The sequence below is a fragment of the Lampropedia cohaerens genome (assembly GCF_001005215.1).
Classification (GTDB): domain Bacteria; phylum Pseudomonadota; class Gammaproteobacteria; order Burkholderiales; family Burkholderiaceae_C; genus Lampropedia; species Lampropedia cohaerens.
Window position 1 is genome coordinate 1 of the sequence record NZ_LBNQ01000016.1, and the last position, 57460, is coordinate 57460.

The following is a 57460-nucleotide window of genomic DNA, read 5'->3' on the forward strand; positions in this document are numbered from 1 at the left end:
CGGACAACCGCATCGGCGACGCGCCGATGCTGCCTGAGCTGCTGACGCAGCTCCCGGCGACTGAAGCCGTGGCGACGGTGAGCGGCGATGGTGCCTATGACACCAAGGCCTGTCATGCCGCGATTGCGGCACGCGGAGCCGCCGCCGTGATCCCGACCCGCAAGAATGCGCAGACCTGGAAAGGCAGCAGCGCGGGCGTCGAGGCTCGCAACGAAACCTTGCGATCAACCCGGCACCTGGGCCGGACGATCTGGAAGAAATGGAGTGGTTACCACCGGCGCAGCGCCTGGTGGAAACCAAGATGGGTTGCTTCAAGTTGCTGGGCGAGCGGGTCATGGCCCGAGATTTCGACCGCCAGGTGACGCAGCTTCAGGTGCGCGCGGCGATCCTGAACCAGTTCACGCGCTTGGGCACGCCACACACGATACGTGTGTCCTGAGCAGACTGGGGAAAGGGGTAGCTGCGCTCAGTGGGGCAATTGCGCAACAGCGCCGCGCATTGGGAATGTAGCCGGTGGTCCGCACCGCCTGCATCACTTTCTCCACCGTCTTGGGACGGACCAGATGCGGTGCGTTCAGCGCCCTGCTGACCGTCATCGGAGACAGCCCTGCACTGCGGGCGACATCTTCCAGCGTCGGCGCACGAGCTGGCTGGGATTTCTTCACTGCAGACTCCCTCGAAAAATCGGCCAACTCGTTCTCATAGTGCTCATCATCTCGGGGCGATAGCCAGCATCGCATTACACGAATGCACAAGTGTAGCGACCTGCCACGTTACTCCAGATGCCCGTGGATGCACCTTACCCATTTCCTGGAATCTGTTCACGACCCTGTCATGTAGCGCGCTGCCACTGGCGGCATCCGCCCCGCAAGGGCGCACCCATCCATGCTGTGCTGCGGACGCACAAAAGAGAACCCCGGCCCAAAAGGTCCGGGGTTCTCTGTTTCGCCGAACCCGTCCGATGGGACGGGTTCATGGTGCGATCGCAGGTGCTGCTTAGAAGCCGCCCATGCCGCCCATGTCAGGCATGGAAGGCGCTGCAGCGGGTGCTTCGTCCTTCGGCGCCTCTGCCACCACGGCTTCGGTGGTCAGCAGCAGCGAAGCAACGGAGGCGGCATTCTGCAGGGCTGTGCGGGTCACCTTGGTCGGATCGAGAATACCCATTTCGATCATATCGCCATAGGTGTCGTTGGCGGCGTTGAAGCCGTAGTTGCCCGTGCCTTCCAGCACCTTGTTGACGACCACCGAGGGCTCGCCACCGGCGTTGGAGACGATCTCGCGCAGCGGTGCCTCGACCGCCTTGAGGATGAGCTTGATGCCAGCTTCCTGCTCGGGGTTGTCACCCTTGACCTTGCCAGCGACGTTGGCCTTGGCACGCAGCAGCGCCACGCCACCACCGGCCACGATGCCTTCCTCGACGGCTGCGCGGGTTGCATGCAGTGCGTCTTCCACGCGGGCCTTCTTCTCCTTCATCTCGACTTCGGTGGCAGCGCCAACCTTGATCACTGCCACACCGCCGGCCAGCTTGGCCACGCGCTCTTGCAGCTTCTCACGGTCGTAGTCGGAAGTGGCTTCCTCGATCTGGATGCGCACTTGCTTGACGCGTGCCTCGATGTCCTCGGCCTTGCCTTCGCCATCGATGATGGTGGTGTATTCCTTGCCCACTTCGATGCGCTTGGCTTGCCCCAGGTCGGCCAGCGTCACCTTCTCGAGCGACAGGCCAACTTCCTCGGCGATCACCTTGCCGCCGGTCAGGATGGCGATGTCTTCCAGGATGGCCTTGCGACGGTCACCGAAGCCAGGTGCCTTGACGGCCACGACCTTGAGGATGCCGCGGATGGTGTTGACCACCAGCGTTGCCAGGGCTTCGCCTTCGACATCTTCTGCGATGATCAGCAGCGGACGGCTGGCCTTGGCAACGGCTTCCAGCGTCGGCAACAGGTCGCGGATGTTGCTGATCTTCTTGTCGTAGAGCAGCACGAACGGGTTTTCCAGGACGGCAACCTGCTTGTCCGGGTTGTTGATGAAGTACGGCGAGAGGTAGCCGCGGTCGAACTGCATGCCTTCGACGACATCCAGCTCGTTTTGCAGCGACTTGCCTTCCTCGACGGTGATCACGCCTTCCTTGCCGACCTTGTCCATGGCTTCGGCGATGATCTTGCCCACGTCCTCATCGCTGTTGGCGGAGATGGAGCCGACCTGGGCGATTTCCTTGGAAGTGGTGATCTGCTTGGATTGTGCCTTCAGCTCTTCGACCAGTGCGGCAACGGCCTTGTCGATGCCGCGCTTGACTTCGATCGGGCTGTGGCCAGCTGCCACGTACTTCAGGCCCTCGCGGACGATGGACTGTGCCAGCACGGTGGCCGTGGTGGTACCGTCACCGGCGATGTCGTTGGTCTTGGAAGCCACTTCCTTGACCAGCTGCGCGCCGATGTTCTGCAGCTTGTCCTTGAGTTCGATTTCCTTGGCCACGGACACACCGTCCTTGGTCACCGTGGGGGCGCCGAAGGAACGCTCCAGTACCACGTTGCGGCCTTTCGGGCCAAGCGTGACCTTGACGGCGTTAGCCAGGATGTTGACACCTTCCACGATGCGCGTGCGTGCATCGATGCCGAAAACTACGTCTTTTGCTGCCATTGTGATAGCTCCGAAACTTGAAAATTACAGGGGAGATGCCCGGTCGGGCCATTGCGCCTGACAGGCGCGGGCAGACCGAATCCGGATAGCAACTCGAAATACGGGAAAACCAGCGAAAATGCTCCGGCCGGTTTACTTCTCGACGATGGCCAGGATGTCGTCTTCCTTGAGCACCAGCACTTCTTCGCCATCGACCTTGACGGTCTGGCCTGCGTACTTGCCAAACAGCACGCGGTCGCCGACCTTCACGTCCGGCTTGATTTGCTCACCATTGTCCTTACGCTTGCCGGGACCGACTGCCAGCACTTCGCCCTGGTCAGGTTTTTCTGCAGCGTTATCGGGGATCACAATGCCGGCGGCAGTCTTGGTTTCGTTTTCCAGACGCTTGACGATCACACGATCGTGCAGAGGACGCAATGCCATGTTTCTCTCCTGAGAATAGTGAAAATGGGTTGAACAATGAACCGCCCGAGCGGCAAGCGCGGCCCGGGCGCATTGGCTGGCAAGTGCTTCGAGAGCCTTGGCGCCTCGGCAAACCGTCTCTGTTAGCACTCACCCGCAACGAGTGCTAATGATACGAGGGATTTCGGCAGTTTCAAGACCATGGCACAAAAAAATCCCTGCGCATGGTCATGCACGCACATTGCGCCATCAGGCGCTCGCGGAAAGCCCAGGCAATTGCAGCAGTTGCGCCAGGATGGCGATGGCGATGACCGCCGGCTGCTTGGCTGTGACGCCGGAGATCCCCAGCGGGCAGACCAGCCGCTGCAACTGTGCCTGCGTATAGCCGCGGGTGCGCAAGCGCTGCTCGAAACTCCTGCGTTTGGTGGCCGACCCGATCAGGCCGAGAAACGCAAAGTCGCCGCGGTCCAGCACTGCCCGGGTCAGCGCAAAGTCCAGCGCGTGGTTGTGGGTCAGGATGAGATAGGCCGCCCCGGCTGGCAGCGCCTTCACCTCGGCCACGACGTCATCGCTGGGGTGCGGCACCACATTGCCGGGCCATTGCGATGGAAACTGATCGGCACGCTCATCGAACCAGTGCACTTGCAGGGGCAGCCCCTGCGCCGCCCGCACAATGGCGCGACCCACGTGCCCGGCCCCGAACAGCGCCACGGCCTGCACCTGGGGCACGAAATGCTCCTCCAGCCAGTAGTCGGTGCCGGCTTTATCCTCCGAGCCCCAGGCAAGCTGCAGGGCTTCCGGCGCTTCATGTGCTGGATGCCGCTGCTCTGCGGAGCATGAAGCGACCCGACGCTGCTCCAGCGTGGTGCCGCACAGCAGTTCCCGGCCTGCCTGCGTATAGCGCCCCAGGCGCACCAGTGTCTGTCCCGCCGCGCCCTGTCCCAAGCGAATGCTGTGTTGCACCCATGGCAGATCCGCCGAATCCACACACTCGAACAGCAGCTCCACGGCGCCACCACAGCATTGGCCCAGGCTGGCACCCAGCGCATAGCGTTGCACGCGCCACTGCGCGCTATGCCCAGCGCCGTATTCGGCCAGGCAGTCTCGCGCCTGCGCAATGGCCTGCAGTTCAAGATGCCCGCCACCAATGGTGTCAAACACCGCCCGGGCGGTGACCAGCATGCGTGCCCCAGCGTTGCGCGGCACCGATCCACGCGTGGCCACCACGGTGACCAGCACAGCGGCCTCGCCACGCAGCAGTGCGGCGTGCAAGGGCATCAGCCATTCGGGCATGCAGCCTCCTGCGGCCAACTTGTTGCGATTTGGATGACAAACAAAAACAGCATGGTCCAGCAAAGTAAAGCCAACGGGCCAGCACGCAAGCAGAAGCCGTGCCATGCGCTGCAGCGCCGCGCGCATTGTGCGCCATGGCGTTGCGGCAGCGCCGCAGTCAGCCGTTACCATCGCAGCTTTGCATCTGCACGCCGTCCATCATGTCCACCCTGGCCCATGAATTTCGCTTGATCCGCCTGGAGCGCTGGGCAGCGACCCTATGCCTGCCGCTGCTGGGCCTGTTGCAGGCGTGGGCGCTGGCCGACGGGCAGGGCCGCGCACACGGTGGCGTGCAGATACTCGCACTGGCAGGCTTTTTCCTGTTTCTCGACGGCGCGCGATCGCTGCGGCAAGCGGCCTGGCGCGGCTGGTGGTTTGCCACATGGTGGCTCAGCGGCGTGTGTTGGTGGCTGTTCATCTCGATGCATGTCTATGGCGGTCTGCCCGCACCGCTGGCTGTCGCAGGCGTCGTGGCTTTGGCGGCAGCGCTTGCGCTGTATTACGGCGTCGCCGCCTCGCTGTACTGGTGGACACGCGGGCTGGGATTCATGGCCAGCGCCCTGCTGTTTGCGGCCTGCTGGACGCTGGCGGAGCTGGCGCGCGGCCAATGGCTGACCGGCTTTCCCTGGGGCGCCATCGGCTACGCCCATGTCGACAGCCCGCTGGCATGGCTGGCCCGCTGGGCTGGCGTGTATGGCGTCGGCGCCATCGCCGCCGCACTGGCAGCCCTGCTGGCGCTGTGCGTCGTGGCGGTGCTGGGCTACATTTTCGGCCGATTCATCAGTGCGGCACGCCTGCCGGTCACCGCGCCGCGCATGGTTTCCGCCTACGCCTGGCTGGCGGTGCTGCTGGTGGCCATACTAGCTGGCGGGCATTGGCAGCGCGCGCAGTTTGGCGAGGTGGACGCGCAGCTGGCCGCGCGCAAGCCGGTAACCCTGGCATTGCTGCAGGGCAACATCCCGATCGCAGAGAAATTTGACCCCGGCACCGGCGTGCTGGATTCGCTGCGCTGGTACGGCGAGCAGTTCACCCAGCGCAAGGAAGCGCTGGTGATCGCGCCCGAAACGGCCATTCCCGTGCTGCCACAGGATCTGCCCCCGCGTTATCTGGAGATAGTCACTGCGCCCTACCGCAGCGGCGATCAGGCCCTGCTGACCGGATTGCCGCTGGGCGACACAGAACGCGGCTACACCAACTCGGTACTGGGCGTGCGACCGGCAGGCGCCGGCGCGACCGACTCCTCGCCGGTCGACTATGTCTACAGCAAGTCGCACCTCGTGCCGTTTGGCGAGTTCGTGCCACCGCTGTTTCAGTGGTTCAACGACATGATGGACATTCCGCTCGACAGCTTCCGGCGCGGCGCGGTGGTGCAGCCCTCATTTGCGTGGCAAGGCGAGCGCTTTGCGCCCAACATCTGCTATGAGGACTTATTCGGCGAAGAGCTGGCGCGGCGTTTTTCTGATCCACAGCAGGCGCCGACGGTGCTGGTGAACTTCAGCAACATCGGCTGGTTTGGCGACGGCGCGGTGATCGACCAGCACCTGCACATCAGCCGCATGCGCACGCTGGAGCTGGAGCGCCCGATGGTGCGCGCCACCAATACCGGCGCCACAGCCATCATTGACCACCGTGGCAGGGTCGTGGCCAAGGCACCACGCGCCAGCGTGGCCGTGCTCAGCGGCGCCGTGGTCGGCAACGGCCACGACGGCAGCGCTTCCAGCATCACGCCCTATGCGCACTGGGCCTCGCGGCTGGGACTGCTGCCGCTGTGGGCGCTGGCACTGCTGACCGTCGCATCCTGCGCCGTTGTCGGCACGCGGCTGCCAAGGATGTACCACAGCCGGTGATGTCACCGACATGGCGCTGCGACGGTGCGCGGCGCCACCGCACCCTCAATGGCTGTGGCCATGCTCCCCATGAGCATGCCGATGGCGGATCTCTTCCTGCGTGGCAGGCCGCACCGACAGCACGCGCACCACAAAGCGCACATGCTGGCCAGCCAGCGGGTGGTTGCCATCCAGATGCGCCTGCTGGCCCTTGATCTTGACGACGCGATAGCGCTGCGGCGTCATGCCATCGTCGCCAGGCAGCTGCACCTGTGCGCCAATCTTGGTACCTGCCGGCAGCTCACTGCGCGCCACCACGCGCACCAGCCGCTCGTCACGCTCGCCGAAACCGTCCTGTGCGGGGAGATCCACTGTCGTTGCAAATCCTGGCAGCTGCCCCTGCAGCGCCGCCTCGATCTTGGGCAGGAGGTTGTCGTAGCCACCATGCAGATAGGCCACTTCCTCGGCCTTCGATTGCAGGGGACGCCCTAGGGCGTCATCGATGCGGTAGCGGATCGTCACGACGGTATCGGCTTCAACGGGAGATGGCGTTGCGGACATGCTGGCTCACACAAGAGAAAGGAAGAAACGTCGCCATCCACCCTGGGGCCGGCTGGCCAACGCGGTCACCCCTGCGGACGCCGCCAATGGTCACAGACCTGCAAGCGCCGCATGTGGCGACAGAAGAGCCCGTAGTGTAGCGAGGTGGCAGCCTGCGCCAGCAGTGCGGGCAAGGTGCAGAAAGCTCCACCTAATTATTTCTTTTATCGAAACTGTAATGTGATTTTAATGATATTTATCTTTGAATAAAGGAACATTACAGTCACTGCATGCATCAGGCACCGCCTGGCTTGGTCTGCAAGGTTCGCACAGCGCTGCAGGCCATCAATCCTTTGCATGTGCACAATTTCAGGGGAAAGCCATCATGACTACATTCAGCAAATCCATTGCCAGAACCCTCGCTGCCATCGCCATCGCAACCGCCGGCGCGGCAGGTGTGCAGGCACAAACTGCCATGCCCTATGCGGGCGAACAACCGCGGGCCTCGGACTTCGACGCCCGCCCGACTGTCGGCACGCCGGCAGACCGCGCGGCCGTCCATCAGGCAGCGGTGGAGGCCATTGCCAATGGGCGCCTGCGCGATGCACCCGTGTTCGCTGCGCAGCCCGCGCAGACGGGCGCCTCGCTCACCCGCGAGCAGGTGCATCAGAAGGCCGTGCGCGCCGTCAAGGACGGCACCCTGTCCGTCGGCTGACGCCTTTTCGGGCCTGCCGCCCCGGGTCCTGGCCCTAGCAGGCTCGAGCAACAAAAAGCCCGCCAAGCGCACGCCTGGCGGGCTTTTTTTTTCACGAAACAGGCCTGCGCGCGCCCCTATTGCAGGTGCGCCCCCAGCTTGCCAGCCAGCTCGAACATGCCCACACGGTCCGCCCCCAGCACCGCGCGCAGCTTGTCATCGGCAACGATGGTGCGCTTGTTACTCGGATCTTGCAGATTGTTCGCCTTGATGTAGTCCCACAGCTTCTTCATGGCCTCGGTGCGGGCCACGGGTGCCTCGCCGATGACCGCTGCCAGTGCTGCGCTGGGCTTCTTGCCCGCAGCCGGCTTGCGGGCCGTCTTTTTCGCGGCCGCAGCCTTGACCGTGGTCTTGCTGGCGGCCTTTGCGGGGGTTTTGGTTGCGGTCTTGCCTGCCGCTGCAGCGCCAAAGCGGCCGCGCGCGGGTTTGCCTCCTTCGCGGGGCTCGAACGCAAAATTGACCTTGCCAGCTTGCGCATCCCACACCAGGCGGGCCTTGAACGGGCGGCGCGTGCGGTTGGAGATGAACTTGTCGAGCACGTCGGTCTGGCCCTCGGCCAGCAGCTTGCGCATCTGCTCGGGCTCGATGGGCTGCTGCAAGATAACCTTGGCGACCTTGAAGGTGCTGGTGGGCTTGGGATTTTGCGCGGTGGGCACCGCCAGCTCGCTCACGTAGCTGTTGCCCCACTCATAGACCATGCCCTCATCCGCGGGAGACTTGCCCAGCGGCTGCTGACCGCTGAAATCGGCCAGCTCGCCATCGCCCTCCTGGCGCTTGTCATCGCCAAAGTCGAACTCCAGCTTGAGCAGCTTGCCGTCCTCGGCAGGCACGAGCGTCAGCTCAGCAGTAAATGGCCAGCCAGCCTTGGAGCGAAAGCCCTCCAGCGGGCCGATGCGCCGCTGGCGCACCAGCTGTTCGGCCTCCTCGACGGAGAAAGTGCGTCCGCCCGGCGATTTCGTGAAGGAAAAGCCGCAGCCTTCGCTGGCGCCGTCCTGGCCCGCGCAGGCATAGCGGCGATAGTTCTCCTTGACAACACCGCCACAGCAGGGGCACGGTGTCGCCAGCGTCGCATAGTCGCCGGGAATGGTGTCGCGGTCATACTCCTTGGCCTTGCGCACAATGCGCTCGGTCATCGCGGCGATGTCGGCCATGAAGGCTTCGCGGCTGAGCTTGCCTTTTTCGATCAGGTTGAGCTTGTACTCCCAGTCGCCGGTCAACTCGGGGCGGGAGAGTTCCTGCACCTGTAGCCCGCGCAGCAGCGTCATGAGCTGAAATGCCTTGGGGGTGGGAATGAGCTCGCGCCCCTCGCGCAGCATGTACTTCTCATTCAGCAGCCCCTCGATGATGGCCGCGCGCGTCGCTGGCGTGCCCAGACCCTTTTCCTGCATGGCAGCGCGCAGCTCCTCATCCTCGACCTGCTTGCCGGCGCTTTCCATGGCGCCCAGCAGCGTCGCTTCGCTGTAGCGCGCCGGAGGGCGGGTCTTGAGTGCCTTGACTTCGGCTGCATCGGTCTGCACCGTCTCGCCAGGCTGCACCGGCACCAGCGACTTGCCCTTGTCGCCTGCCTTGCCGTCCTTGTCGGTCGCGATCTCGCTGTCGGCGTCCTTGCCGTAGATGGCGAGCCAGCCGGGCTTGACGAGGACCTTGCCCTCGCTCTTGAAGTGCTGCACCGGCGTGGGCAGCGACGGCGTGGGGATCGTGGTGATGCGGGTGGTCACCAGGTATTCCGCGCTCGGATAGAACACCGCCATGAAGCGGCGCGTGACGAGGTCATAAATCTTCTGCTCGGCATCGGACAGGCCCGACGGCGGCTGCGTCGTGGGGATGATCGCAAAGTGATCGCTGACCTTGCTGTCATCGAAGATGCGCTTGCTCGGCTTGATGTAGCCGCGCTCCAGGGCGTGGGCCGCATGCGGTGCCAGATGCCCCAGGCGGCTGTGCGAAAGCGCGCGGAAGGTGTCCTGCGCAACGTTCAGGTAGTCCTGCGGCAGGTAGCGCGAGTCGGTCCGCGGATAGGTCAGCGCCTTGTGCCGCTCGTACAGCGCCTGCGCCAGCGCCAGCGTGGTCTTGGCCGAAAAACCGAACTTGCCGTTGGCCTCGCGCTGCAGGCTGGTGAGATCAAACAGCAGCGGGCTAGCCTGCGTGGTCGGCTTGGCCTGCTCCTGCACCGTGCCGCTTTGGTGCAGCACGGCCTGGGCGATGGCGCGCGCGTGCTGCTCCTCCCAGATGCGTTCGGCACGGGCGTGCTCGTCCTCGCCCTTCTTGAAGGCGGGATCGAACCAGCGCCCGGAATACTGGCCGGCCTGCACGGCAAAGTCGGCATGGATTTCCCAGTAATCGCGGCTGACGAACTTGCGGATCTGCTCCTCGCGCTCGACCACCAGCGACAGTGTGGGCGTCTGCACGCGCCCGACGGTGGTGAGAAAAAAGCCACCGTCGCGGGAGTTGAAGGCCGTCATCGCCCGCGTGCCATTGATGCCAACCAGCCAGTCGGCTTCAGAGCGGCTGCGCGCGGCATCGGCCAGGCCACGCATCTGCGCGTCGCTGCGCAGGTTCTCGAAGCCTTCACGGATGGCTTGCGGCGTCATCGACTGCAGCCAAAGGCGCTTGACCGGCTTGCCCAGCGGCTGGCGCTTGCCGCCCTTGACAGGGCCGGCGTACTGCTCGATCAGGCGGAAGATCAGCTCCCCCTCACGCCCCGCATCGCAGGCGTTGATGAGCTCGGTCACATCGGGGCGGCGCGCGAGCTTGGTCACCGCGTTCAGACGCGACTTGGTCTTCTCCACCGGCTTGAGGTCGAAATGCGGCGGAATGACCGGCAGATTGGCAAAGCTCCACTTGCCGCGCTTGACATCGAACTCCTCGGGCGCCTGGATCTCGACCAGGTGACCGACGGCGCTGGTGACGATGTAGCGCTCGTTCTCGAAATATTCATCATGCTTGCTGAATGCACCTGCCACCGGCGTGAGTGCGCGGACGATGTCCTGCGCCACCGATGGTTTTTCAGCAATGACCAGGGATTTGGACATTCTTTAGGGTTTCCGGGGAAATCTGGGAGCTCCGCACAGCGCAATGCATACGCGGCCCCCTGGTATTGGATCGATGAGCCACAGCGCGCAGCGCAGCCGCAGCGCCGTTGTCCAGCCCTACAATCGCACCAGCGCAACGCGTACTTCGACACCGGGCCACCATGGCCGGAACGCACACGCACTGTCGCTTCCTTTTTATAAATTAACAGAAGTTTGCAGCCATGCCGAAATCCCCCACGCGTGCGGCCAGTGCCGACAAGCCCCGCGCCGGGCGCAGGACGCAGGTCAGGCGCTCGGGCGTGCATGGCCGTGGTGTCTTTGCGCTGCAGGACTTCGCGCCTGGCGACCTGGTCATCGAATACCGCGGTGAGCGCATCAGCTGGGCCGAGGCCGAACGCCGTCACGAGGCCAAGGCGGGCGATCCCTTTCATACCTTCTTCTTTCAGACCGAGCGTGGCGACGTGATCGACGGCGGCAGCCACGGCAACTCGGCACGCTGGATCAACCACTCCTGCGAGCCCAACTGCGAGGCGCAGGAGGACGATGATGGCCGCATCTTCATCGTCGCCCTCACTCCCATCCAGGCCGGGCAGGAGCTGTTCTACGACTACGCGCTGGAAATCGACGAGCGCCTGACCCCGGCGCTCAAGCGCGACTACCGGTGCCTGTGCGGTGCGCCCAGCTGCCGCGGCACCCTGCTCAAGACGCGCCGCAAGCGCACGCCCGCCAAACCCGGCACCAGCACCGCCCGGCAAGCCCCGCGCCCATGACCACTGCTGCCGAACTGGCTGCCATTGCTCGCAGCGTCGCCAACGCCTACCCACAGCTGCACACCGAGTGGGTCGCCAGCATCGATTCCACCAACAGCGCGCTCATGCGCCGTGCAGCATCGGGCGAGACAGCGCCCACATTGCTGATCGCGGATGCGCAGACAGCCGGGCGTGGGCGCATGGGCAAGCAATGGCATTCCAGCCCCGCCGGCGCCCTGACCTTCAGCATTGGCCTGCCACTGGCGCCGGCAGATTGGTCCGGACTGTCGCTGGCAGTCGGCGTCACGGTCGCCTCGGCGCTGCGGCAATGGGCGCAGGCCCAGGCCCTCGCGCCCCAGCAGTCGAACGCTCGCCTGGGTCTGAAGTGGCCCAACGACATCTGGCTGATGGACGCGCAAGGCCGCGGCCGCAAGATGGCCGGCATACTGATCGAAACCGCTGCCCTGCACACCATCGGCGCGCCAGCGCCTGGCCGCTACGCCGTAATCGGCATCGGTCTGAACCTGACAGCGCAGCCCGCCGACGGCAATGGCGTGGCACCGATCGGCCTCACGCAGTGGCTGGCATTGCCCGCCGCGATGCAGCAGGACATGCAGGCATTGCGCGCTGCGCTGCTGCAGGCCATTGCCCCCGCACTGCTGATGCAGCTGCCGCGCTTTGTGCAACAGGGGTTTGGCGGTTTCGCCGACGCCTATGCTGCATGGGACCTGCTGCGCGGCCGTGCCGTTACGCTCAGCGATGGACGCAGTGGCCGCTGTCTGGGCGTAGATGCCAAAGGCGCCTTGCTGCTGGCAGATGGCAGTGGCGGCACCACGGCCATCTCCAGCGGAGAAGTCAGCGTCCGCCCTATCGCCGCGCCTGTACCTTGAGAGGTGTTTGTCGTCATGCTGCGCGCCTTCATTGTTCTGCTTGCCGCTGCCAACCTGCTGCTCTTTGCCTGGACGCAGGGCTATCTGCCTGCGACCACGCCGCAGCCTCCCACTGCCGCGGCAAGCCGCAGCGACGCCGCACTCGCGCCCATTGAACCGCAAGCCATTGTGCTGCTGGATGCCGAAACGTTTGCCGCATTGCAGGCCACGCCACCGCTCGCCACCGTCGAGCCGCAACAGGCGCAGGAGGCGCCCGCGCCAGCGAGCGAAGTGGCGGCAGTGGCAGCACCGGCAACACCGCCCGCCGATGCGGCGCAGGCGCAAGGCGATGCCAACGCCCCCGCGCAGCCTGTGTGCCGGGTGGCAGGGCCATTTACCGACGCGCAACTGGAGCCGCTGCGCGCCGCCCTGGCCGACCTCGCACCCGCGCTATGGCGCAGCACGCAGACGAGCCAGAGCGGGCGATGGATGGTGTTCTGGGGCGGTGTCGACGACGAACTGTTGATCAACGCACGGCTGGCCGAGCTGCAGGCGGCCGATATCGCCCATGAGCGCTTGCGCAACCACCCGGCCGGGCCGGGCTTCTCGCTGGGGCGCTTTTCCACCGAAGCTGGCGCCGAGCAGCAGCAGCGCGCACTGGCACAGCACGGCATCAATGGCACGGCGATCGTGATTGAGCGCGCACCAGCGGTGCTGACAACCATCGAGTTTCCCGATTACGCGGCGGTGCAGGCCCAGCTGGGCAACCGCCTGCTGCCGCTGCTGGGCGATCAGGCGCTACGGCCTTGCTGAGGAAGGTCTTCCAACAGGCCTAGAGGCAGCGCCTACAGCAGCGTCACCGGCCTTTCGCCCCGCTCGTAGACGACGTGCGCACGCCCGACAATGAGCGGATCAAGCTTGCCAATCTGTTCGGCGGACTTGCTCGCATAGGGCAGCTTGTGCAGCACATAGCGCATGGCATTGAGGCGCGCGCGCTTTTTGCAGTCGCTCTTGATGACCGTCCAGGGTGAATCCGCGGTGTCGGTCTCAAAGAACATCGCCTCCTTGGCGCGGGTGTAATCGTCCCATTTGTCGAGCGACGCCATGTCGATAGGGCTGAGCTTCCACTGCTTGAGCGGGTGCGCCTTGCGCTCCTTGAATCGGCGGCGCTGCTCCTGCTGACTAACCGAGAACCAGAACTTGATGAGGTGCACCCCGCTGCGCACCAAGTGCCGCTCGAACTCTGGCGCCTGGCGCATGAACTCCGCGTACTCGTCATCGGTGCAAAAGCCCATCACACGCTCGACCCCCGCGCGGTTGTACCAGCTGCGGTCGAACAGCACGATTTCACCGCGCGTGGGCAGGTGCTGCACATAGCGCTGAAAGTACCACTGGCCCTGCTCCTCCAGCGTGGGTTTTTCCAGCGCCACCACGCGGGCTCCACGCGGGTTGAGGTGCTCCATGAAACGCTTGATCGTGCCACCCTTGCCCGCTGCATCGCGCCCCTCGAACAGGATGACCACGCGCTGGCCCGTCTCCTTGACCCATGCCTGCAGCTTGAGCAGCTCGACCTGAAGCCGGAACTTCTCCTTTTCGTAGACGCTGCGCCGCAGCAGGTTCCGGTAGGGGTAGCCGCCGTCGCGCCAGTCATCCGCCAGTTCTTCGTCAGGATTGGGCTTGTCCGCAGCGGGCCGCCAGCCCTTGCTCAACAGCGTTTTGCGCAGCGCCTGCTGATCGTCCGGCGAGGCGCCTTCAATCAGTGCGCGCAGCGCAGCGGCCCGCTCCCTGGCCGAGCCTTCTGCAGCGACGATGCGCAGCGCCGCCTCGCTCAACTCGCTCTGGCGCGCGTGACCGGCCTCCGCGCTGACATGGCGCTGCAGCGCCGCAAGGTTGTGGGTGGGCGCCACGTCGCCCTGGCTGGCCTTGCGTACCGCGGGCCTGCGGCTGCGGCGTTGCGAAGATGCGGTGTTTTTGTCGGCGTCGGACATGCGCGCTCCCTGTCTTTCATTGCAAAACAATGACAGGGATTATCCGGATCCGCCCGCGCACTCGCGCAGGGAGTCTCACCATTTGAGTCAGCCACTCGCATCTGCAAGAGACGTCCTCACACGGTCAAAGCTGTCCGTAGCTGTGCAGCCCCGAAAGAAACAGGTTGACCCCGAGGAACGCAAAGGATGTGACAGCCAGCCCCAGTAGCGCCCACCACGCCAGCCAGGCACCACGCAGGCCCTTGACCAGCCGCATGTGCAGCCAGGTGGCGTAGTTGAGCCACACGATCAGCGCCCAGGTCTCTTTGGGATCCCAGCTCCAGTAGCCACCCCAGGCTTCTGCCGCCCAGAACGCACCCAGCACCGTGGCGATGGTAAAGAAGGCAAAGCCGACGGCGATCGCCTTGTACATCAGGTCATCGAGTACGTCGAAATCGGGCAGCCTGGCTGCCAGCGGCCTGCGCAGCGCTACCACGGTGGACACCAGCAAGGCCGCCACGCCAAAGTAGAGCATCCAGAACGAGGGCGCGGCATCCGCGGCATTGCGGCGAAACAGCAGTGGTTCCAGACACAGCACTACCCCGAGCAGCCACAGGGGCACCAGCTGCCACCTGCGCCCGTGCTGCGCGTGATACTTGATCAGCCAGGCAAACGCCACCATGGCGGCAATGGCAAACGTGCCGTAGCCGATGAAGTTGGCCGGCACGTGCAGCTTCATCCACCAGCTCTGCAGTGCAGGCACCAGCGGCTGAATGAGGTGACCTTCGCGTGCAACCGCATACCACGCCAGAAAACCCACCGCCGCGGCCACGATGGGCATGACGAATGCGCCCAGGCTGCGCGTGCGGTAGTGCTGCTCGTAATACAGATAGAACAGCGTGGTCAGCCAGCAAAAGAGGATGAAAACCTCGTAGAGGTTGCTGACCGGGATGTAGCCCACGTCAGGCCCGATCAGATAGCTCTCATACCAGCGCACCAGCGTGCCCGCCAGCGCCAGCGCGCTGGCCGACCAGGCCAGCGCCGCGCCCACCGCAGCCAGTGCCGGCCGCCACAGCCCCAGCCAATAGAACACCGTGCTGAGCAGATACAGCACGCCCATCCAGAGAATGGCGGACTGGCTAGAGAGCAGGTACTTGAGCAGCCACTGCTGCTCGGAGCGGGCCAGATCCGCACCGCCATCGCCCTGGTACAGTCTGATGGCCAGCACCGCAAGCACCCCCACCGCGAGGGCAAAGCCCTGCACCGGCCGCCAGAACCATCCCAGCGCAGCCAGCGTCGCCGCCGCCGCCAGCAAAATGGCCGTCTCATACCCGTCCAGGTAATCCCCATAGCGCCACAGTGCCCAGGCACAGGCGCCGGTCACCAGCGCGGCAAAGAGCCAATCTCCGGCGCTGCGACGCGCAGCGCCAGGAAAGCGCATGGGCGCGGCCCGCACAACCGGGCCAGGGGAGTTTTCCGTGCTATGCATCGTCATGGGATTCGTCGTATTTCAGGCTCGGACTTTGCGCGCGCAGCAGCGTCTGCTGCAGCTGCTTGAACTCCTGCCCGGCATCCAGGGTGCGGCGATTGGTCGCCATGGCCAGCAACGCCTGCGCTGCCGTCCCGTCAACATCTGGCTGCAGCCACAGCCACAGACGTCGCTCACGCACGAACAGCATCATGAAAACGCCTGCGATCAGCAGCACACAGCCTAGGTAAACAACGGGCCGACCCGGTGCCTTGGTCACCTGGAAGACGCTGGCCTGCACCTGCGTGAAGTCCTCCAGCGCAAAAAACACATCCGCTGGATAGGCTTGCATATCACTGAGCGCCAGCAGCGCCAGGCGCATGAAGGACTGCATGGCCGGGCCCTCGGGCGCGAGCGCTGCCAGGCCATCTGCCTGACGCTGCTGTTGCAGCAGCTCGAACAGCACTCCCTGCAACATACGCAACAGCACGGCGGAGGCCGACTCCATCTCTTCCGGCGACACATTGTTCTGGATGAACTGCGCCAACGCCTGCAGACCAGCTGTGGGCCTGCCCTGCGGCGCAGGGGCGCCCTCCCCGACAAAAAGCGCCATCGCCCGCCGGGCGGAAGCTTCAAGCTGGGCCCGCAGGTCGGTGCGGTCCGTCACCAATGCCCGGGAAACATAGGCTGCCACGGCCTGCGCGCGCGAGGGAGCGTCGTACAGGGCGCGCTGCAGCCGCAGAAAATCGTCCATGCTGGCAGCGCTGTCCTGCGGAATGCGCACGTAGCGCATGGGCTCGGACGGCTGCTGCCGTACACCAAGCAAATACACCGGCACACCATCGTCCAGGTCCGCAGCCAGCATGTAGTTGTGAAACTCCACCGCCTGCCCGGCCGCATCGCGCAGGCGATAGGTGATGCTCGGGCCCACATTGCGCAACACCTGCGGGCGCGTCGTCTTGTTGCCCGCGCCCAGGTGCGTGGCCAGCGTGCTGCGCAGATCCACCCTGCGCACATCGACGGCATCGCCACCGCCCAGGTTCTCGACGTTGAGCACGCGCAGCTGCGCAACTTCCAGCGTTGTGCCAGGCAGCAGCGCGCCAACCGGCAACGTCTTGCCGACTTCTGCCTCCAATACGGTCTGCGGCACGCGCTGGCGCAGCCCCACGGCCCGCAAACGCACCCGGGAGCCACCGTCGTCGAAACCGGACTGGTAGATGTCCACACCATGGATGCGCAAGGGCTGGTTGACCGCAATGCGGTGACTGCTGCGCTGCTTGCCCGCCAGATCCTCGATCACCACCTCGCTGGTGAATGCACGCGGCATGCCGCTGGAGTAATAGTCCACCTCGAAACGCTGCAACCCGATCCGAAAGGGCAGCGGCTGCAGCAACACGCCATCGCCCTGCGTGACGATGGCAGTGGCGGACTCTGCGCCTTCTGCCACACGCACCAGCCCGCGATAGGCCGGCGTGGCCGGTGAGAGCCAGTGCTCGGCGCCCGCCTGCCCCAGTGACTGCATACTCGTAAAAGGTGTCTTGCCACCCCACCACGCCTGCGCGCGAATGAACAGCTCTCCATCGATCAGCGCACCTGCGCAGATCAGCACGATCGCACCGTGCGTCGCAATGTAGCCCAGCTTGTGCGCGGCGCCGCGCTTGGCCGCCACCATCCACCCGCCTGGCTGCTGCATGGCGCCGGCCTGGCGCGCATGCAGCCGCACCCGCCAGCCGGCAGCAGCCAGCGTGGCAGCGGCATCGTGCGCCAGGGCCTGCGGCGCACCGTCCAGCGTGCCCTGGGCATGCAGCGGCATGGCACGCAGGCTGCCCACCCGCACCTTTTCGTGATAGCGCCGCATGTCGGCCAGGTACTTCGGCGCGTTACGCGCAATGCACAGGCTGGTGCTGAGCACCAGAAACGCCAGAATCAGCACAAACCACCAGGCGCTGTAGACGGCGTGCAGCTGCAAGGTGATGAACAGTTGCGCCCAGAATGGGCCGAAAGTCTCGACATAGCTCGCCAGCGGCTGTTGCTGGCGCAACACCGTTCCCGCTACGGACGCGATGCTGAGCACCGTCAGCAGGACGATTGCAAACCGCATGGACGCCAGCAGCGCATGGGCGCTGCGCCACCAGGAAGCAGACAGGATGGACAAGGCAGGCAAGAAAAAATGAGGAAAGTCCGACAACATGGCCATGCCACATGGCGGCGCAGTCGCGCCGCAGGCTGCCATTGCACCAGAAATAGCTTATCCCCGGGCGAGCCAGTGCATACTGCGCGCCATGCAATCTTCCGAATCGAACCCAAGTCCGCAGGCGCTGGAGCAGCGTCGCGCGGAAGAAAAAAAGGCACTGAGCTGGTGGCACACCGCGCGCTTTTTCACCACCGCCGCGCAGCTGCACCAGGTGCCTGCGCTGGATCTTCCCGAGCTGGCCTTCGTCGGGCGCTCCAACGCCGGCAAATCCACCTGCATCAACACGCTGACGCAGCAGCGCCAATTGGCCTTCGCCTCCAAGACGCCCGGGCGCACCCAGCACATCAACCTCTTCGAGCTGGGCCCCAAAGGCGCGCCCGACGCGGTGCTGGCCGATCTGCCGGGCTATGGCTACGCGGCCGTGCCGCAGGCCGACAAGCTGCGCTGGCAGCGCGTCATGGCCAACTACCTGATATCGCGCGCCAACCTGCATGCCGTGGTGCTGCTTTGCGACGCGCGCCATGGTCTGACCGAGCTGGACGAAGCGCTGTTGGAGATGCTGCGTCCGCGCGTCGAACAGGGCCTGCACTTTCTGGTGCTGCTGACCAAGGCCGACAAGCTCAACCGCACCGAGCAGCACAAGGCGCTGCAGATCATGCAGCTCAACGCTGGCGGTGGGCAGGTGCGGCTGTTTTCCGCCCTCAAGCGCCAGGGAGTGGCCGAGACGGCGTTGCTTTTGCGCCAATGGGTGCTGCAGGCTCAGACACCATCTGGCTTGTCCGACCCCGGTGCCGATACCATCGCATCATGATCGCGCCACGCCGCCAGCCAACGTCGGATTGCCGCACGCCGGTTGTCTGCTGGCGGCGCTGAATCCTGTCCCTGACATCTGACCGGCCATGATCGCAACGTTCCGTCAAGACCCGCCCTCAGCCATCAAAGTGGCACAACGCACGCACAAGCTGCCTGCAGCGCGGCAGTGTGGGGCGGCTGCGACCTTGCTGGTGGCCGCAGCCAGCCTGCACGCCCAGAGCGCGCCCGGCCGCGTTGCAGACCGTGACGAGGCGGCCTATCGCGCCAGTGGCCCCTACATCGGCTGGCTGGAAGCAACGCGCGACACCACCTACGCTGCCACGCACTGGCTGGCCAGTTCCCTGGACGGACTGTTTGGTGACGAACCGTTCGAGAACAGCGGTAAGGTCTCCGGCTATCTCCGCGTGAATGCCCTCTGGGACGAGTTCTACGGCAGCAATGTCAACGTGCGGTTTCGGCTGCGCGCCGACCTGCCCAATCTGGAAGGCCGCGCCTACGCATTCATAGGTCAGGATAACGAACGTGAGGTCGTGACCGACCAGCCCGAGAACTTCAGCCGCGAACAGCTGCTGATTCGCGAGAACCGCCGGGAGGACCAGTCGTTCTTCGCCGGGCTAGGCTACGACGTCATGGACGACGTGGACTTTCGCATCGGCTTTCGCGGCGGGCTGAATGTCTACGTCCAGGCGCGCTACCGCAATCAGTGGGCGCTCTCGCCACGTGACACCCTCTTCTTTCGCGAAAGCCTCTTCTGGTCCTCCAAGGACAGCCTGGGCTCCACGACCGTGCTGGACTATGAGCATGCGCTCTCGCGCACGCTGGCAGCGCGCTGGAGCACCTCCGGCACCATCACTCGCCGCAGCGATGGCTTCGAATGGCACAGCGGCCTGGGCCTGTTCAAGGAGTTGCCGGGCCTGCGCACCGCTGCCGTCGAGGCGGTGGTACAGGGCCGCACCGGATCGGTGGACATCTCCAACTACGGCGTGCGGACATCGTGGCGCCAGCCCATCTATCGGGACTGGCTGCTGGGCAAGGTCACACTCGGCCATTTCTGGCCCAAGGAACGCGAGACGCCCAGCCGCGAGGAATCCTGGGCCATTGGCCTGACGGTCGACATGTATTTTTGAGCACCAGCTGACAAAAAAAAACGCAGCCATGAGGCTGCGCTTTTTTCCGTACCCGGTGCTCTTTGCGTTCAGCTTTCGGTGACGCTAATTTCTCCGCTGATACGCGCGCCTTCTTCCACGACCAGCTTGCCATAGCGAATCTTTCCGGTGACCTTGCCGGTGGCGAAGATGGTGAGTTTCTCGCGCACCGTCAGATCGCCATCGAACGTGCCACGGATCTCCGCCACGTCAATATTGGCAGTGCCGTTGAACGAGCCACTCTCGGAGATCTGGATGACCTTGGAATCGAGCGTTGCCTCGACAACCCCCTCGATGAACAGCACGTCACAGTCGGTGATCTCCACACCCTTGAGCTTGATGTTGGGGCCCACCGTGAGCTTGCTCTGCGCAGGCTCCGCAGCGGCGGTCTTCTCGCTCACGGCAAAGCTCGGCGCCGCAGCTGCCGCCGATGCGCCGAAAAAGCCCGCAGGCCGTGCCGCAGCCGGCGCGGCACCGGCAGTGACCGGACTCGGGGCAGCCACGGCGGGCGTAGCGGGTGCAGTGCTGGCCGTGTCGCTTTTGGGATCGTTGCGTTTGCCGAAGAAGCTGGATTGAGCCATGAGTAGAAATCCTTTGGTTGATCTGACAGGGTTGCGGGTGACAATTTACGGGAAATCAGCGCAGCAAGTCGCGCATGAAGCCGGGCCGATCGTAAATGTTGCGTTTTTTTGCAGCCGTTGCACAGGCTAACTGCTCGCACCGGCACGTCACGCCATGCGCGAGAACGTGCTCACGATCTTTTCGTGCACAGGTTCTCAGCCGCGCATGAGCTGCTCTATGGCCTCGGCGGCCACTGGCACGTCGCGGGTCAGCACTTCGTGCCCGTCGGCAGTGATGACCACATCATCCTCGATCCGGATGCCGATGTTGTGAAACCGCTCGGGTACCCCTTCTGCCGCCCGCACGTAGATCCCCGGCTCGATCGTCAGCACCATGCCGGCGCCAAGCACCCGTGCCGACGGCTGCGCGCCCTGCCCGTGCGCGGCGGGCTCGGTGTAGCTGCCGCAGTCGTGCACATCCAGCCCAAGCCAGTGGCTGGTGCGGTGCATGTAGTAGGGGAAGTAGGCGCGCTGGGCAATGGCGTCGTCCACGCTGCCGACCTTGTCGGCATCGAGCAGACCCACATCCAGCATGCCCTGGGTCAGCACGCGCACAGCGGCATCGTGCGGGTCGCTGAACCGCGCCCCCGGCTGCGCTGCAGCGATGGCCGCTTCTTCGCTGGCCAGCACGATCTCGTAGAGCTCGCGCTGCACGCTGGAAAAGCGCCCGTTCGCCGGGAAAGTGCGGGTGATGTCGCTGGCGTAGCTGTCGAGCTCACACGCTGCATCAACCAGCACCAGTTCGCCCGGCCGCACCGGCGCGCTGCCTGCCGCGTAATGCAGCACGCACGCGTTGGCACCGGCAGCAACGATGTTGCCGTACGCAGGCCCCTGCGCGCCGTGTTTGCGGAAGGTGTGTAGCAGCTCGGCCTCCAGGTGGTACTCGCGCACATCCTGTCCGGCTTCCAGCATGCGGGCGCTACAGCACATCGCCGCGATGTGGGCCTGCGCGCTGATCCTGCCGGCCCGGCGCATGATGGCCAGCTCGTGGGCGTCCTTGTACAGCCGCATTTCATCGAGCAGGGCGCACACGTCGTGCTGGGACTGTGGCGCCGTCACCCCCTGGCGCGCTCTGGCGCGCACGCGATCGAGCCAACCTTCGACACGCGCAGCCATGCCCGCATGGGTCGCAAACGGATAGTAGACGGCCGCACGATTGCCCAGCGCCTGAACGACGCGCTCGTCCAGCTCCTCGATGGATGCGGCTTCATCCACCCCCAATGCCGCCACGGCCTGCTGCGGCCCGAGGCGATAGCCATCCCAGATCTCGCGCTCGAGATCCTTGGGCTGGCACAGCAGCACGCTGCGACCGTCGGCGTGCAGCAGCAGGCAGGCATCAGGTTCGGTGAAGCCAGTCAGGTAGTAGAAATAGCTGTCATGCCGGTACGGATAGTCGCTGTCGCGGTTGCGCCGCTGCTGGGGCGCCGTGGGAATGATGGCCACCGCGTCGCGTACCATGGATTGCGCAAGCCGCCGGCGGCGCTGCGCATAAAGCTGGATGTTGTCAAGCTGGAAGGCAGACATGGGCACTCGCTGGGATAGGAAGGATGAGGTGCAGCCCGAACACGCGCTTCAGACTGCCTGCAACTGGGTTGCCGCGTCGCCCGGGTTGCTGGGAGCAGGCGCCCATACCGATGGATCCACACGCAGCAACTCCAGCGGGTAGCGGCGCCCTTGCAGGTAATCCTCGATGCACTGCATGACGATGGGCGAGCGGTGCTGCGCCTGGCTGGCACGCACCTGTTCGACATCCATCCACACGGCCCGCAGGATGCCGTCATCGAGCGGCTGCTCGGGATGATGGGGCCCCAGTTCCCCGCAGAACGTAAAGCGCAGATAGGTCACCGCCTCCGCCGCACCAGAGGGCACGAAGCGGTTCAGGTAGATGCCCACCAACGCCCGGGGCGTGAACTCGTAGGCGGACTCCTCGCGCGTCTCGCGCACGCATGCCTGCACCAGACCCTCGCCGGGATCGAGATGGCCGGCAGGCGTGTTCAGGCGCACACCGTCGCGGGTGTCTTCCTCGACCAGAAGAAAGCGCCCGTCACGCTCGATGACCGCGGCCACGGTCACATTGGGTTTCCATCGCTGTTGCATGGGGCTATTATCCATCTGGCAACCTGCCTCGCTGCCCGGGCTGCCAGTCAAGCACCGTGCTGTCCGGTGCGACTGCGGCGCGGGCGTCCTTCCTCAGCCGCCTGCAAGAACTACGCCATGTCCTCCAACGACGCCAAAGACGCGCTCGCTGCCGCGCACGCCAACACCCTCACGCCTGCCCAGTTGCAGGCGCACTGGATGCCCTTTACCGCCAACCGCGAGTTCAAACGGAATCCGCGGCTGATCGTCGCTGCTGACGGCTGCTATTACACCAGCGCCGATGGCCGGCGCATTTTTGACGGGCTATCCGGCCTGTGGTGCTGCGGCCTGGGTCATGGGCGCCGGGAAATCGCCGACGCGATCGCACAACAGGCACGGCAGTTGGACTACGCGCCGGCCTTTCAGTTCGGTCACCCGCTATCGTTTCAGCTGGCCGAGAAAATCGTCTCGCTGATGCCGCAAGGACTCAGCCACGTGTTCTTCACCGGTTCCGGCTCGGAGTCAGCCGACACCGCACTGAAGATGGCGCGCGCCTACTGGCGCGCCAAGGGCCAGCCCGGCAAGACGCGCCTGATCGGGCGCGAGAAGGGCTACCACGGCGTGAACTTCGGCGGCATTTCGGTAGGCGGCATCGGCGGCAACCGCAAGGTGTTCGGGCAGACACTGGAGAGTGACCATCTGCCGCACACGCAGGGGGCTGGCGGCAGTTTCTGCAAGGGCATGCCGGCCGAGGGGGGCCGGGCGCTGGCCGACCGGCTGCTGGACCTGATCACGCTGCATGATGCCAGCAATATCGCCGCCGTAATCGTCGAGCCGTTCTCCGGCTCGGCCGGTGTGATTCCGCCGCCGCAAGGCTATCTGCAGCGGCTGCGCGAGCTCTGCGACCAGCACGACATCCTGCTGATCTTCGACGAGGTCATCACCGGGTTTGGCCGCGCCGGCGCCATGACGGCGTCGCAGGCCTTCGGCGTCACCCCCGATCTGCTGACACTGGCCAAGCAGGTTACCAACGGTGCCCAGCCACTGGGTGCCGTGGTTGCCAAGGCCAGCATCTATGAAGCTTTCATGGAGGCGGGCGGGCCGGAGTACCTGGTCGAATTCCCGCACGGCTACACCTACTCGGCCCATCCGGTGGCCTGCGCAGCCGGTCTGGCCGCACTTGAGTTGCTACAGCAGGAACAGGCCGTTTCCCGCGGCGCCGCACTCGCGGCGCACCTTGAGGAAGCGGTATTCCAGCTGCAGGGCGCGCCGCACGTGGCGGACATCCGCACCATTGGCCTGGCAGCCGGCATTACGCTGCAGCCGCTGCCCGGCGAGCCGGCCCGCCGCCCTTACGAGGTCGCCATGCATTGTTGGGAACAAGGCTTTTATATCCGCTACGGCGGCGACACGCTGCAGATTGCGCCGCCCTTCATCGCCGAGCCTGGTGAGATCGACCGCATGGTCGAGGCCATCGATCGGGCGCTGCGCGCGATTCGCTAGCGTAGGCTTGCCATGAATTGGCACGGGCAGGCATCGCACCGGTGTGCGTATCTGGCCGATAATCGGTCGGATGCGCAATCCAGCGCTGCCTTGCATTCATTGACCAGGTACTGACCCTCCGGATCGCCATGCGCCCTTCCCCGGCACCGGCCTTGTCCGCCGACGATATCCGCTCGAAACTGCTCTACGTCAGGCAGTGGCCCGACTTTTCGGCTGAACGCGACCTCTCGCGCATTGGCGATCTGGCCCGCATCTGCGCCCTGCTCTCCAGAAAACCCACTGTGGGCTTTCTGGTGCATCGTGCACTGGACATGCCTAGCCATGAGGTGGAGCCGCTTGTGCTGCACCTGATCGACGCGGGCGCCGTCGCCGTCTTCCAGACCGGCACCGAGCCACTGACAGCCTCCGGCGCTACGCCCTCCGCCACGGACGGTCCGGACATTGCGGCGTCGCCTGGGGCCGAAGACGACCAGCGCCACGGCGCCGCACGGACATTCCTCAAACGCCTGTGGGGCAAGCTGCTGCCTCGCTGATCTACCGTACACGCACGGACAAGGGACCTTCATGGAATGGAACATCGCTGTCCTAGGCTCTGTCGGCTCGGGCAAGACCACCGCCATTCGCGCCATCAGTGACATCGACGTGGTCGACACCGACGTCGCTGCCACGGATGCAGCAACACTGCAGCGCAAAGCCACCACCACGGTGGCCATGGACATGGGCGTCATGGAACTGGGCAACGGCGACAAGCTGCGGCTGCACGGCGCGCCCGGGCAGGACCGCTTCGACTTCATGTGGGAAATCCTGCTGGAGCAAGCCCGCGGCGCGGTCGTGTGTGTCGATCACAGCCACGCCGAGCGTCTGCAGAGCCTGGCCGCCTATCTGGATGCGATCGCCGCGGCGAAGGCGGGCCAGGACTTTCCCATCGTGATCGCCGTCACCCATGCCGAGCAAGATACCCGGCGCAGCCTGCAGCCCTACTACGATTTTCTGCGCCAGCGTCGCGCCTGCCCCTGCAGCGCCTGCACACCCGCAGTGATGTGGTGCGATGCACGCAGTGCACGCGACGTCACCGCTGTGATGGTCGTCATGACGGCCCTGCTGGAGTCCTTTCAGACCCTGCCCGAATCCGCCTTGCACGCCCGCTTTGCTCAGTGGCAAAAGCGTGTGCATACCCCATGAACGCGCCACTGCTTTCCGTGCGGGGCCTGTCGGTCTGGCGCGCCGACCGGCAGGTGCTGCGCGCCATTGATCTGGAGCTGCCGTCTCGCGGCTGCGGCGCCATCCTGGGGCCCTGTGGCACGGGCAAGTCCACCCTGCTTCAATGTCTGCAGGCGCTCGGCCAGCAGCCAGCGCTGGCATGGCAGGCCCCGACGCTGCGCGCCGAGTGCGCGCGGGCACAGTGCGCAAGCCCCTTGCGCATCGGTATGCAGCAACAGAAAACCCTGCGCCCGCCTGGCGTCACGGCACTGCAGTTCTTCTGCGCCGAAGGCGGTGACGCTGCAACCACCATGCAGGCACTGCGCCAGCTGTTCGGCCAGCTCAAGCTGACGGAGATGCTGCCGCGCCTGTTTGCGCCCTGCACGCAGCTGACCGATGGCGAGTGGGCGTTGTTCACGGTGCTGCGCACAGCCCTCTACGGCAAGGATTTGTTACTGCTGGACGAGCCCACGGCCGGCCTGGATGCGACGAGTGCCGCGCCGGTCATTGCCGTCATCGATCGCCTGCGTCAGACGCGCTCCGTCGTGCTGATCACCCACAACCTGGAGCACGCCAGGCGCCTGGCCGACCAGGTCTGGCTACTCACAGATGGTCAGGTGCGCGAGGTCGCCAGCGCCAGTGCATTCTTTGCCGCGCCGCAAAGCGAGGCGGGGCGCCACTACCTGCTGCATGGATCGGTCCCCGAGCAGGGCACGCATGCTGCCGAATCGGCGCAGACGCAGCAGCGGGTGCAGGCTGCGCTGCGTGCGCTGGAAGCCAACCGCAGTCCGGGGCTCGGCAAGCTGCACGCGCTGACACCCGCGCGCTTTCGCTGGGTCGTGCCGGACCGCCTGGCCGGCGTGTCCATACCCGGTCTGCTGGGCAACGCGACGCAGGACCTGCAGGGATTGCGCGGCGCCGGCATCGATACGCTGCTGAATCTGACGGAAACCCCGTTCGATGACGCACTGGCCGCCGCGCATGGCATGCGCACGCTGCACGTGCCCATCGTCGACATGCAGCCACCGCTGCTGGAGCAGGCCGTCGACCTGTGTGATGTGCTCGATCGGCAACTTGCGCAGGGCAGGTGCGTCGCTGTGCATTGCAAGGCCGGCCAGGGCCGTACCGGCACCGTGCTGGCGGCCTATCTGATGTGGCGCGCCAGAGGCGCATGGTCGGCAGCGCAGGCATTGCAGGCCGCCCGACGCATCGATCCGGGGTGGATCCAGTCCACACAGCAAGTGGCATTTCTGACGCAGTTCGAGCAATTCATTGCCACCCAGGTGACTTTTGCGTAAACACCAAGACACAAAAATCGAACTTCTCTACAATTGGCACCGTTGAATCAGGTTACTTTTGTAACATTTTCCCAACCCGATCCCGCAAGGTACCACGATGTCACTGGACTCCGCCCTCGAAAAAGCCGTCGCCACCATCCCCGATTGCGTAGCCGCTGGCTATGTGGATCTCGATTCCGGCATGCTGCTGGCTATCAAGACTGTCGATTCCCACGCCCAGGAAGTCATCGATCTGCTGGCTGCCGCGACTGCCGACCTCTTTCAGGGCGCTAACGTTCAGGCCATCGAGAAGATCTTCCGCCGTGTGCGAGGGGTGCAGGAGGACGGCCGCCACTACTTCCAGGAGATCATCGTCAACAGCGAAAACCTGCTGCATATTTTTTTACGCGGCAAGAACCAGCAACAGGTGGCGACATTCGTGTGTCGCAAGGGCGCCAACCTCGGTATGGTGCTGACCAAGTCGCGCATGGCCATGCCGCTGATCGAAAGTTCGCTCTGACCCACTGCACCGACATCGGCAGCAGGTACTGCCTCAGCACGCAAAGCCCGGCGGCACAGGGCCATCGTCTATCCGGTTTCTGAGCTATTGGTATGTTGAGCCCCGAAGAACAATCCCAGGCCCGCAGTGTGTTGCGCGCATTCCGTGCCAGTTCGGACGCCATTGAACTGACGGCCTGGGTCTCGTTTGACGGATTTGTGCTGGCATCGGCCACGCAGAACCACGTCAATGCCGATCGCATCGGCGCCATGTGCGCCTCCTTGCTGGCACTGTCTCGCCGCGCTGCAAAGGAAGTCGAGATGGGCGTGCTCAAGCAGGTGATCCTCGGTGGCGATCAGGGCATCATGCTGCTGGTCGAGGCCGGCCCGGGGCGCGCGCTGATGCTCTCGGCGGAAAGCGGCGCCAACCTTGGCCGCATCCTGCTGGATGCACGCAAGGCCGCCAAGGCGCTGGAAGCTATCGGCACTTCTGGCAGCGCCTGAAGGGGCCGGCCTGGCCCCGCGCGTTCACGCAGGGCTCAAGTGCTGCGCAGCAGCCGCGCGGCATCCAGGGCAAAGTAAGTCAACACCCCGTCCGCGCCCGCACGCTTGAACGCCAGCAAGCTCTCGAGCATGACCGCATCGTGGTCGATCCAGCCGTTCTGCGCTGCCGCCTTGACCATGGCGTATTCACCACTGACCTGGTAGGCAAAGGTCGGCACGCCGAAGGCATCCTTGACGCGGCGCACCACATCCAGATACGGCAGGCCCGGCTTGACCATCACCATGTCCGCGCCTTCGGCAATGTCCAGCGCGACTTCGCGCAGGGCCTCATTGCTGTTGGCGGGGTCCATCTGGTAGGTTTTCTTGTTGCTCTTGCCCAGATTCGCGGCGCTGCCGACGGCGCTGCGAAACGGCCCGTAGAAGGCGCTGGCGTACTTGGCCGCGTAGGACATGATGCGGGTATGGATGAAGCCCTCGCGCTCGAGCGCCTGACGAATCGCGCCAATACGGCCATCCATCATGTCGCTGGGGGAGAGGATGTCGACGCCAGCTGCAGCATGCGAGAGCGACTGCTTGATGAGCGCCTCAATGGTGGCCTCATTGAGGATGTAGCCGGTCTCGTCGATCAGCCCGTCCTGCCCATGGGTGGTGTAGGGATCAAGCGCCTGATCGCTCATCACCCCCAGCTCGGGAAAGCGGCTCTTGAGCGCGCGCGCGGCGCGCTGGATGATGCCGTCGTCATCCCAGGCGATGCGACCATCGGCGGTTTTTGCATCCGGATCAGGGACCCCGAACAGGTCCAGCACCGGCACGCCAAGCTCCAGCGCCTGTTCGGCGACTTTCAGCAATTCATCGATCGACAGACGCTCCACCCCCGGCATGGACGGCACTGGCGCACGTCCCGCCTGTTCGTGCACGAACACCGGCAGGATGAAGTCATCGGCGGTGAGCGTGTGCTCACGCATCAGACGGCGGGAAAAGTCGTCGCGGCGCATGCGGCGCGGTCGCGCCAGAGGATAAGGAGCTGGAATGATCTGCATAGGTATACCTTCTTGCTGCCAAGCCCGCCAGCTTACGCTTTCCAGCCATCCTTGAGGGTGCAGGCACGGTTAAACACCAACGTGCCGGCGCCAATCGGCATCTTGCGGTCACGCACGAAGTAGCCGAGCCGTTCGAACTGCAGCGGCGCAGGCGCATCGCCCTGCGCTTGCAGCATATCCAGCAGGCCCGCCTCCACATAGCCTTGTGCGATGCTGAGGCTGTCCGGGTTGAGTTCCTCGGCCAATTCGGCTTCTCCGGGATGCTCGACCTTGAACAGCCGCTCGTAAAGGCGTATTTCCGCAGGCGTTGCATCGTGCACGCCAACCCAGCCGATCACGCCCTTGACCTTGACGCTATCGGCCCCCGGTGTGCCGCTCTTGGTGTCGGGGATGACCTCGGCCAGCACCTTCGTGATCTGTCCATTGGCATCCTTCTCGCAACCCGTGCAGTGGATGACATAGCCATACTTGAGGCGCACCTTGTTGCCTTCCTTGGGCTGACCGTCACCGCCGACATGCGGCGGGTAGAGGCGCCGGTAGCCCTTGGCTGGCACTTCCATGAAATCCTCGGCCTCGATCCAGATCTCGCGACCGAGCGTGAACTGGCGCTGGCCCGCGGTCTCGTCGTGGGGATTGCGCGGCGCATGGCAGGGCTCCAGGTGCCCTGCCCCGAACAGCGCGTCCCAGTTGGTCAGCTCCAGCTTCAGCGGTGCCAGCACCGCCAGCGCGCGCGGCGCCACCGGATCGAGCGTGTCACGCAGCGCACCTTCCAGCGCGGAATAGTCAATCCAGCCGCCGGACTTGGAAACCCCCGAACGCTCGCAGAACAGCTTGAGGGCATCGGGCGTGTAGCCGCGCCGGCGCAGCCCGGCGATGGTCGGCATGCGCGGATCGTCCCAGCCATCGACATGGCCCTCCTCGACCAGCTGGCGCAGCCGGCGCTTGCTGGTGATGACGTGGGTGACGTTCAGGCGGGCGAACTCGTACTGCCTGGGTGGCGGCGCCTGCAGCAGGCCGCCCTCGCAGAGCTTTTGCAGCAACCAGTCGTAGAACGGGCGCTGGTCCTCGAACTCCAGCGTGCAGAAGCTGTGCGTGATCTGCTCCAGCGCATCCTCGATCGGATGCGCGAAGGTGTACATCGGGTAGATGCACCACTTGTCGCCGGTGTTGTGGTGGGCAGCATGCTTGATGCGGTAGATGGCCGGATCGCGCATGTTGATGTTGGGGCTGGCCATGTCAATCCTGGCGCGCACCACAGCCGCACCATCGGCCAGCTTGCCCGCGCGCATCTCGCGCAGCCGCGCGAGGTTCTCGGCCGGGCTACGGCTGCGAAACGGGCTGTCCTTGCCAGGCGTATTGAAGTCACCGCGGTTGGCGCGCATCTGCTCGGGCGTCTGCTCGTCCACGTAGGCATTGCCCGACTCGATCAGGTACTCGGCCGCGCGATACATGAAATCGAAGTAATCGCTGGCGTAGTACACATGCGGCTGCGTCTGGCCCGGCGCGCCGGGCACATCGGCAAACTCGGTGGAGTAGCCCAGCCACTGCACCATCTCGCGGATGGATTCGACGTACTCGCGCTCTTCCTTTTCCGGGTTGGTGTCGTCAAAGCGCAGGTGACAAACACCGCCGTACTCCTTGGCCAGGCTGAAGTTGATCCAGATGCTCTTGGCGTGGCCAAGGTGCAGGTAGCCGTTGGGCTCGGGCGGAAAGCGCGTGCGGATTGCTGCCGGATCAATGATGCCTGCCGCATGGTGCGCCGCATCTCCGGGGCTGCCGCCCCAGCGGCGCTGCGCGTAGGTGCCTTTTTCCAGGTCCTGCTCGATCACGTTGCGCAGGAAGTTGCCGGGCTTGCCGCTGTCGGCAGCGGTATCGGTGGCGGCAGGCGCCGCATTGGAAGATGGGGTTGAGCTCATGGGAGCGAATTGTAGGTCGAGGCCACGCGCGCGCTGCCGCAGGGCCAAGACAAAAAGGCACTGACCACAGGTTTGCCACGATTGACCCGCTCACGCACTGCGCCTACGCTGCGCGAGCAGACCTCAAGCCGCTGCGCCAACCCATGAACTCGCCACTCAAACCCCGCCGCAAACCCTCACAATCGCGTGCCTGGATGACCTCCGTGGCCATCCAGGACGCGTTCGTGCTTTTGCTGGCGGAAAAGGACTTCGCACACATCTCGATGCGCGACATCGCCCATCTCGCCGGCGTGGGCCTGGGTACCCTGTACCTCTACTTTCCCAACAAGGAATCGATCGCGGCCGTGACAATCCGCCGCTGGCTGCGCGGTCTGGCCAGACGCCTTGAAAAGGCACATGCGGGAGAGAACGACGACCTGCACGCGCGTCTGCGTGCCATTGTCGCCACCCATGTGCAGGCCATCTGTGAGCAGCCCACCACATGGCGGGCGCTCATGCAGCTGGAACGGCGCCTGACCACCCCGGCACTGTACCAGCAGATGTACGGCCATTTCGTGCAGGTTGTGGCGACAAGTCTCGCCACAACCAGCGACTGGCCACGCGGGCGCGATGCCCAGCCAGTGGCATTCCTGGCATTCTCGTTGCTGTGCTCCGCCACGCGCGACGGCCTGATGGCCCTGCAGACCCTGCCTGCGCAGGACAGCTGGACCCGTCAGCTGCGAGTAGCCATCACTGCCGCCGTGCAATGCGCCCTGTGCACTGATAGCGCGAACGGAGGCACGATTGCTCGCGCTTGCCTTCACCCAGCACAAACCTGAACAACAGCACCCGACGCAACCTCGCCGGGCCAGTGGCCATGGGGACTGCGCGCGTGCAATAACCCGAACACCACTGCACTGCGACGTTCCTAGAATCGTCGTCACCTGCTCGAGTTTCCGGTGACGCCATGACTCTTACGATCGAAGATGCCCGTGCCGTGCTGAGCGCACAACCTTTCAGCCAGCTGCTGGACGCGCAGTTGTTGCAGTTCGACGCATCCCTGGCGACATTGCGCATCCCCATTCGGACTACGCTACTGCAGCAATTGGGCTTCGTGCACGGTGGCGTGCTGTCCTATGCAGCCGATAACGCCCTGACTTTTGCAGGCGGCTCGGCGCTCGGCGCGCGTGTTGTCACCTCGGAATTCAAGATCAACTATCTTCGGCCCGCCAAAGGCGAGGCCCTGATAGCACGTGCCAGTGTCTTGCACGCCGGCAGAACGCAGGCCGTTTGCCGCTGCGACGTCTATACCGTTGCCGAAGGCCAGGAGACGCTATGCGCCATTGCGCAAGGCACGATTGTCGCGCTGGCGCCGGCGGTCTGAACCGCGCCTCTCGATGCACACGCGGCTGGCGCCGCTGCAGTTTTCACGTCTTCGCCCACTGCCCAAGGAACCGCACCATGCACGACTTCCCCCATCCGGACAACCAGGTCCCCGAACTGGCGGACTACAACGTCTACACCAGTGACCCCGTGCTGACGGCAGCCATCCAGCGCTATGGGGCTGACTGGCGCACTGCAGAACTGGAGCGCCAGGGCGCTGAATACGGCAGCACTGCCGCACTGCGCATGGCCGAGGATGCCGAACACTACGCCCCTGAGCTTCACACTCACTCGCCAACTGGCACGCGCATCGATTTCGTCAAATTCCACCCGGCCTGGCACGAAGCAATGGCCATGGCGCGGCGCAACGGCATCACCAACCTGCCCTATGTCGACCAGCGTCCTGCGGCATGGGTAGCCTATGGCGCTACCCTTTACATGCACAGCCAGATTGAATCAGGCTCGACCTGCCCCAGCACCATGACCAAGGCCAGCATTCCCGTGCTGCAGCGCAATGCCGCGCTGTCCGAGAAGCTCTGGCCCAAGCTGGCGGATACGACGCATGATCCGCAGGACATTCCCGTGCAGGACAAACCGTCCATGACCGTTGGCATGGGAATGACGGAAAAACAGGGCGGCAGCGATGTACGCAGCAACACCACGCGCGCCGAGCCGACAGGCCAGGGCCCCTGGGGCGAGGAATTTGCCATCACCGGCCACAAGTGGTTTTTCTCCGCGCCGATGTGCGACGCCCACCTGGTGCTGGCCAAGACCCCCGAACGCGGCGCCTCCTGCTTCTACGTGCCGCGCTGGCGGCCCGACGGCAGCAAGAACCCCATTCACATCCAGCGTTTGAAGGACAAGGTGGGCAACCGGTCCAATTCCAGCAGCGAGGTCGAACTGCACGGCGCCTGGGGCGTGCTGCTCGGTGAGGAGGGACGCGGCATTCCCACCATCATCGAGATGGCCACCTACACCCGGCTGGACAACGTGCTCTCCAGCGCAGGCATGATTCGCCGCGCATTCGTGCAGGCGTTGCACTATGCGCGCAACCGCGTGGCCTTCGGCAAGCGCCTGATCGAGCAGCCTTTGATGGCCGAACTGCTGGGCGACATGGCACTGGAATCCCAGGCGGCCACCTTGCTCGCGATGGATCTGGCCTCCCGTTTCGGCAGCGACACTCCGCTTGACCAGGCTTGGCGTCGCCTCCTGACGCCGGCCGCCAAGTTCTGGGTCTGCAAACGTGCCGTTGCCATTACCGCCGAGGCCATGGAGGTATTCGGCGGCAATGGCTATGTAGAAACGGGCCCGATGGGGCGGCTGTTCCGTGAAGCGCCGGTCAACTCGATCTGGGAAGGCTCGGGCAACGTCATGTGCCTGGACGTGCTGCGCGCCGCCTCGCGCAATCCGCAGGACGTTCAACAGGTACTCGCCCACCTGCTGGACGTGGCGGCTGACGAACCCAGACTGCGCCGACAGCTGCAGCGGCTGGTCGACACCTTCCAGCGCCCGCCTGCCGAACTGGAGCCACTGGCGCGCCGCATCACCCAGCAGCTGGCCCTGTGCGTGCAGGCTGCGCTGCTGCTGCAGCATGGCAGTGCCAGCGCCACCTCGGCCTTCATCGCCAGCCGCTTCGACGCCGACTGGGGGCCGGTCGTCGGCGTGACGGCAGGCACGCAGCAGGTGCAGGCGTTGCTGCAGGAAAACTGGCAATAACCGACCCTGGACCGCTAACGCGGCATGGTCAAAACCGGCCAAGTGCGCCAGAACAATCACAAAGGAGACACACCATGACCGACTTCGTATCCATCCTGGATCAGTACGCACATTGCCAACCGCAGAAGCTGGCCCTGCGTGCCGAAGGCCATGACTGGGACTACGCCGCCCTGGCCGATGCCAGCCGCCGCGCCGCCAGCGTTTTGCAGCAACAGGGGGTGGCCGCGGGCGATCGCATTGCGCTGTTCTGCTACAACACGCCGGCGTTCGTGTTTGCCCTGTTCGGCGCATGGCGACTGGGCGCAACAGTGGTACCTATTAATCACAAGCTGCAGGCTCCGGAGCTTGCCTATATCCTCAGGCATTCGGGCGCGACTCTATGTCTGTTCGACGCGGCGCTGGCGGAAGTGGTGACCAGTTGCGGCCTCGCTATCAAGCCTCTTGCCACCGGTGGGCGTGCTGGCAACATACCGAGTTTCGATGCGCTGTGCGAGGCAGCAACGCCGTTGATGGATGAGGCTGCGCCGCCTGCCGACGCCATCGCGGAGATCCTCTACACATCCGGCACCACCGGCAAGCCCAAAGGCTGCCTGCACACCCACCACGCGGTGTTGTGCACAGCGATGGCAGCCGCTGCAGCCACCTCCCTGACCCATGCCGACCGGACCCTGATCGCCATGCCGATCTGGCATTCCTCGCCGCTGAACAACTGGTGCCTGGGCACGCTGCTGGTGGGCGGCAGCGTGGTACTGCTGCGCGAGTATGCACCGGCTGCCTTTCTGCAGACACTGCAGCAGGAGCGCATTACCTTCACCTTCGGTGCACCGATTGCCTTTCTTGCGCCGCTGCAGGTCGTGGACAACATCGCCGACATGGACTTCAGCAGCATGCGCCTGTGGGCCTACGGCGGCGGCCCGCTCGGCGCAGACATGGCGCGCCGCCTGGCTGCCGCCTACCGCTCGGACCGGTTCATGCAGGTCTACGGCATGACTGAGACCGGCCCGCTGGGCACTGTGCTGCACCCGGAGGACGCGGTGACCAAGGCCGGCTCCATTGGCCGCTGCGGCACGCCCGGCACCGTCGTGCAGCTTCGTCATTCCGACGGCAGGCCATGTCAGGCAGGCGAGGTAGGTGAAATCCATCTGCGCTCACCTGGAATGATGGCGGGCTACCTCGATGACGCCGAAGCCACTGCCAATGCGTTCGACCAGCACGGCTGGTACCGCAGCGGCGATCTGGCCCGCATCGACGAGGACGGCTTTTTATTCATCGTCGATCGGCTCAAGGACATGATCGTCACTGGAGGCGAGAACGTCTACTCCAAGGAAGTGGAGGACGCCATCGCCGCGCACCCTGCGGTGCAAGACGTGGCCGTGATCGGGCGGCCGCACCCCGAATGGGGTGAAACTGTCACAGCGCTGCTGGTACTGCGGCCTGGCCAGACGCTGGATACCCAAGGACTGCAGGACTTTCTCGCGCCACGCCTTGCGCGTTACAAGATTCCCCGCATCGTGCAGGTGTGCGAGAGCCTGCCCCGCACAGCCACCGGCAAACTGCTCAAGCATCTGCTGCGCAACGAGGGAACATTGCGTGCACCAGCAACACAGGCGGCAGGTCAGGCTGACGGCCAGGCATAGAATCACTATCTTCGACGTCGGCCACGTGAGGCCGACTTTTCAGAATCCCGTGAGGACCAACTTTGATGAAATCCCCATCGCTGATCGCGCTTTGCGCCCTGGCACTTGCCACACTGGCCGGATGCAACACCACCATGCCCGACCCCTCTGCATCCGTCGCCCCCGCACAGGCAGTCGCGACGCAGACGCTTGTCCCGGAGGCCCTCCAACGTGGAGAAATCACGTCAGCCAGCCTTGTCAACGTCGTCGACGGCAGCCGCAGCCAGGTCTATCGTGTGGCGCTGACACAAGGAGATCGCATCGCGCTGCAGGCGCAAGGGGCTCTCAAGAGCAGACTATCCGTGCTGCGCGACGGCCACCTGCTGGCCGCGTCGCAGATCAGCGGCAACGGCAACCGTTGCGACGGCGATACCGATGGCACGCAGCATCGCAGCCGCCTCGTCTTTGAGGCAGACAAGACCGCAACGTTCGACGTCGCCGTCAGCGGCATCGACCGTTATGCATATGGTCCGTTTGAGCTTTCCATCACAAAGCTGGACGAAGTCGACCGTGCCGACACTGCCTTGCAACCAGGCCAGACTTACGAACAGTTCGGTGCCGGCGAAGCCCGTCATCACGCCCTGCACATTGCCGATGCCGGGCTTTACACCATCGCCCTCACGAGTTGTTACTTCGATGGCTATCTGACGCTCACCGGCAGCGGCGTCTCCATCAGTGATGACGACAGCGGCGGCGACTACAACCCCGCCATCACCGCCTGGCTGGAGCCCGGACAATACACACTTGAAGCGTCAGCGCTGGACACATTTGCCGGCCATCCCTATACGCTGCAAGTCACAGCCCTGCCCATTCCGCCGGGCGCCAGTTTCCAGCAAGGCGGCATGCTGGTGCCGGGACGCACCGTCAGCGGTGTGCTCCATGCCAACAGCGAGCTGGACTACCAGTTCACCCTCGCGCGCCCAACGCGCGTTACCATCACGGGCCGTAGTGACAACTTCGACGTATTTCTCTCGGTCAGAGATGCCTCGGCCAGCAATCACTGGGAAGACGACGACAGCGGCAAGGGCGCGAGCGGCACGGACGCGCAGATTACCCAGCAACTGCCCGCCGGCACCTATACGGTCCACGTCAGCGCCGCAGACTGGAATTCCGGCCTGTTTACCCTGCAGCTTGAAACCGACGGGCGCAGTCTCTGAAGCGCCGCAGACGCACGCCGCAGCGTGTCGCACGTGCCTTCTTGGTCAGCCAAGAAACTGAAATCCCATCGTGCGGGCGTGGTAGTAAAGCCCCCCGTCCTGCACGATCAGGAAGCGCGCCAGATCCTCTCCGCGGTTATGGTGCGAGTGCGCCGCCGCAGCGGGCGTGACCAGGGTGCTCCAGGGCTGCCAAGGGACAGGCTGACCATCGATGGTGGTATGGCAGGCCTGGCCGCTGACCACCAGCGTGATGGCGGCCGAGTTGTGCCGGTGCGGCTGCTGGTCACAATGCCCGCGCAGGCTGTTGAGCGAGAGGGTCAAGGTCGGCAGCAGGTTGCGGCTTGCCTGCAACTGCTCGCTGGAAAACACCACTGCGCAGCCCGACGTCGTGGCCTCCGGCGTCTTATATTGAATCAGCTGAAGTTGCGCATCGATGTCCGCATTGCGGTAGTGAACCGTGGGCACCACACCGCAATCGGCCGGCGGCACGGCCCGGCAATGCGCATAGAGCGGCTCATCGGTCACGACCCAGAGCACCGCATCGCCATCCGCTGCCGAGAACACCACATCCTGGCCGCCCGCAAACAGGATGACATCGCCCGTTTCCCAGTGCAGCTGCTCCGTGACAGTGCCAGCCCTGCCCTGACCCTGGATGACATAGCAGATGACGCCACTGCACAGCCCATGCAGATGCAGCTGCTGCTGCGCATTGATGCGGGCATAGCGCGCCAGCATTAGCGGCGTGGTGGCGACGCAGTCACATCGCAGCGCGCCCGACTGGTCGCACGCATACCAGCCAGTTGGCATCCCCGGCGCTAGCGCCCTGGCGGCAACGTCATCGAAGGCACGCGCGGGAACGGCCGGCAGCTTGATGTTGAAGGCGTTGGCCGAGTTGAAGTAACGCGCGCGGCGCTCGGCCGCATTGCGCGGCGCGGCGGCCTGCTGCGCACCCATTTCGGCCATGCTGTCGGCCGTGTCATTTCGACCAGCATCATGCACTCTCGCGATCTCCCCTTCTCCTGCATCGATCCAGCGGCATTCCGTGACGCCATGGCCTGTCTCGGCGCCGCCGTGCACATCGTGACCACCGACGGGCCCACCGGGCGGGCAGGCTTTACCGCATCGGCCGTCTGTAGCGTCACGGACAGCCCCGCCACGCTGCTGGTGTGTCTGCAGCACAGCTCCTCGGCGTACGCCTGCGTCAAGGCCAATGGCGTGGTGTGCGTCAACACGCTCGACGGCGCGCAGGAGGATGTATCTCGGCGCTTTGGCGGCAAGACGCCGATGCTGGAGCGTTTCGCCGGCGGGCCGTGGCAGACGCTGCAGACGGGGGCACCGGTTCATCCTCTGGCCTTGGTGGCCTGCGATTGCGTGATTACTCGTACTGTCACCGTTGCCACGCACGACGTGCTGTTCTGCCGCGTCGTGGCGATCCAGCGGGCAGCGTCTGCGCCCGCCACCGGTGCCAACAGCTGCCTGGTCTACGCCGGACGGCGCTATCATCGCGTTCCTCTGTGAGGTTTTGTCCGGCGTCGGGCATCGCCCCCGCCCGCTCTGATCCCATTTCGACTGCCCTGCCATGCCCGTCAACCTGAGTGCCCCCCAAGCTTCCGATCTACTGCCCATCTCCGGCGTCCGCATTGCCGCTACCGAGGCCGGCATCCGCAAGGCCGGGCGCAAGGACCTCACGGCTTTCGTTTTGGCCGAGGGCAGCAGCGTGGCAGGCGTCTTTACCCAGAACCGCTACTGCGCCGCACCGGTGCAGGTCTGCCGCGAGCACCTGACCGCAGGCCATGACATCCGCGCACTCGTCATCAACACCGGCAACGCCAATGCCGGCACGGGCGCGCCGGGACTTGCCGCCGCACGCGCCACGGCGGCCACGGCAGCACAGCTGCTGGGGGTAGCACCTCAGCAGGTGCTGCCTTTCTCAACCGGTGTCATCATGGAGCCACTGCCTTTCGAGGCGCGCATCAAGCCCGCACTTCCCGCGTTAATGGCACAAGCTGAACAGGCCGAGGCGGCCACGGGGCAGGCGTGGCTGGACGCTGCACACGGCATCATGACCACCGACACCGTTGCCAAGGCCGCCAGCGCCAGGGCGGTGGTGGATGGCAGGACGGTTCACGTGACCGGCATCAGCAAGGGCGCAGGCATGATCCGTCCCAACATGGCGACGATGCTGGGCTTCATCGCCACCGATGCCGCCATCGCTCCCGCGCTGCTGCAGGACATGGTGCAGCGGCTGGCCGACGAATCGTTCAACCGCATCACCGTCGATGGCGACACCTCCACCAACGACTCTTTCGTACTGATGGCCACCCATCACGCGGGCAACACGCCCGTGCAGGCGCTCGACCATGCAGATGGCCAGGCGCTGTACGCGGCGCTGCGCAGCGTGGCGCAGCAGTTGGCGCACGCCATCGTGCGCGATGGCGAGGGTGCAACCAAGTTCATTACCGTGCACATTACGGGCGGCAAGACCAAGGCCGAATGCGCGCAGGTGGCGTATGCCATTGCCCACTCGCCGCTGGTGAAAACCGCCTTTTTTGCCAGCGACCCCAATCTGGGCCGCATCCTTGCCGCCGTGGGTTACGCAGGCATTGCCGACCTCGACCAGAACCGCATCGCGCTGTATCTGGGCGATGTGCACGTCGTTCAGGATGGGGGGCGCCGCCCGGAGTATCGCGAGGAAGATGGCCAGCGCGTCATGCAGCAAAGCGACATCACCATCCGCGTCGACCTGGGCCGCGGTGCGGCCGAAGACACGGTATGGACCTGTGACCTCAGCCACGACTACGTCACCATCAATGCTGACTATCGATCCTGATTCGGCAACTTGCGCGCGTCAGAGATCTACTGTCTGAATACACCATGAACGCACAGTTTGCCCAGCTTCTTCTCAAAGCAGAACGCCTGATTGACCGGCTCGACGCCATTTTGCCGCGTCCACTGGCCGCGCCGAATGACTGGGGCAGTGCCATCGCCTGGCGCTACCGTCGCCAGGCCAGCGGCACGGGCGTGCTGGAGCCTGTGCGTCACATCGCGTCGATCGCATTCGACGATCTGATCGAGATCAACGACCAGAAGCAGCGACTGTTTGCCAACACCCAGCAGTTCATGGTGGGGCGACCCGCCAACAATGTGCTGCTGACCGGCGCGCGCGGCACCGGCAAGTCTTCGCTGATTCGCGCCTGCCTGCACCACTTTGCCCCGCAGGGTCTGCGCCTGATCGAGGTGGACAAGGAAGATCTGGTCGACCTGCCCGACATCGTTGCCGTCATTGCGGATGCGCCCTGGCGCTTCATCATCTACAGCGATGATCTCAGCTTCGATGAGGGAGAGAAAGGCTACAAGGCGCTCAAGTCCATTCTCGACGGCTCCATGGCATCCGCCTCCGCCAATGTACTGGTGTATGCCACCAGCAACCGCCGCCACCTGTTGCCGGAAACCATGGCGGAAAACCTGAGCTACCAGCACACCCCTGATGGTGAGGTACACCCCGGCGAGGTGGTGGAGGAAAAAATTTCCCTCTCCGAGCGCTTTGGTTTGTGGATCAGCTTCTACCCCTTCAACCAGGACGAGTACCTGGCCATCGCCGAGCAATGGCTACTCAACCTGGGCTGCCCCGCCAAACATCTGAGGCAGGCGCGGCAGGAAGCACTGGTCTGGGCGCTCGAACGCGGCTCGCGCAGTGGCCGCGTGGCGTATCAGTTCGCGCGCGATTACGTTGGAAAACTGGGCAGGGCCCAAGCGCTGGCGACAGCGTCCCGCAAGAGCCGCACTGCGCCCCAATCAGATGCCGCAGCAAGGCGCACCGCTAGAGGCGGCGCGGCAGCGCCCAAACCGAAAAAAACCCGCAAAGGTCGCGCATGAGCAACGCGGCACCTCCAACCCAGCCACAACCGGGCAAACGCGTGGAAGTTGCAGTCGGCATCCTGCTGCGCGGCAGCCAGTTCCTGCTCGGCACCCGTCCTGCCGGCAAGCCCTATGCCGGCTACTGGGAGTTTCCCGGCGGCAAGATCGAACCTGGCGAGACCGTGGCCCAGGCGTTGCTGCGCGAGTTTGACGAAGAACTGGGCGTGGCCATCGATCCCGCCTCCGTGGAAATCTGGCGCACCACCGAACACGATTACGAGCATGCCCAGGTTCGCCTGCACTGGTGCAAGGTGCGCCGCTGGCAGGGCGAGTTCCAGATGCGCGAAGGCCAGCAGGTGGCCTGGCAGCGCTTGCCAACCACCGTCTCTCCCATTCTTCCGGGTGCGTACCCGGTGCTCGACGCGCTCGCCCAGGAATGCCTGAACGACGCCAGCACAAACAGCCGCGCATAGTGCCGGCAACCTGCTTCCTGCGAGCCCCCGCAAGAGCCCGATCCACACCATGGTGCGCTTCCCGGCCCGAGCTCCTGAAACACCACGCAAGGCTGGCACGCGTCCATGGCTGATATGGCTGGCTTGGATGGCCGCCATTGCGGTGCTGTACCTGCTGATGGTGCAGCTGCTCGCTCCTGCCAAGGCCACATTTTCCGCCAGTGACGGCGGCACCCTGCACGTGCCACGCCATCGCGATGGCCACTTCTACATCGACGGCGCCGTCAACGGCGTGCCTGTGCAGTTCATGGTCGACACTGGCGCCAGCATAGTCTCGGTCAGTGACGCCGTGGCCCACGCCGCCGCACTCCACGGTGGCCGGCGCGCCGTCTTCTCGACCGCGTCCGGCCCACGCGAAGGCCGCATCGTCGTGGCCGACAGCGTTGCACTGGGCGGTTTCACGCTGCGCGGCATCGAAGTCGGCACCGGTCTTGCCATTGGCAACGATGCCCAGGCCTTGCTGGGCCAAAATGTCCTGCGCCACTTCCATGTCACCATGGATGGCAGCACCATGGTGCTGCGACCGCGCTAAGAACCTGTTTACGGCTGCAACAGCGTGCAGCGTGCCGCTTCGATGACCGCGCGGGTCAGCCGCTGCGAGGTGGGTGGCTCGTATTCCCAGTGGTGCCAATAGAGGGCGACATCCAGAAACGCGCCGTCGATCACGTCCACCAACTCTGGCTGGTGATTACAGCGCAGCGCCAGCTGCGGCTCGCTGACCATGCCCCAGCCCCAGCCGCGTTCGATGGCCCTCTCGTACGCCTCGGTAGAGGGCACGAAATGGCGCGGATAGTCGATCGGGCGGCTGCCGAACTGCTGGCGCAGAAATGCATCCTGCAGCCCGTCCTTGCGGTTGAAGATGATCGCGGGCAACTGCGCCAGCCGCCCGCGCGTGACCTTGCCCGCATTGCCGCGCAGAAGCGCCACATTGGCCGCGCTGGCCACGCAGCGATAGCGGGCCCGGCCCAGCGGCACCGCCACGCAGCCGCGCAGTGGCCGTGACAGGGCCGTCACACAGCCGCTCACCTCGCCGGCCTTGAGCAGCGCCAGCGTGTGATCCTGATCTTCCATGATGATGTCCAGGAGGATGCGATACCTCTGCAAGGTCGCCTCGACGGCGGGCATGAACCAGCTGCTGAGTGAATCGCCGTTGACGGCCACCACAAGACTGCGCCACTGCGCCGGCTGCGCCTCGCTGGCCTGCAGGTCGGCCAGCAAGTCAGCCTCCATGGCCTTCACGCGCATCAGATGCGCCAGCAATGCCTGGCCAGCGCGGGTGAGCACCACCTGCTTGCCGCGGATCAGCAGCGCCTGACCCAGTCGGGTCTCCAGCGCGCGGATACGCATCGACACCGCCGCCAGCGTCAGCGACAGGGACTGCGCCGCGGCAGAAAAGCTGCGCAGCCGCGCCACCGCGAGAAAGGCCTGCGCCTGTTTTTCATCCATTTGGACCTGCCATTCAGTTCAATATTTTTTGAGTGAAGAAAATTCTATTGAAAAGATTTTGATAAAAGCGCAACCATTTCGACACTGGCGCAGTGCACAAGAACCGTTGACCCGCCGCTGACGCACTGCACTGCCCGGCCAAGGCCTTGGGCTCAGCCTGCGCAGGACGCTCCAGCAGAGCGACCACCTTTCTGAACTGACGACCATGCTGCCCGTCTTCTACTCCGGAATGCTGCTGAGCCTCTCGCTCGTTGTTGCCATTGGCCCGCAGAATGCGCATCTGCTGCGCATGGCGATGACGCGTCAGCACGTCTTGCTCACCGTCGTGCTGTGCACCATGGCAGACGCTGCACTGATTTTCGTGGCGGTGTACGGCCTGTCCGAGCTTGGTACGCTGCCGCGCTGGATACACCAGCTGCTGCTGGCAACCGGCGTGGCATTTCTGACAGTGTACGGATGGGCCGCAGCGCGGCGCTGTGTGCGTGGCCTTCAGTGGATGCGCCACCACCAGGCTTGCGCTCATGACGACGACGATGACTGCACCAACAGCGCGAACGCTGTGCGGCTCAGCCGTCGCCAGGCCGCTGCAGCGGCACTGGGCTTTTCCGTGCTCAACCCGCATGCGTGGTTGGATACGGCCGTGCTCATCGGCGCAGCCGCCGTCGCACAAGGGCAGTCGGCGCCGCTGTTCGGCTGGGGTGCGGCCACCGGATCGGCACTGTGGTTCACGCTGTTTGGCGCGCTGGCCTGCTGGCTCGGCCGCAGACTGGCCACGCCGTCGCTATGGATCTGGATCGACGGCCTGGTCGCCGCAACGATGGGACTGCTGGCCATCGCACTGACTGGCCAACTGCTTCGGATGTAGGGCAGCGCCCTTCACATGACGGCAGTACGCCAGCCTCCTCTTACGCACTGTCATGCTGGCGTCACGAGCGTGCGCTCTAATGGCTGCCGTTTCAAGCTCCGTCATGAAGTTGCGGGCGTAACAGCTTGAAAAATCGAGGCACTTGGCGCTGCCGCGCAAGTCAATGGCAGCACATCCACAACGGAAAGGCCACCATGCAACGCAAGCCTGTCAATCGCTTTACCTTTGACGCCCACAGCGTGCTGCTTTTCTCTGCGCTGGCGCTCAGCGGCCCGCTATCTGCCAGCCCAAGCCATGCGCAACGCATGGCCCAGGCCAGCGCCACGACGCACAGCGCCGCACCTTCCCAATCGGCGCGCCCCGCCCTTCCCACGGTACTGGCCGAACGCAGCCACGATGGCAGTGACAAGGAGCGCACGGCCGATTAAACGGTCAAGGCCACCCTGGTACCAATGTTAATGCGTGCCATTCTCACTTATCGCGTAAGATACTGATCGTGACGGCACTGCAGATGGTCTGATCCCACTCGCACTCACGCCGCCACTCCGTCGCCAAGACAGCGAAGGCGCATCGCGCGCGAGTAGCCATTGCGGCTCATCAACTGTTGAGAGACCTGCTTGGGCACGTCACAACGCTGCGCGCCAATAGCCGAGCCTGCTGGCGCACAGCGCACTTGCCTGACAGGGCCGACCATGCTGCGATCCACATCACCATGGAGCCCACCAACCACCGCCGTCGCAGGCAAGACTGCGACATCCGTCCACGCTGGGGCCAGCTACGCTTCCAGGATCTTGGCGACGACGAGGCATTTCTGGTGTGGGCCTACCGCTGCTGGCAACGCGGCCAACCCCTCTATGCCGAAAGGCATGCGCTGAGCGCCCTGCTGCACGATGAGCGCCTGACGATTCTGCTGGCCGAGTTGCGCGCCCTGTTCGCCGCCTTTGGCGTGGACGCTGCGATGCATCCGGGCCTGCACCACATGCCGTTGCTGACCTGGCGTGAAGAGTTGCTGCTGGCGATGCTGTCCGATATACCTGAGACCGTTGGGGTGCATTGCGATCCGAAGGCCATGCGCTGCCGCGCGGCGCTCAGCGTACATCAGGCCCAGGTTCGCCATCCACGCCACATTCCCCTCCGCGGTGCCTGCCTGCAGCCGCTGACCGGCGGTCCTTGCGGGTTCACCAGCGCCTGGGACCGACCATGATGCAACGACCGCGGCGTGCGGCTGTCATGGGCTGAGCACCATGCCCGCACGCTCCCTCTCCATCAACGGTCAGATCGTGAGCGGATCGACATCCACCAGCCAGCGCAACAGGCCCTTGGGCGCGTTGGCGCGCGCCTGCTGCAGCAGCGGATGCAAGGCGGCCAGATAGGCCTGCAAGGCCTTGCGCGACGTGCTCTCCAGCAGCAGCTGCGCGCGCTCGGCATTGGCCACGCGCTGCACCGGCAGCGGCACGGGGGCATACACCGTAACCCACCGGGCGGCGGGCCATTGCGCCGCGCGCGCAGCATCAGCCACCTGCCGCAAGAAGGCCTGCGCCGCCTGCTGCGTGCGCGCGTCGGCGCGCAGCATGGCCTGGTACGTGTAGGGTGGCAGACCCGCCTGCCGGCGCTCCTGTAACTGCACTGCGGCAAATCCTGGGTAGTCCTGACGCGCCAGGGCGGCGTACAGGGGATGCTGCGGTTCATGGGTCTGCACCCACAGCTGCGCCTGCTCCCCCCCTTGCTGCATGTAGGCAGCATCCCGCCCGGCGCGCCCCGCCGCCTGCATCAGCAATGCAAACAGACGTTCCGGCGCGCGAAAGTCACTGGCGTACAGCGCGCCATCAGGCTGTACGGCCGCAACCAGCCCGATGCGGCGAAAGTCATGTCCCTTGGCGATCATCTGCGTGCCGACGACGATGTCCACATCGCCGCGATGCACTTGTGCAAGATGCGCTTCCAGCGCGCCCTTGTGGCGGGTCGAGTCAGCATCGATGCGCAGCACCTGCGCAAGCCTGCCGTCACGCAAGGCCAGCGTGCCGAGCTGCTCCTGCAACAACTCCTGCAGCTGTTCGGTCCCTCGCCCCAGCGGCGCCAGATCGGTGCTGCCACACTTGGGACAATGGCGCGGGATAGGGGTGCCCCAGCCACAGTGGTGGCAGCGCAGGCTGCGCTCGGCCTTGTGCACCACCTGGTGCGCGGAGCAATGGGGGCAATCGCTTTTCCAGCCACAGGCGCCGCAGCGCAGCACTGGTGCATAGCCACGCCGGTTGAGCAGTACCATGCACTGCTCGCCCGCCTCGATGCGCGCACGCATGGCAGCCAGCAGCGGCGCTGCCAGCACGGTATCGCGTGGGTGGTTGCGCATGTCCACGATGCGCAGCGCCGCCAGACTGCCGCCGCCAACGCGCTCGGGCATGGTCACGCGCCGGTAGCCTCCACCGGCTTCCTCGGCGGTCGCCGGTCGACTGTTGTACCAGCTCTCCAGCGACGGCGTGGCCGAGCCGAGCACCACCGGAACGCCCAACTGCCGCCCGCGCCAGACGGCCAGATCACGGGCGTGGTAGCGCGGCCCATCCTGCTGTTTGTAGCTCGCGTCATGCTCCTCGTCCACCACGATGAGCGCCAGACGGGCAAAGCTGGCCAGCACCGCCATGCGCGTGCCCAGCACCAGCCGCTTGCGCCCCTGATGTACCGCCAGCCATTCATTGAGCCGTTGCACCGGTGTCAGGCCGCTGTGCAGCACGGCTACGCCGTCGGCCCCCACCCAGGGCGCAAAGCGCTCCAGCAGCAGGGCCTGCCACTGTGGCGTCAGATTGATTTCGGGCACGAGAAAGAGAATCTGGGCGTCGTCTGAAGCCTGCAGCACCTGCTCGGCCAGTTGCAGAAACACCTCCGTCTTGCCGCTGCCCGTCACGCCGTGCAGCAGCGTGGTCGCGGCGCCGGCACTTTGCAGCGCCTGCAACGCCGCTTGCTGTTGCGCGGTCAATACTGGCTTGCGCAGGGCCGCACGGCAAGGCGCGCCCACCGGCGCGCTGACGCAGGCTTGGCCCTGCTGGGCCTGCGCGGGGCGGCGACCAGCCCTTGCCTTGGGCACGGCCAGCACTTTGGCCACCCGCTTGGCCCACTGCGTCGCCGTCTGGTCCTGCAAGGCGCTTGGCAGCGCCGTCATTGCCACCTCGCCCAGCGCACGCTGGTAGTAGCGCGCCGCAAAGTCGATCAGCGCCAGCCAGTCGGCACGCAGCGGCACCGTGGCATCCAGCACCTCACTGACCGGTTTGACCGCCTCCTCATCAAGGCCCGCCGCGGTGGCTTGCTGCTCCGCCCATACCACCCCCAGCACCTGCCGATGGCCCAACGGTACGCGCACCAGCGTGCCGGGCACGAGCTGCTGCGTGTGACGATAGGTCAGCAGCTGGCCAATCGCGCTGTGAAATGGCACATCAACCGCCACCGACGCGAGAAAGCCACTCATGTGCGCCCCCCGCCTGCGCCCGGCCATCGCACACCCTGTGGATAACTTTGTGAATAGAACAGGAAAATTTGCATTTGGCTGCGCTGATTCTGTGTTATAGAAACGCGCGTCGTTCCCAGGTTCAGCATAGAATTGTTTGCAAATCAATCACTTACAGATATTTCCCCGATGCCGGCATGCTGGTGTGACGACCGCGCGACCGGTGTGGGCAACACGGTGCAGTGCACCACCTGGTGCACCGCCCCATTTAGGCGCAAAAGCGAGAGTGGCTCACGCAAAATCGAGCAAATGATTGATTTTCCATGGATTTCTGCAATCACCCCCAAAAACTGTGGATAACCTTGTGGAAAAGCATGTGTCAAATCCTGCTGATGACTGAAAAATCAATCACTTGGTTACGTTGCCACCGTTTTAGGCACAGGCCGAAATCCATAAATATCAACGACTTATAGGTAAATTTTCAAAAATGCGGCGGAGCATTCCATGATGGCCCGCCAGGCCTTGACGGCGCTGCACCACGGCCTTTCATTGTGCATAACACAGGCACCGTAGCCCGGACTGCACAAAGTGGTGCATGCGTCTCCCACAAGGTACCGCGCGCAGGTACTCTCAGCGCATGCGGCGCGACAGCGTGTGCACCGCCTCCACGAAGGCGGCGACATGCTCCGGCGGCGTGTGTTGGCTGATGCCATGCCCCAGATTGAAGATGTGCGTTGGCCCGCAACGGTTGGGATCGGCATGCGGCGCGCCAAAATCATCCAGCACGCGCTGCACCTCACGGGCAATCGTCTGGGGCGGCGCGAACAGCACATTGGGATCAAGATTGCCCTGTAGTGCCTTGCCCCGCCCGCCGACCTGCCCCCCCACCAGCGCACGCGCACGCGCGAGGCTGGCCGTCCAGTCCAACCCCAGCACTTCGCAGTCGAGCGCATCCATGGCGTCCAGCCAGAGCGCGCCACCTTTGGTGAACACCAGGCGCGGCACGTCCGTGCCATCAACGCCCTGGCGTTTGAGCTGGCGCAGCACACGCTGGGTGTAGGCCAGGCTGAAATCCACAAAATGGCTATCGGCCAGCACACCGCCCCAGCTGTCGAAGACCATCACGGCCTGCGCTCCGGCATCGATCTGTGCATTCAGGTAGGTGGCCACCGCGTCCGCATTGATTGCCAGCAGCCGGTGCATCAGATCCGGGCGAGCGTACATCAGTGTCTTGACCTTGCGGTAGTCCGAACTACTGCCCCCCTCGACCATGTAGCACGCGAGCGTCCACGGACTGCCCGAGAAGCCGATCAGCGGCACTCTGCCTGCCAGTGCGTGGCGAATGGAGGTCACAGCATCGAACACATAGCGCAGCCGGTCCATGTCCGGCACGGCCAATTGGCCAATGCTCACCTCGTCTGCCGTCGTGCGCGCAAAGCGCGGCCCCTCGCCTTCAATGAAGTGCAGGCCGAGGCCCATCGCATCCGGTACGGTCAGGATGTCGGAGAACAGGATCGCGGCATCAAGTGGATAGCGCTCAAGCGGCTGCAGGGTCACTTCGGTGGCGTAATCGACGTTGGTCGCCAGTCCCATGAAGCTGCCGGCCTTGGCACGCGTGGCGCGGTATTCAGGCAGATAACGCCCGGCCTGGCGCATCATCCACAGTGGCGTGTACGCGGTGGCCTGGCGCCGGCAGGCACGCAAAAAGGTGTCGTTGAGCAGAGTTGGAAATGGCATGGTGCGATTGTCGCCGCGAATGATCGCCCCGGCCAGCGCAAGCTAGATTGGTCGCACACGCCTGCTACCGCGACGCATATAAAAAAAGCTATTACAAGAATCGCTTCATTCGATTTCAATCATTGGGACAGACCCTCTACACTGTCCTGCAACGCAGGCAAGGGGCCTGCAGGTTTCCACCTCACAAGGAGAATGCCCATGAAAGCAATGGTCTACCACGGTGCCGGAGACATCCGGTTTGAAGAGCGCGCCCGCCCCACATTGCTTGCGCCCACCGATGCCATCGTCCGCATGACCAAGACCACCATCTGTGGCACGGACCTGGGCATCTGGAAAGGCAAGAACCCCGAGATCGAAACCACCGCCAAGGCCAGGACCGGCAGCTTTGATGGCCGCATCCTCGGGCACGAAGGCATTGGCATCGTGGAAGAAGTCGGCAGCGCAGTGACCAACTTCAAGAAAGGCGACAAGGTCATCATCTCGTGCGTCAGCCGCTGCGGCACCTGCGAGAACTGTCAGAAACAGCTGTATGCCCATTGCCGCAACGGCGGCGGCTGGATCCTCGGCTACATGATCGATGGCACCCAGGCGGAATACGTGCGCACGCCCTATGCGGACAACTCGCTGTACCTCCTTCCCGAGGGCCTGAATGAGGATGTCGCCGTGCTGCTTTCGGACGCATTGCCCACCGCCCACGAGATCGGCGTGCAGTACGGCAATGTCAAACCCGGCGACACCATCGCCATCGTCGGTGCCGGCCCGGTCGGCATGGGCTGTCTGCTGACTGCGCAGCTCTACAGCCCCAGCGACATCATCGTCGTCGACATGGATGACAATCGCCTGGCCATGGCCCGCGAGTTGGGTGCCACACACACCGTCAATTCCGGCAAGGAAGATGCCGTCGCGCGCATCCTGTCGATCACACAGGAGCGCGGTGTTGACTGCGCGATGGAAGCCGTGGGGCTGGAGGCGACCTGGGACATCTGCCAGCAGATCGTCAAGGAGGGCGGCCATCTGGCCAACGTGGGGGTGCATGGCACACCGGTGCGCTTCTCGCTGGAGAAGCTCTGGATCAAGAACCTTACCATCACCACCGGCCTAGTCAATGCCAACACCACGGCGATGCTGATGAAGACCTGCTGCTCGGGCAAGCTGCCCATGGATAAGCTGGCTACGCACCACTTCAAGTTCGACGAACTCGAAAAAGCCTATGACGTGTTCAAGCACGCCGCTGACGAGAAGGCGATGAAGGTTATCGTGGACCTTTAACCGCCGCCCGAGTCCCGCTGTGGGCCATTGTCACCCGCACGCGGGCGAGAGCGGTCCCGCTCAAAGCCAGGCCCCCAACAAATCGTACAGACCGGGAACGCTGGCCAGGGCCAGCAACAGCCCGGCGATGACCAGCAGGCGATCACGGCGCTTTTCTTCCCGCGCCCGCTGCTGCTGCAATGCCTGGGCACGTTTTTCCTCGTCGAGCGCGAAGATATAGTGGGCGCTTTCGACCTGCTTGAATAGCTCGTCGCTGGCGGCATGGATGCCAAGTGCCTCGTCGATGCGCACCCACGCTTCACACGTTGCCGCATTGCTCAGCCTGACCGGCTGATGGAAAAAGCTGCGCGCCTGAAACAACGCCACCTTCTTGTACAGATCGCGCAGCTCCTGCTCGCCTTTGCCAAGCGTCAGCGCCTCGGACAGGCGATCGCCCAACGTCTCCATCGTCAACAGGTAGGCATAGGCCAGCACGTGCAGCAGCACATGCCGCTCGAACTGCGCCAGCCGATCGTGCTTGCTGATGTACTGGGCACCGCGCCCATCCACATGGCCCCAGTGCGTGCTGGCCTCATAGAGATCGCAGCTGCCGACCGACTTCGAACCGCGCACCAGCACCGATGTGGCACGGCAGGCCCGCTCAAGCGCTTGCGCATCCACCGCTTCCGGCTCTGCTGCCTGCTGCAGATAGGCATAGGCAAGTGTGCTGATGGGCCAACGTCCGCGGTACTTAACCGGCTTCGACTCAGGCGCTTCTTCCTGCGTGAACTGCACGAAGAAGCACTGCGCGTAGTCGGATTCAACGAAAAACCGCAGCCACCAACCATCGCGGTTTTCGCACAGCTGCATCTGCTCGCGCAGCACCTTGCGAAATACCTGCACATCCTTGCCATCGATCGTCAGCGCATTGCACGCTTTCGGCAGCGCTTCGTCACCGAACGAATAGATACGGGCCACCACGTACGCCAAAGCTGTTCCTCCCTATGTTGCGTTGCCACTTCCCGTCCTGACAAGGCTGCAGGACAACCTGCCCGCGTACGGGCTCATTTCTCCTGATGCATTCTCTCGAACGCCTTGTCGACCGCTTCGGTGTGCTGCACCCGCGTGCCACCGGCGGCATGCACGCTGCGGTTGAGAATGTCCAGCTGTTCCTGGATCGCCGCAGCAATCTGCAGCAGAACACGATGCAGGCCAAGCTGCTGGCGGCGGTTGTTCGCCAGATGCTCCTGCACCGGCTGTAGCGCGCTGGCGACAAGGTTGCCGAGCTCGCGTGCGGCCAGCAGGCGGCTGGCTTCAGCCTGCCGCGACGCTACCGCACTGTCGTGGTTGTCCGCCACCTGCGCGATACCCTGCGCGATTTGCTGGCCGATCTGCTCTGCGCACTGCTGCTGCACACCCGCCAGCTGCTGCAGGCTGGCCAGCACCTCCTGCCAAGGCGGCGCCTGCTGTGTTTCACTACCGCGCCTGGTGACTTCCACGAGATCCATCAGCTGGGCAACAATCTTGCCGCCCGTGTCGGTATCCGCGCCGCCAATTGCCTGGCTGCGCTGGAAGTTGCGTTTGATCTCCTCCCAGCGCGCCTGCTGCGCCTGCGTGAGGGTGCCACGCAGCTCAGCCAGCTTGAGAAGATTCTCCTCCGCACCAGTGGTCAGCAGCTGTGCCTCGCCAGCGTAATGGTCGTCAATGAGCTGCTGCAGCTCGGCATCGTTCATGACGCTGGTAATCTTTTCGGCCAGCTTGTTCATGTTGCGGTAGCTGCCCTGCAACCTGAAAGGCGGCTCGGTACGGTAGGCATCGGCCTGCGCGGCGCTGGCGATGTACTGCTGGTTGACACGCCAGACAATCTCACGCACCTGCAGCATGCGCGCCAGTACTGCCTCGATCTCGCGCAACTCGGCCGCAGCGTAGTCATGGCTGAGATCGCCGGCGGAAAACGCCTTGCCCTGCACCTTGCCGACCAGCAGGTAGAGGTCATTGAGGTCTCGTGTGGCCAACGGCGCCAGCACGGGGTTGCTGGTCAGGCTGTTTTCGATGTAGCTGAGCTTGAATGTCTCCTCCATGCCGCCGAGCACGTCGCCAAGGTTGTAGACATCGGCGCGGTTGGCAAGCATGTCAGGGATCTTGAAGACCTCTCCCGATTCCGTATAGGGGTTGCCGGCCATGACGATGCAGAATTTCTTGCCCCGCATGTCATAGGTTTTGGTGCGACCGCGCCAGACGCCCTCAATGCGCCGCGTGCCGTCCGACAGCGAGATGAAACGCTGCAGGAATTCCGGATGGGTGTGTTGAATGTCGTCGATGTAGAGCATGACGTTGTTGCCCATCTCCAGCGCAAGATTGAGCTTCTCCAGCTCCTGTCGGCTGGTGGCGTCGGGGGCCTGCGCCGGATCGATGCTGCGCACGGCGTGGCCCAGTGCTGGACCGTTGATCTTCATGAAGATCAGCCCCAGACGGTTGGCCACATATTCCATCAGCGTGGTCTTGCCGTAGCCAGGCGGCGAGATCATCATCAGCAAGCCCATGCGATCGGTGCGCGCGCTCTCGCCCACCGTGCCCATCTGCTTGGCCAGGTTGTCGCCGATTACCGCTAGGTAGACATCGTTGATCAGCTTATTGCGCACAAAGCTCGAGAGCGGGCGCGGCTTGAACGCCTCCAGCCGCATGGCCTGGCGCTGCTCGGCCAGGATGGTCTGGCGCAATTGCTGATAGCGGCGCAGTCCGGGAACGAACTGGCGACTGTGCACATGTGCGCGGCGCGCAAAATCGTCAATGGCCAGCGCCATCGTGCCATCCTTGATGCGTGGGTGCTGGCCGAGCAGGCCGGTGATCTCGGTACGCAGCGGTACCTGCAGCACCTCGTGCTCTACCTGCTCGTTGAGCAGCGCAAGGGCCGCTGCTTCCGCCACGTAAGCGCTCGCCTGTTGTGCAGCAGATGAGCCCGCTGCTGCGCGGGCAATGGCTTCGAGCCAGTGCAGCGCGCGCTCATACCGCACTGCCAGCGGCTGCGAGCCATCGTGCAGTGCCGCTTGCATGGCTTGCCATGCACCCTCGGCCTCCAGTCTGGCTTGCCAGGAAGCCAGCAGCTCTGCCGCATAGCTGGAGAAATGGATGCGCGGCGCGGGGTCATCCAGCTCGTCTACGAGGTAGCTGGCGCCCTGGGTCGCAAGCAAATCCAGGGGCGTGGGCGCCTGCGTGAAGTAGTGCAAGGCATTGCCGGTCGCAAAGCGCTGCAGTGCCTGTGCGATCTCTGCAATCAATGCCTCACGCGAGGCGTTGCTGCCAAGCAGACGCTGCATGGTGGCCGCGCTTTGCGCGCGGTGTTGCCAATGGCGTGCCTGCGCGGCAATGCTGGAACTGTTCTCGCTGCCTGCGCGCAGTTCACTCCACAGCAGCACGGCCAGTGCGCGCGCCTGCGCATCATGGCCGAGCACGCCCGCGCTCTGCTGCAGCGGCAGCAGCGCCTGAAGAATCAGTGCGGCGTCATGGTCGTGAATGCCGCGCTCGTAACCCTCGCGGTAGCGCGGCGCGGCGAAGTCGCGCACGGCCCGCACCAGCGCTTCGGGCTGCGGCAACAGCGCAACGAGTTGCGCGCGGTTGAGTGTCTGTACAGGCTCGGCCTCACTCATCTCGGCGTTGTTCGCGGGCGCCTGCGCCGCTTGCAGCAGCTGCAGTGCCAGATATTCGCCGCGGTAGAACTGGGGCGATTCCGATTCCAGCGACACATCCCAGAACTGGCGCAGCTGCGCCAACTGGGGGTCCTGCAGCGGCTCCATGTAGTCGGTGCCGATCAGGTGCAGATTGAGGGTGTCGCCGCGCGGCATCAGGGTCAGGTCCAACACCTGGGTGTTGACCGAGAAACGGTGCCGGCCCAGACGGATGACGTTGCCCCCGCCTTCAAACAGCTCAGTACGGTCGCGCAGCGCACGCACGGCCTGGTCACGGATGCCGCCCAGGCGCGCCTGGATGTCATCGGCCTTGACGCTGTCGTGCAGCGACCGCAGACGATCGGCCAGCTCGCGCAGCTTGAGGATCAGCGCATCACCGGCGAAAAAGGCATTGAGCGCATCCATGTCCTGCATGCGCTCAGTGCGGCGCGGCAGGCTCTCCAGAATGCGCAGCGCGGCGTCGAACACCGCCTGCGCGCTGCGCTGGCGCGCATCAAGCAGCGCCTGCTTGTGACTCTCGAAGGTCTCCAGCAGCTCCTCGCGCTTAGCCAGCACATCGCCGAGAAACTGTGCATGCTCCCCAAACTGGCTTTCCAGCTCCTCCAGCTGCACCAGCAGTCGCGCAAGCTGCTCATCGCATTTTTCAGGATCGGTCGCCAGCGCCAGCGCGCTGGCGATGCTCTGGCTGAACAGCGCAAATTGCGCGCCGAACTGCGCAACCTGCTCGGCCGCGCCCATGCCGCGCCGTTTCTGCTCGGCACGCGCGCGACTCTGGTTAAGCGCTGCATAGGTTGCAGAGATCGCTTCCACAATGCGCGTGCGCCGAGAGGGATCCTCGATCTGCAGCACTGCCATCAGCTCCGAGAGCGTATCGAGCTCTGCAGCCATGGCTTGCATGGCCTGCAGTGGCGCATTGATCTGCGCAGTCGTCTCGGCCTTCTGTACCTGCGCCTGCAGCGCCTTGAGTCCCTCTGTATAGGGCTTGAGCGCGTCGGCGCCCGCGAGAAACTCCGCCGTGCGCGCCGACATCTCCTCGCCGGCCGCCTCCAGCTGCGCCTGCATGGCATCGACGGCAGCCACATCCACATAGCGCAGCTCTCGCACCGTCATCAGGCGGCCACGCTGCTGCGTGATCTGGCCCAGCGCCTGCACATAGTCACGCGTGTGCTTCCAGTCCCCACGTTGCAGCTCGGCCAACAGCGCGCGCTGGCGGGTGGCGATCTCGCCAAGCTGGCGCTGCGTGTCGGCGCGGATGCTCTCGACCTTTTCGTACTCGTCGAGCACCGCCTCGCCGCTGGCCACGATGGCGCGCAGCACCTTGGGTAATTCGGAGAACGTGGCGTCCTCCATCCAGTGGTAGCGCTCGAACAGACGCCGCGTGGTGTCGATCAGGCGCTCGTAGCGCGCGCTGTTGACGTCTTCGGCGCCGATTTCGCGCACCAGACTGTAGAGCTCGGAAATCCCGCGCACCAGTTCTGCATTGCCGATGCGGCCCATCGGGGTGTTGCGCGCAGGCTGGCGCGCCGCGTAGTCCTCGCTGGCAAAGGGCGTGCGCCAGATCTGCATCGGATGCACGCGCGTGGGCTCATCCGACTCACTGGCAAACAGCACCATGCGGCCGTCTTCCAGGCGCGCATAGCCATGGCCCATCAGCGGCGGCTGCAACTCACGGGCAATCATGTTGTAGGTGAACAGGGCAATGCGGCCGCCTTCGGGTTCGTAGAAGACGTACATCACGTCCTCGCCATTGGGTGCGCGCCAGCTGCGCTTGAAGCGCATGCCCTCCATGTTCTGGTTGAATGCCCGGTGCTCGCCACTTTGCAGGTAATACCCCCCCGGAAAGATGATGCCGTGGTCTTCGGGCAGCTGGATGCAGGCCAGCCCAATGGCATCGATGCGCTGCACCTTCTGCGTCAATGTGTTGTAGACCAGATAGCGCCACTGCTCCTCGCGGTAGGGCAACACCTTCAGCAGAATCAGGCTGCCGACCCGGGCGTATTCGATCTTTGCATCGTCGAGCGACTGCGTACCGTCCTGCACCGCCTCACGCCAGATGCCCAGGCCATCATTGGTGTTGTTCTCGATCTTGACCGTCAGGTCACCCCCGATGGTGTCGATGAACACCGTATCGAGAATATTCACATGCGGGTAGCGGCCCTGCACCACCTCTTCGCGGCCCACCGGTGTCCACTCGAAATCAAACGGCGCCGGCAGCTGAATGTCCCGCTCGCCACGGTTGTCGATGTACTTGACGTCCTTGCCGTCCGGTGAGACCGACCAGCGGAATACCCGCACGTCCGAGAGGCGCTCGCCGATCTGGAAGGCCGCCAGCAGACGGCCATCCTTAACCGTCAACTGCAGCAGCCGCGCCCCCTTGTAATAGGTGTAGAGCTCGCGAAAATCCTGCACGAAGCTCTGCTGGCCGAGAAAGGTCTGCGCCACATCCACCGGCACCACGTCGTAGCCGTCGCTGCCGTCAGCCCCTTGCTGGAGCCGATAGACGGCAAAGACATCCTGCACGCCGGTCTCCTGGCGCATGCCCAGAAACACGTTGTAGCCGAACACCGTCAGATCACCGATCTGCACGATGTCTCGGCCAACGCAGTTGTTCTCGGTACGCACACGCACCCGGCCCAGCAGCGCCATATGGCTGGAACCAAACTCCTCCAGTCGCTGTGCGTTGAGTTGCGCCGCAATGCGCTGCAGCGCTGCGCCCTGCTCGGCGAGGCGTTTTTGCAGTACCGCATAGGCGCCGCCGGACGCGACGGCCTGGTCAACGACGGTTACCCCGTCTGGTGCCACATCGGCATTGGCTTGCTGGTCAGTCGCCATGGTTTGAAACTCCTGTGCGGGCATGACCGCAACCACTGCTTGCGCCATACCTGACTGGGGTGCACTTCACCGCTTTTGCGATGATCACTCCAGCGCATAAATCAATTTGTTGTCATCGCCGCCGAGCGTGCCGTTCGCCTTCATTTCGGCAATCAACGCCTCGACATCGGCATCGCTGAGTTTTTTCTGGAACACCGCATGGATCGTGTTCGTGAGCGTTTTGATGCTGCGCGGTCTCGACTGCTTGCGGCCTCTCAGGTTGGCCAACAAAGCAGCCATACGCTCATCGGAGTTGCTCGCCGTCACAGCCTGCAAGGCAGGAATGGCAGCGACCGACTCCGAACGCTGCGCATGGATACGTTGCTCACGCAAGTGCGCGATCAGCGGATCGAACCCGGAGTCCTTGGAGATAACGTGAAAATACGCATCCGGCTCCGCCGCGCTGAGTTTGCCAACGTAAAAGGCGATATGGAAATCGAGCGCGTTGCGGCCACTGCCATTAATCTGCACATAGCGTGCCCGCTCGCCGAGCGGTTGCAGTTGCGCTGCCGCGCTTACGGCAATTCGAGGCTGGTTAGCGCCGACAAAAACCAGCACACGATACTGATGCAGATCACGCAACGCTGACATGTCCGGCTGGACATTCTCGTAGTCGATCAGTACATAGTTGTTGCGCATCTCCACTCTCTGGTCCAGCTCGCGCCTGTTGATGGGCTACCGGCAACTGTCCGGATCACTACAATGGATCCGAGTCGGCCCTTTTGGACGTCGTGATGCTGTCCAGGGCGCCAAGCAGTTCCTCCGCCTTGCCACCGCCCGTGAAGCGCTTGAGCAGATCATCGATGATGGGGCTCTTGCCTGCGGCGCCTTCGAGGAACTTGCCCACCGACAGGCCCTTGGCAAACTTGTCGAAGAAAGCGCCCTCGCCACCGACGATGTCGATATTGGCTTTGGACAGCGCCGCCGACAGCACCTCGGCCTGTTCGCGGGCGATGTGCTTGCTGGCGTCGATGCCGGCGATGGCGCGCTCGAAGCTTTTTTCCAGCTGCAGCCGGAACTCCTCGTGGGCGCGCGCGGTGTCGCCCAACTTGTCGAGGGTGGCGAACTTCTCGGCCAGCCCCTTGGCTTCGGCCATGAGTTTTTCCAGCAGCACCGCGGCCTCCGCATTGCCCACTTCGGTAGTGACCTTCGCGCGCGCCAGACCCTGCTCCTGCTCGCCACGCGCCACGGCAATGAGCTTCTCGGCCTCGACCTTGGCCTCTGCCAGCCCCTGCTTCTCGATGGCATCGGCCTTGGCATCGATCACCCGCGCCTCGGCCAATCCCCGCTCCTCCAGCCCCTTGGCTTCGGCAATGAGCCGCTCGGCCGTGACCTTGGCCTGTGCCAGCCCTTCCTTTTCCAGCGCCGCAGCGCTGACTTCACGTACACGCGCATCGGCCAGCCCGGGGGCAGCACGCTCGGCCTGGATGCCTTCGGCCAGGCGTTTCTTGGCTTCGGCCGTCTGTGTGGCCGCTTCCAATTCGGCCTGCGCAACCACGGTGATCTCCACCGCCTTGTGGCGCGATGCGGA

At 64.5% G+C, this 57460-nt stretch carries 49 protein-coding genes and 1 pseudogene (1 of these 50 cut by a window edge); 28 read left to right on the forward strand and 22 right to left on the reverse strand.

Translation table 11 applies throughout. The features are described from left to right. Positions 1-439: pseudogene (locus AAV94_RS14570) on the forward strand (IS5 family transposase); the annotation flags it as partial. Here the strand turns inward: AAV94_RS14570 and AAV94_RS15275 are convergent. From AAV94_RS15275 to xdhC, 4 genes are all read right to left on the reverse strand, one after another. After that, positions 399-740, reverse strand: a complete 342-nt coding sequence (locus tag AAV94_RS15275; RefSeq protein ID WP_197407998.1) for a LacI family DNA-binding transcriptional regulator — start codon at positions 738-740, stop codon at positions 399-401. The pseudogene AAV94_RS14570 and the gene AAV94_RS15275 overlap by 41 nt on opposite strands. A gap of 256 nt (positions 741-996) precedes the next feature. Beyond that, positions 997-2637, reverse strand: coding sequence for a chaperonin GroEL (gene groL / locus AAV94_RS03715; protein WP_046740994.1), 1641 nt, complete (start codon positions 2635-2637; stop codon positions 997-999). 132 nt (positions 2638-2769) lie between these two features. Then, positions 2770-3060, reverse strand: coding sequence for a co-chaperone GroES (gene groES, locus AAV94_RS03720; RefSeq protein ID WP_046740995.1), 291 nt, complete (start codon positions 3058-3060; stop codon positions 2770-2772). Between the two features lie 228 nt (positions 3061-3288). Then, positions 3289-4332 carry a xanthine dehydrogenase accessory protein XdhC gene (gene xdhC, locus AAV94_RS03725; RefSeq protein ID WP_046741037.1) on the reverse strand — a complete coding sequence of 348 codons (1044 nt, stop codon included), beginning with the start codon at positions 4330-4332 and terminating at the stop codon, positions 3289-3291. Positions 4333-4532: 200 nt separating this feature from the next. Between xdhC and lnt the strand changes: the two genes are divergently transcribed. Then, on the forward strand, positions 4533-6218 hold the full coding sequence (lnt, locus tag AAV94_RS03730; RefSeq protein ID WP_084824721.1) for an apolipoprotein N-acyltransferase: 1686 nt from the start codon (positions 4533-4535) through the stop codon (positions 6216-6218). Positions 6219-6263: 45 nt separating this feature from the next. On the opposite strand, the gene AAV94_RS03735 is transcribed toward lnt, so the two are convergent. Next, on the reverse strand, positions 6264-6758 hold the full coding sequence (locus AAV94_RS03735) for an FKBP-type peptidyl-prolyl cis-trans isomerase (protein WP_046740996.1): 495 nt from the start codon (positions 6756-6758) through the stop codon (positions 6264-6266). 364 nt (positions 6759-7122) lie between these two features. Between AAV94_RS03735 and AAV94_RS03740 the strand changes: the two genes are divergently transcribed. Next, the gene (locus AAV94_RS03740; protein WP_046740997.1) at positions 7123-7452 is read left to right on the forward strand and encodes a hypothetical protein; all 330 of its coding nucleotides are present in this window, start codon (positions 7123-7125) and stop codon (positions 7450-7452) included. Positions 7453-7568: 116 nt separating this feature from the next. On the opposite strand, the gene AAV94_RS03745 is transcribed toward AAV94_RS03740, so the two are convergent. Next, entirely contained in the window at positions 7569-10520 is a 2952-nt protein-coding gene (locus AAV94_RS03745; RefSeq protein WP_046740998.1) for a DNA topoisomerase III, read from the reverse strand. Positions 10521-10741: 221 nt separating this feature from the next. Between AAV94_RS03745 and AAV94_RS03750 the strand changes: the two genes are divergently transcribed. The 3 genes from AAV94_RS03750 to AAV94_RS03760 are packed head-to-tail and all read left to right on the forward strand — an operon-like array spanning position 10742 to position 12951. After that, a complete protein-coding gene (locus AAV94_RS03750; protein ID WP_046740999.1) occupies positions 10742-11290 on the forward strand; it encodes an SET domain-containing protein in 549 nt (182 codons plus the stop codon). Next, positions 11287-12159, forward strand: a complete 873-nt coding sequence (locus tag AAV94_RS03755; RefSeq protein ID WP_046741000.1) for a biotin--[acetyl-CoA-carboxylase] ligase — start codon at positions 11287-11289, stop codon at positions 12157-12159. The genes AAV94_RS03750 and AAV94_RS03755 overlap by 4 nt, the downstream gene beginning before the upstream one ends. Before the next feature lie 15 nt (positions 12160-12174). Beyond that, positions 12175-12951, forward strand: a complete 777-nt coding sequence (locus tag AAV94_RS03760) for a hypothetical protein (protein ID WP_046741001.1) — start codon at positions 12175-12177, stop codon at positions 12949-12951. Positions 12952-12983: 32 nt separating this feature from the next. Here AAV94_RS03760 and ppk2 read toward each other — a convergent pair whose 3' ends face one another. The 3 genes from ppk2 to AAV94_RS03775 all read right to left on the reverse strand — a co-directional run bounded on the left by ppk2 (position 12984) and on the right by AAV94_RS03775 (position 17728). After that, a complete protein-coding gene (gene ppk2, locus AAV94_RS03765) occupies positions 12984-14126 on the reverse strand; it encodes a polyphosphate kinase 2 (protein WP_046741002.1) in 1143 nt (380 codons plus the stop codon). A 124-nt stretch (positions 14127-14250) separates the two neighbouring features. Then, positions 14251-15546, reverse strand: coding sequence for a c-type cytochrome biogenesis protein CcsB (ccsB, locus tag AAV94_RS03770; RefSeq protein ID WP_046741003.1), 1296 nt, complete (start codon positions 15544-15546; stop codon positions 14251-14253). Positions 15547-15586: 40 nt separating this feature from the next. Next, positions 15587-17728, reverse strand: coding sequence for a cytochrome c biogenesis protein ResB (locus tag AAV94_RS03775; protein WP_197407999.1), 2142 nt, complete (start codon positions 17726-17728; stop codon positions 15587-15589). A gap of 127 nt (positions 17729-17855) precedes the next feature. Here AAV94_RS03775 and yihA point away from each other — a divergent pair, with 127 nt between their 5' ends. Then, entirely contained in the window at positions 17856-18578 is a 723-nt protein-coding gene (gene yihA / locus AAV94_RS03780; protein ID WP_084824722.1) for a ribosome biogenesis GTP-binding protein YihA/YsxC, read from the forward strand. A gap of 88 nt (positions 18579-18666) precedes the next feature. Then, positions 18667-19707, forward strand: a complete 1041-nt coding sequence (locus AAV94_RS03785) for a hypothetical protein (RefSeq protein WP_052754899.1) — start codon at positions 18667-18669, stop codon at positions 19705-19707. A gap of 68 nt (positions 19708-19775) precedes the next feature. Here AAV94_RS03785 and AAV94_RS03790 read toward each other — a convergent pair whose 3' ends face one another. The 3 genes from AAV94_RS03790 to AAV94_RS03800 form a co-directional block, all read right to left on the reverse strand. Further along, complete coding sequence (locus AAV94_RS03790; protein WP_046741004.1) at positions 19776-20306, reverse strand: bactofilin family protein; 531 nt, start codon at positions 20304-20306, stop codon at positions 19776-19778. 195 nt (positions 20307-20501) lie between these two features. Further along, a complete protein-coding gene (locus AAV94_RS03795; RefSeq protein WP_046741005.1) occupies positions 20502-21869 on the reverse strand; it encodes an aminopeptidase P N-terminal domain-containing protein in 1368 nt (455 codons plus the stop codon). Between the two features lie 48 nt (positions 21870-21917). Beyond that, a complete protein-coding gene (locus tag AAV94_RS03800; RefSeq protein WP_046741006.1) occupies positions 21918-22442 on the reverse strand; it encodes an NUDIX hydrolase in 525 nt (174 codons plus the stop codon). Positions 22443-22559: 117 nt separating this feature from the next. On the opposite strand from AAV94_RS03800, the gene AAV94_RS03805 reads away from it, so the two are divergent. The 6 genes from AAV94_RS03805 to AAV94_RS03830 all read left to right on the forward strand — a co-directional run bounded on the left by AAV94_RS03805 (position 22560) and on the right by AAV94_RS03830 (position 27403). Next, on the forward strand, positions 22560-23924 hold the full coding sequence (locus tag AAV94_RS03805) for an aspartate aminotransferase family protein (RefSeq protein WP_046741007.1): 1365 nt from the start codon (positions 22560-22562) through the stop codon (positions 23922-23924). 128 nt (positions 23925-24052) lie between these two features. Continuing rightward, on the forward strand, positions 24053-24457 hold the full coding sequence (locus tag AAV94_RS03810) for a hypothetical protein (protein ID WP_046741008.1): 405 nt from the start codon (positions 24053-24055) through the stop codon (positions 24455-24457). 31 nt (positions 24458-24488) lie between these two features. Beyond that, positions 24489-25106, forward strand: coding sequence for a GTP-binding protein (locus tag AAV94_RS03815; RefSeq protein ID WP_052754900.1), 618 nt, complete (start codon positions 24489-24491; stop codon positions 25104-25106). Further along, the gene (locus AAV94_RS03820; protein WP_046741009.1) at positions 25103-26422 is read left to right on the forward strand and encodes a phosphatase domain-containing putative toxin; all 1320 of its coding nucleotides are present in this window, start codon (positions 25103-25105) and stop codon (positions 26420-26422) included. Before AAV94_RS03815 ends, AAV94_RS03820 begins: the two co-directional genes overlap by 4 nt. Positions 26423-26519: 97 nt before the next feature. Then, a complete protein-coding gene (locus AAV94_RS03825; RefSeq protein WP_046741010.1) occupies positions 26520-26921 on the forward strand; it encodes a hypothetical protein in 402 nt (133 codons plus the stop codon). A gap of 92 nt (positions 26922-27013) precedes the next feature. Continuing rightward, entirely contained in the window at positions 27014-27403 is a 390-nt protein-coding gene (locus AAV94_RS03830; RefSeq protein ID WP_046741011.1) for a roadblock/LC7 domain-containing protein, read from the forward strand. Between the two features lie 35 nt (positions 27404-27438). Here the strand turns inward: AAV94_RS03830 and hemB are convergent, their stop codons facing one another. Continuing rightward, positions 27439-28443 (reverse strand): porphobilinogen synthase, encoded by a 1005-nt coding sequence (hemB, locus tag AAV94_RS03835; protein ID WP_046741012.1) that lies wholly within the window; start codon positions 28441-28443, stop codon positions 27439-27441. A 32-nt stretch (positions 28444-28475) separates the two neighbouring features. Then, the gene (locus AAV94_RS03840; protein WP_046741013.1) at positions 28476-30359 is read right to left on the reverse strand and encodes a glutamine--tRNA ligase/YqeY domain fusion protein; all 1884 of its coding nucleotides are present in this window, start codon (positions 30357-30359) and stop codon (positions 28476-28478) included. 143 nt (positions 30360-30502) lie between these two features. Between AAV94_RS03840 and AAV94_RS14355 the strand changes: the two genes are divergently transcribed. The 5 genes from AAV94_RS14355 to AAV94_RS03865 all read left to right on the forward strand — a co-directional run bounded on the left by AAV94_RS14355 (position 30503) and on the right by AAV94_RS03865 (position 36270). Then, on the forward strand, positions 30503-31177 hold the full coding sequence (locus tag AAV94_RS14355; RefSeq protein ID WP_052754901.1) for a TetR/AcrR family transcriptional regulator: 675 nt from the start codon (positions 30503-30505) through the stop codon (positions 31175-31177). Between the two features lie 128 nt (positions 31178-31305). After that, a complete protein-coding gene (locus AAV94_RS03850) occupies positions 31306-31722 on the forward strand; it encodes a PaaI family thioesterase (RefSeq protein ID WP_046741014.1) in 417 nt (138 codons plus the stop codon). Positions 31723-31799: 77 nt separating this feature from the next. Next, positions 31800-33437 (forward strand): acyl-CoA dehydrogenase family protein, encoded by a 1638-nt coding sequence (locus AAV94_RS03855; RefSeq protein WP_046741015.1) that lies wholly within the window; start codon positions 31800-31802, stop codon positions 33435-33437. A gap of 74 nt (positions 33438-33511) precedes the next feature. Beyond that, on the forward strand, positions 33512-35074 hold the full coding sequence (locus AAV94_RS03860; RefSeq protein ID WP_052754902.1) for a class I adenylate-forming enzyme family protein: 1563 nt from the start codon (positions 33512-33514) through the stop codon (positions 35072-35074). Between the two features lie 65 nt (positions 35075-35139). Further along, positions 35140-36270 carry a PPC domain-containing protein gene (locus AAV94_RS03865; RefSeq protein ID WP_046741016.1) on the forward strand — a complete coding sequence of 377 codons (1131 nt, stop codon included), beginning with the start codon at positions 35140-35142 and terminating at the stop codon, positions 36268-36270. A 45-nt stretch (positions 36271-36315) separates the two neighbouring features. Here the strand turns inward: AAV94_RS03865 and AAV94_RS03870 are convergent, their stop codons facing one another. After that, positions 36316-37233 (reverse strand): cupin domain-containing protein, encoded by a 918-nt coding sequence (locus AAV94_RS03870; protein ID WP_156454334.1) that lies wholly within the window; start codon positions 37231-37233, stop codon positions 36316-36318. 30 nt (positions 37234-37263) lie between these two features. Here AAV94_RS03870 and AAV94_RS03875 point away from each other — a divergent pair, with 30 nt between their 5' ends. The 5 genes from AAV94_RS03875 (at position 37264) to AAV94_RS03895 (ending at position 41172) form a co-directional block, all read left to right on the forward strand. Beyond that, the gene (locus AAV94_RS03875; protein ID WP_046741018.1) at positions 37264-37788 is read left to right on the forward strand and encodes a flavin reductase; all 525 of its coding nucleotides are present in this window, start codon (positions 37264-37266) and stop codon (positions 37786-37788) included. Between the two features lie 61 nt (positions 37789-37849). Then, positions 37850-39100, forward strand: coding sequence for a bifunctional glutamate N-acetyltransferase/amino-acid acetyltransferase ArgJ (argJ, locus tag AAV94_RS03880; protein ID WP_046741019.1), 1251 nt, complete (start codon positions 37850-37852; stop codon positions 39098-39100). Positions 39101-39144: 44 nt separating this feature from the next. Further along, on the forward strand, positions 39145-40146 hold the full coding sequence (locus AAV94_RS03885; RefSeq protein ID WP_084824723.1) for an ATP-binding protein: 1002 nt from the start codon (positions 39145-39147) through the stop codon (positions 40144-40146). Further along, positions 40143-40601 carry an NUDIX domain-containing protein gene (locus AAV94_RS03890; protein WP_046741020.1) on the forward strand — a complete coding sequence of 153 codons (459 nt, stop codon included), beginning with the start codon at positions 40143-40145 and terminating at the stop codon, positions 40599-40601. Before AAV94_RS03885 ends, AAV94_RS03890 begins: the two co-directional genes overlap by 4 nt. Before the next feature lie 127 nt (positions 40602-40728). Then, positions 40729-41172, forward strand: a complete 444-nt coding sequence (locus AAV94_RS03895) for a retropepsin-like aspartic protease family protein (protein WP_197408000.1) — start codon at positions 40729-40731, stop codon at positions 41170-41172. Positions 41173-41180: 8 nt separating this feature from the next. Here the strand turns inward: AAV94_RS03895 and argP are convergent, their stop codons facing one another. Then, the gene (argP, locus tag AAV94_RS03900; RefSeq protein WP_046741022.1) at positions 41181-42086 is read right to left on the reverse strand and encodes an HTH-type transcriptional regulator ArgP; all 906 of its coding nucleotides are present in this window, start codon (positions 42084-42086) and stop codon (positions 41181-41183) included. Positions 42087-42291: 205 nt separating this feature from the next. Here argP and AAV94_RS03905 point away from each other — a divergent pair, with 205 nt between their 5' ends. From AAV94_RS03905 to AAV94_RS03915, 3 genes are all read left to right on the forward strand, one after another. Then, positions 42292-42951, forward strand: coding sequence for a LysE/ArgO family amino acid transporter (locus AAV94_RS03905; protein WP_046741023.1), 660 nt, complete (start codon positions 42292-42294; stop codon positions 42949-42951). A 194-nt stretch (positions 42952-43145) separates the two neighbouring features. Continuing rightward, on the forward strand, positions 43146-43379 hold the full coding sequence (locus AAV94_RS03910) for a hypothetical protein (protein WP_156454335.1): 234 nt from the start codon (positions 43146-43148) through the stop codon (positions 43377-43379). Positions 43380-43663: 284 nt separating this feature from the next. Next, complete coding sequence (locus AAV94_RS03915; protein ID WP_156454336.1) at positions 43664-44155, forward strand: hypothetical protein; 492 nt, start codon at positions 43664-43666, stop codon at positions 44153-44155. 69 nt (positions 44156-44224) lie between these two features. Here AAV94_RS03915 and priA read toward each other — a convergent pair whose 3' ends face one another. Together priA and hemE are read right to left on the reverse strand one after the other, a co-directional pair. Further along, positions 44225-46408: a replication restart helicase PriA gene (gene priA, locus AAV94_RS03920; RefSeq protein WP_046741046.1), complete on the reverse strand. Its 2184-nt coding sequence runs from the start codon at positions 46406-46408 to the stop codon at positions 44225-44227. Positions 46409-47017: 609 nt separating this feature from the next. Further along, positions 47018-48124 carry a uroporphyrinogen decarboxylase gene (gene hemE / locus AAV94_RS03925; protein WP_046741026.1) on the reverse strand — a complete coding sequence of 369 codons (1107 nt, stop codon included), beginning with the start codon at positions 48122-48124 and terminating at the stop codon, positions 47018-47020. 198 nt (positions 48125-48322) lie between these two features. On the opposite strand from hemE, the gene AAV94_RS03930 reads away from it, so the two are divergent. Further along, the gene (locus AAV94_RS03930) at positions 48323-49393 is read left to right on the forward strand and encodes a zinc-dependent alcohol dehydrogenase family protein (RefSeq protein WP_197408001.1); all 1071 of its coding nucleotides are present in this window, start codon (positions 48323-48325) and stop codon (positions 49391-49393) included. Positions 49394-49453: 60 nt separating this feature from the next. Here AAV94_RS03930 and AAV94_RS03935 read toward each other — a convergent pair whose 3' ends face one another. The 4 genes from AAV94_RS03935 to AAV94_RS03950 all read right to left on the reverse strand — a co-directional run. Beyond that, complete coding sequence (locus AAV94_RS03935; protein WP_156454337.1) at positions 49454-50362, reverse strand: hypothetical protein; 909 nt, start codon at positions 50360-50362, stop codon at positions 49454-49456. A 74-nt stretch (positions 50363-50436) separates the two neighbouring features. Then, positions 50437-55890: a DNA repair ATPase gene (locus AAV94_RS03940; RefSeq protein ID WP_046741047.1), complete on the reverse strand. Its 5454-nt coding sequence runs from the start codon at positions 55888-55890 to the stop codon at positions 50437-50439. Positions 55891-55974: 84 nt separating this feature from the next. Further along, complete coding sequence (locus AAV94_RS03945) at positions 55975-56568, reverse strand: PIN domain-containing protein (protein WP_046741029.1); 594 nt, start codon at positions 56566-56568, stop codon at positions 55975-55977. A gap of 58 nt (positions 56569-56626) precedes the next feature. After that, positions 56627-57460: the end of a flotillin family protein gene (locus AAV94_RS03950; RefSeq protein WP_046741030.1), read on the reverse strand. Its footprint extends 1230 nt past the window's final position; 834 of the gene's 2064 nt are visible here — the last part of the coding sequence; its start codon lies off the right edge, out of view — the gene reads right to left on this strand; the stop codon is at positions 56627-56629.

Bases quoted from the DNA above. Each gene is read 5' to 3' on its own strand.
- AAV94_RS15275 (WP_197407998.1), bottom strand. From the start codon at position 740: ATGCGATGCTGGCTATCGCCCCGAGATGATGAGCACTATGAGAACGAG.
- groL (WP_046740994.1), bottom strand. From the start codon at position 2,637: ATGGCAGCAAAAGACGTAGTTTTCGGCATCGATGCACGCACGCGCATC.
- groES (WP_046740995.1), bottom strand. From the start codon at position 3,060: ATGGCATTGCGTCCTCTGCACGATCGTGTGATCGTCAAGCGTCTGGAA.
- xdhC (WP_046741037.1), bottom strand. From the start codon at position 4,332: ATGCCCGAATGGCTGATGCCCTTGCACGCCGCACTGCTGCGTGGCGAG.
- lnt (WP_084824721.1), top strand. From the start codon at position 4,533: ATGTCCACCCTGGCCCATGAATTTCGCTTGATCCGCCTGGAGCGCTGG.
- AAV94_RS03735 (WP_046740996.1), bottom strand. From the start codon at position 6,758: ATGTCCGCAACGCCATCTCCCGTTGAAGCCGATACCGTCGTGACGATC.
- AAV94_RS03740 (WP_046740997.1), top strand. From the start codon at position 7,123: ATGACTACATTCAGCAAATCCATTGCCAGAACCCTCGCTGCCATCGCC.
- AAV94_RS03745 (WP_046740998.1), bottom strand. From the start codon at position 10,520: ATGTCCAAATCCCTGGTCATTGCTGAAAAACCATCGGTGGCGCAGGAC.
- AAV94_RS03750 (WP_046740999.1), top strand. From the start codon at position 10,742: ATGCCGAAATCCCCCACGCGTGCGGCCAGTGCCGACAAGCCCCGCGCC.
- AAV94_RS03755 (WP_046741000.1), top strand. From the start codon at position 11,287: ATGACCACTGCTGCCGAACTGGCTGCCATTGCTCGCAGCGTCGCCAAC.
- AAV94_RS03760 (WP_046741001.1), top strand. From the start codon at position 12,175: ATGCTGCGCGCCTTCATTGTTCTGCTTGCCGCTGCCAACCTGCTGCTC.
- ppk2 (WP_046741002.1), bottom strand. From the start codon at position 14,126: ATGTCCGACGCCGACAAAAACACCGCATCTTCGCAACGCCGCAGCCGC.
- ccsB (WP_046741003.1), bottom strand. From the start codon at position 15,546: ATGCGCTTTCCTGGCGCTGCGCGTCGCAGCGCCGGAGATTGGCTCTTT.
- yihA (WP_084824722.1), top strand. From the start codon at position 17,856: ATGCAATCTTCCGAATCGAACCCAAGTCCGCAGGCGCTGGAGCAGCGT.
- AAV94_RS03785 (WP_052754899.1), top strand. From the start codon at position 18,667: ATGATCGCAACGTTCCGTCAAGACCCGCCCTCAGCCATCAAAGTGGCA.
- AAV94_RS03790 (WP_046741004.1), bottom strand. From the start codon at position 20,306: ATGGCTCAATCCAGCTTCTTCGGCAAACGCAACGATCCCAAAAGCGAC.
- AAV94_RS03795 (WP_046741005.1), bottom strand. From the start codon at position 21,869: ATGTCTGCCTTCCAGCTTGACAACATCCAGCTTTATGCGCAGCGCCGC.
- AAV94_RS03800 (WP_046741006.1), bottom strand. From the start codon at position 22,442: ATGCAACAGCGATGGAAACCCAATGTGACCGTGGCCGCGGTCATCGAG.
- AAV94_RS03805 (WP_046741007.1), top strand. From the start codon at position 22,560: ATGTCCTCCAACGACGCCAAAGACGCGCTCGCTGCCGCGCACGCCAAC.
- AAV94_RS03810 (WP_046741008.1), top strand. From the start codon at position 24,053: ATGCGCCCTTCCCCGGCACCGGCCTTGTCCGCCGACGATATCCGCTCG.
- AAV94_RS03815 (WP_052754900.1), top strand. From the start codon at position 24,489: ATGGAATGGAACATCGCTGTCCTAGGCTCTGTCGGCTCGGGCAAGACC.
- AAV94_RS03820 (WP_046741009.1), top strand. From the start codon at position 25,103: ATGAACGCGCCACTGCTTTCCGTGCGGGGCCTGTCGGTCTGGCGCGCC.
- AAV94_RS03825 (WP_046741010.1), top strand. From the start codon at position 26,520: ATGTCACTGGACTCCGCCCTCGAAAAAGCCGTCGCCACCATCCCCGAT.
- AAV94_RS03830 (WP_046741011.1), top strand. From the start codon at position 27,014: ATGTTGAGCCCCGAAGAACAATCCCAGGCCCGCAGTGTGTTGCGCGCA.
- hemB (WP_046741012.1), bottom strand. From the start codon at position 28,443: ATGCAGATCATTCCAGCTCCTTATCCTCTGGCGCGACCGCGCCGCATG.
- AAV94_RS03840 (WP_046741013.1), bottom strand. From the start codon at position 30,359: ATGAGCTCAACCCCATCTTCCAATGCGGCGCCTGCCGCCACCGATACC.
- AAV94_RS14355 (WP_052754901.1), top strand. From the start codon at position 30,503: ATGAACTCGCCACTCAAACCCCGCCGCAAACCCTCACAATCGCGTGCC.
- AAV94_RS03850 (WP_046741014.1), top strand. From the start codon at position 31,306: ATGACTCTTACGATCGAAGATGCCCGTGCCGTGCTGAGCGCACAACCT.
- AAV94_RS03855 (WP_046741015.1), top strand. From the start codon at position 31,800: ATGCACGACTTCCCCCATCCGGACAACCAGGTCCCCGAACTGGCGGAC.
- AAV94_RS03860 (WP_052754902.1), top strand. From the start codon at position 33,512: ATGACCGACTTCGTATCCATCCTGGATCAGTACGCACATTGCCAACCG.
- AAV94_RS03865 (WP_046741016.1), top strand. From the start codon at position 35,140: ATGAAATCCCCATCGCTGATCGCGCTTTGCGCCCTGGCACTTGCCACA.
- AAV94_RS03870 (WP_156454334.1), bottom strand. From the start codon at position 37,233: ATGGCCGAAATGGGTGCGCAGCAGGCCGCCGCGCCGCGCAATGCGGCC.
- AAV94_RS03875 (WP_046741018.1), top strand. From the start codon at position 37,264: ATGCACTCTCGCGATCTCCCCTTCTCCTGCATCGATCCAGCGGCATTC.
- argJ (WP_046741019.1), top strand. From the start codon at position 37,850: ATGCCCGTCAACCTGAGTGCCCCCCAAGCTTCCGATCTACTGCCCATC.
- AAV94_RS03885 (WP_084824723.1), top strand. From the start codon at position 39,145: ATGAACGCACAGTTTGCCCAGCTTCTTCTCAAAGCAGAACGCCTGATT.
- AAV94_RS03890 (WP_046741020.1), top strand. From the start codon at position 40,143: ATGAGCAACGCGGCACCTCCAACCCAGCCACAACCGGGCAAACGCGTG.
- AAV94_RS03895 (WP_197408000.1), top strand. From the start codon at position 40,729: ATGGCCGCCATTGCGGTGCTGTACCTGCTGATGGTGCAGCTGCTCGCT.
- argP (WP_046741022.1), bottom strand. From the start codon at position 42,086: ATGGATGAAAAACAGGCGCAGGCCTTTCTCGCGGTGGCGCGGCTGCGC.
- AAV94_RS03905 (WP_046741023.1), top strand. From the start codon at position 42,292: ATGCTGCCCGTCTTCTACTCCGGAATGCTGCTGAGCCTCTCGCTCGTT.
- AAV94_RS03910 (WP_156454335.1), top strand. From the start codon at position 43,146: ATGCAACGCAAGCCTGTCAATCGCTTTACCTTTGACGCCCACAGCGTG.
- AAV94_RS03915 (WP_156454336.1), top strand. From the start codon at position 43,664: ATGGAGCCCACCAACCACCGCCGTCGCAGGCAAGACTGCGACATCCGT.
- priA (WP_046741046.1), bottom strand. From the start codon at position 46,408: ATGAGTGGCTTTCTCGCGTCGGTGGCGGTTGATGTGCCATTTCACAGC.
- hemE (WP_046741026.1), bottom strand. From the start codon at position 48,124: ATGCCATTTCCAACTCTGCTCAACGACACCTTTTTGCGTGCCTGCCGG.
- AAV94_RS03930 (WP_197408001.1), top strand. From the start codon at position 48,323: ATGAAAGCAATGGTCTACCACGGTGCCGGAGACATCCGGTTTGAAGAG.
- AAV94_RS03940 (WP_046741047.1), bottom strand. From the start codon at position 55,890: ATGGCGACTGACCAGCAAGCCAATGCCGATGTGGCACCAGACGGGGTA.
- AAV94_RS03945 (WP_046741029.1), bottom strand. From the start codon at position 56,568: ATGCGCAACAACTATGTACTGATCGACTACGAGAATGTCCAGCCGGAC.